Genomic DNA, 53,700 nt, shown 5'->3' with positions numbered 1-53,700 from the left:
CACTCGACCGGGTCGGTCACGGGATTGCTTTCCTGCGTGGTGTAGCGGCCGGCGGTGTCGATCAGCACGGCTTCGTTGGTGAACCACCAGTCGCTGTGCAGCGTGCCACCTTCCGACTTGAACACCATGCGCCTGGAGGCATGGCCCATCTGGCGCGCCAATGGAAACTGCAGCCCGGCGTTGAGCAAGGCCGTGGTCTTGCCGGCGCCCGGGCTGCCCAGGATCATGTACCAGGGCAACTCGTACAGATAGCGTTTGCCCTCGAACACGCGGCGCAATCCGCCAGCGCCGCGCAAGCCCTTGAGCTGCGCCAGGGCGCGGTTGACGGCCGCGGTGACCGTCTTGATCTCCTCCTTGGCCGTATCGTCCTCGCCGGTGTCGCGGCCGAAGTTCAGGAACCTGGCGAGCAGGTCTTCGTTGTTGCGCAGGGCCTGCCACAACCTGTAGAGCCAGTAGAGCACGCAGGCCAGCAGGATGGCCGCGATGAAGGCAGCGCGCAACCAGGCCGGCGCCAGCGGCTTGGCCGCGCCGACGGCCAGCAGCGGCCCGGCGTGCCACACCAGCAGGCAAAGTGCGGCAATGCCCACCAGGCTGTACGGCCCCGAGACCAGCCAGAGGATGCCGAGCACCAGCAGCAGGACGATGAAGATGACCCGCACCCCGACCGCGGCCAGCGGGCGCAGCCCGTCGATGGCAAGCAACGGTCCGATGAACCAGATCGCCAGCGCCAGCAGCGCCATGGCGGCAAAGGCGAGCATCTGCCGGGAGAAGAGAAATGCCAGGAACTGTTTGAGGTATTGCATGAAAAGCTTCCTTGGCTGCCCTTAGCGCACCACAGCCACGCGCGGTGCCGGCGGCGGTACCGGCCGCACGACCGGATGGCTGCGGTCGTCGCCCTGCGTGACGACGATGTCGACCCGGCGGTTCTTCGCGCGTCCGCTGGCCGTCGCGCTGTCGGCAATCGGCGCCGTGTCGCCGCGGCCCTCGGTGCGGATGCGCGAGGCCACCACGCCTCGGCCCTGCAGCACGGCGGCCACCGCGGCAGCGCGCTTCTCGCTCAGCACCTGGTTGTCGGGAAACTCGCGGGTCTTGATGGGCCGGTTGTCCGAGTGACCGGTGACCTGCACGGAACCCGAGACCTGGTTGATCTCATCGGCCACCTTGGCCAGGACCGGCAGGATCTTCGCGTTCATCCGCGCCTGGCCCGGCACGAACATGTCGTCGCCCTTGAAGGTGACCGCGCTGCGACGGTCGTCTTCGTCCACGCTGACGGTGCCGTGCGCAATCTCGGGCGCCAGCAGCTCCTTCAGCCGCAGCAGCTTGATCGGCGGTGCTGGCGGCGCCGGCGGTGGCCGCATCCGGCCGATGGCCGCGATGCGCTCTTCCACGTCGGCGCTGAGGTGAAGAAGCTGGTACTTGTACCAGGCAAAGAGGCCGAAGAGGATCAACGTGAGCAGCGATGCACTCACCCATACCGGTACGCTGCGCAGCAAGCGAAACCTGCCCGCGCCGACGCCCTTCCAATGCGGGGAAAGGTCTTGTGGCACATCGCCACGCGCGGTTCCCAGCAGGTTGAAGAGCCGGTGACGCACCGTCTCCAGTTGGCGGCGCCCGTTGGCAGCGGTGCTGAAACGTCCTTCGAAGCCAAGTCCGAGGATCTGGTACATCAGTTCGAGCAGGTCGATGTGCTCCTGCGGGCTCGCGGCCAGGCGCCCGACGAGCAGGAAGAACTTGTCGCCCCCCTTGGTGTCGCCATGAAACTTCGCGGCCAATTGCTGGCCGGCCCAGACACCGGCCTCGCCGGCCTTGCCTCCGCCCCACTCTGTGCTGTTGGCCGCTTCGTCCAACGCCGTGCACAGCGAGTAGCTCGCGGCGACGGCATGTTCATGCCTGAGGTGCGCGCTGCTGCAGATCGACTGGAAGCTCGCCACCTCGCGCTCCAGTAGCCGATGGATGGCCGTCAGCCCTTCCTCACCGAGCGTCGCCGGCATGTCGGCCAGCGCGCGCAACAGGGGCTGCGCGGCCTCCAGCAAGGGGTTCTGCGCGGCCACGACTGCGGCAAGACGATCTTGCGTTGCGGCCTCGGGGGCGAGCGCCGGGCCTTCGGCCAAGCTGCGGACCACGGCCGTGCCGTCCAGCGGATCGCCGTGCGGCTCACGCCTGCCAGCGCCTTCGAATGCGTCGTCTGGTTCTTCTTTGTAGGGCATGGCGCGTCGGAAAAAATGAGGGGGCCAGTCAGGATGAAAGGAAGCGGGGCCGGTCAGGCCTCGCACTCGGAACCGTCGTTGACGATCTGTTCGAAGCTGCTGTTGCGGATATGGCTGGTCTTCATGCGGCCGTCGACCATCCGCCACACCCCCGTGCCTTGCGAGTGGTCGATGACCACCGTTGCGGCGAGCGGCGCGCCCCGGCTGCGCTGGCGGCCGATGGCGAAGGTCATGTTGTCGAACTGGCAGCTCTCCATCGTGAGCCGCGTGCCGGCCACGAGCACGTCGCCGCTCCCGGTGCAGTTGCGAAACACCACCTCGCCCGTGCAGCCGATGCCTTCGAACTCCGCGGGAGCAGATCCGCCGCCCGAGAAGGTGCAGCCGTCGAACACCACGCCGCTGCTTCCGTCGCGGCCGCAGAAGACCGACCGGCCGACCGATCGGCACTGGCTGAAGCTCACCTTTTGCATCACACCGAAGTCGTGGTTCGGCGCCAGGAACTGGCAGTCGACGAAAGTGCAGTCGGTCATCGACGCCAACCTAACATTGCCGTCGCCCGCGAAGTCGCAGCCGGTGAATGTGAGGTTGCGCCAGACCACGCCCACGAAGGCGCCCGGCGTCATGTCGGCGCCGGCGATGGTCATGGCCGCCGCGCTGCTGTCGAGCAGGCGGATGTATTCCTTCTGGAGACTGGTGATGGGCGTGGTCATGGGTTGCTCCGGCGTGTCACTTCTCTCGAACGCCCCAGAGCTCCAGGCGCAAGCCCGGAAACTCTCCCGCCACGTGAAGCGCCAGGCCGCCATGCCTGGCCATGTGCTCCCACAGCGGGCCTCGCGGGTCGATCTGAAAATAGACGAAGCCCGCGTTGAACGGGATCTGTCGAGGCGGCACCGGCAGTGCCTGCAGCGGGATGCCCGGCAGGTGCGAGCGGATGAGTTCGGCGAGGCGGTCACTGGGGCCGACCTTGCAGCACGCCGGAAACTGGCTGGCCAATTGGTCGGGCGGTGTGTGCGCCGCCACCGCGAACACCAGGCTCGAGAAGCCCTGCAGCTCCGACGGGTCGACACTCGCGACGCGAACGCCGTTGGCGCGGTCGGCCAGCGGAATGCTCTGCGCGCTGCGCACCAGCACGTCGTTGAGCAAGGCCTGGACGTCACCCATCAGTTCCCTGAAGGACAGGTAAGGGTCGATGTGCTGGTAGGCCGGATGCGCCCGGGGGCGGCGCGTGCTTGCGCGCACGAAGGTGGCAAGCTCTCCGCTCAGGGTCCGCAGCGCGGTGTAGATGGATTCGGGCGAGGTCTCGCGCACCCGCAGCCAATGCTCGAACAACGGTTCGTAGCGGTTGAGTATCTGGAGCAGCAGGAAGTCGGACACCTCCGCCGCTTCACTCGACTTGCCGTCGTTGCCGCTGAGCCGGGCCGCCAGCGACTGTGCCCGCAGCCGGCACAGGCCATGGAGGTTCGTGAGCCAGTCCGCCAACAACGGGCTCGCGCCATAGCCGGCGACGGGCGGAATGAGGTTCGGATCGATCGCGATGCTGCCGTCTGAGCGCAGGACCGTGACCTTGGCGAGCGGCAGCCCGATCCATGCATCGGTCAACTCGCGTTGCGGCAGCAGCCGCACACGCAGCCGCGAGAGCTGCACTGTCTTGGGCCCCTGACCGACGGAGTTGGCGTCCCGCAGTTCGGTGTCGAACACCGAGAACCGCGCCAACGATGCGGTGGACTTGGCCGGGTCGTCGAAGGAGGTTTCCTCGCCGTTCGGCGTGCGAATGGGCACGGCGAGATAGATGATCTGCTCGAGATGCTCGGGCAGGATGGTGAGCGGCGCAGGTGGCGGGGTCTGTCCCGGCGCGTCGAACGGCGTGCCGTCGGAGAAGATGCCGGCCGCGCTGCCAAGCACGAGCTTGCCGAGCGACAGCGACTCCGCATCGATGCCGTAGTGCGTGAACCCCCAGTAGAAGGGACCCAGCGACGCAGCCCGCTTGTGCGCCATGTGCTCGAGGTAGCGCTCCTGCTGTTGAAACAGCTGCGGACGCAGGAAGAGCCCCTCGCTCCAGGCGACTTTGTTGTACCAGCTCATGAGATCGATCGTTGATGTTGTGCTGCGAGCCAGGCGGGCTCATTGGATGGGGGTGAGCTGGATGCCCTTGGGCTGCAGGTCGACCTGCAGCCGGACCTTGTTGGCCGGCACGACCGATCGATACCAGGCCGCCTCGGGCGCGGGATCGATCTTCAGCACCGCGCGCCAATCGGCTTGCGCCAGGTCGCGATAGCCTGCGATGACGCCAATGGCGCCGATGTCGGGATGCGACTTGCGCTTGAGCGTCTTGGCATCACCGGGACGCAGGATGAATTCGTCGCGGACGAGCAGGTCCGCCGCGATCACGGCCTTGTCGTTGGCATTCAGCGAGAAGTAGTCGGCCTGCTCGAAGGTGCCTTCGGACTTCAGTTCGTACACGCGCACGAGGATCGGCGACGCCCTGCCCTTGTCGTCCGGATTGACGCCGGCGTCCGCCGCGAGGGTGATCTCCAGCCTGGTCTGTTCCCGGGGATAGGAGAACTGCGCGTGCGCGGGCGATGCGACGCCCAGCACGGCTGCCATGGGCGCGGTGGCAATGAACAGGCGTGCGACGAGAAGCCAGCGGAGGCCGGACACATTGAGGACCATGGTGGGCAGATGAAGGAGTCGAGGCTGTTCGCCGAAAAACCCGGCTTCGGAGCGCGCGATAGGTCAAGACACACCGCGTGCCCCGAAGCCGGAAACCCCTGGAAAGAGCCAGGGACCGAGCGAACGGCTCAGGACTCCTTGTTGCCCTTGATGTCGTAGCCGGCGGTCACGGCACCGCCGCTGCCGCCTTGCGCGTTCTGCACGGCGTATTCCTGCTTGATCTTCGAGAACGAAAGGCGCACGCGCTCCTTGACGCGCATCTCGTCGGCGTTCGAACCGAAGGGCTGGATGGCGGTGATGATCACGTCGCTGAACGTGAACTTGAGGTACTCGAGCGGATTGCCGCCGGCCTTGCGAACGGTGAGCTTCGCTTCCTGCACATGCTTGCCGGTCAGGCAGTACTTCATGAGATTCGGGCTCGACCGGTCCACGTAGTGGTCGAATTCCAGGTCTTCCACGGTGGCCTTGCCGGCGCCACCGCCAGAGCCGGCGTGCATGGTGGACTCCTGGAAGGCCTTCCAGTTGAAGGCCAGCACCTCGATCTCGTTCTTGTGGTCGGCGTCCTGCGACTCGCCTTCGATGCCGTTGATCTTCAGAAAAATGTCTTGCGCCATGAAAACTCCCTGAGCTTGTGATGTGTGATGTGACAGTGACGGAGGTTCAAGCGCTCTTGGCGGCGCCCTGAACTGTTTGGAGGGCGGCGTCTGCGCGCCACTTCATCGAACGCTTGGCCGCAACGCGATCTGGCTGCGCGATCAGGCCGCCTCCTTGAGCGACGGCAGCTTGGCCACGAGCCGCAGCGAGACGGTCAGGCCTTCGAGCTGGAAGTGCGGCCGCAGGAAGAACTTGGCGCTGTAGTAGCCGGGGTTGCCCTCGACGTCTTCGACCACGACCTCCGCCGCGGCGAGCGGCCTGCGGGCCTTGGTCTCCTGCGACGAGTTGGCGGGATCGGCATCGACGTAATGCATGATCCATTCGTTGAGCCAGCGCTGCATGTCCTCGCGCTCCTTGAACGAGCCGATCTTGTCGCGCACGATGCACTTGAGGTAATGCGCGAAACGCGTGCTGGCAAACAGGTAAGGCAGCCGGGCCGACAGGTTGGCATTGGCCGTTGCGTCGGGGTCCATGTACTCCTGCGGCTTCTGTACCGACTGCGCGCCGATGAAAGCAGCGTGGTCGGTGTTCTTGCGGTGCACCAGCGGGATCAGCCCGGCCTTGGCAAGCTCGGCTTCGCGGCGGTCGGAGATGGCGATTTCGGTCGGGCACTTCATGTCGAAGCCGCCGTCGTCCGTGGGAAAGGTATGGCAAGGCAGGTTCTCGACGGTGCCGCCCGACTCCACGCCGCGGATCATGGTGCACCAGCCATAGAGCTTGAAGCTGCGGTTGATGTTGACGGCCATGGCATAGGCCGCGTTGCTCCACACGTAGTTGCGATGGTCGGCGCCTTCGGTTTCTTCCTCGAAGTCGAACTCGTCGACCGGATTGGTCTTCGCCCCGTAGGGCAAGCGCGAGAGAAAGCGCGGCATCGCGAGGCCGACATAGCGCGAATCTTCCGTGTTGCGCAGGGAGTTCCAGGGCGCGTGTTCGAGGTTCGAGGTGATCTTGGCGAGGTCACGGGGATTCGCCAGCTCCTGCCACGATTCCATGCCCAGCAGCGACGGGGCAGAGCCCGCGATGAAGGGCGCATGCGACGCCGCGGAAATGCGCGCGAGGGCACCGAGCAACTCGACGTCGGGCGGCGTGTGGTCGAAGTAGTAGTCGGCCACGAGGCAGCCGTAGGGCTCGCCGCCGAGCTGGCCGTATTCCTCCTCGTAGATGCGCTTGAAGATGGGACTCTGGTCCCACGCGATGCCCTTGTGGCGGCGCAACGTGCGGCGGACTTCGTCTTTCGACACGTCCATGAAACGGATCTTGAGCTTCTCGTCTGTCTCGGTGTTGTAGACCAGGTGATGCAAGCCGCGCCAGGCCGACTCGACCTTCTGGAAGTCGTCCTTGTGCAGCACGAGGTTGATCTGCTCGGACAGCTTGCGATCGATCTCGGCAATGATGGCTTCGATGCTGCTGTACGCGTCGTCCGTCATCGTCGCCGTGTTGACGAGCGCCTGTTCGGCCAACGTGCGCACGGCGGCCTCGACGGCGTCGCGTGCCTCTTCGGTCTTGGGCTTGAACTCGCGGTCGAGCAAGGACGCGAAATCGGAAGGGTCGGCGTACTGCGCCGTCTCGGGTGCGTGGCGCACGGGTTCGATGGTGATGCTCATGGGGTTTCCGTCCGTGAAGTTCAGGACGCCGATTCGGCAGTCGATTCGGCAGTCGACTCGTCGTTGCTCGCCGGTGCGCGAGGCTTGGGCGCCTGCGCCAGCGACTTCATGAGCGCCGGATCCTGCAAAAGCTTGTTGACGAGACCTTCGGCGCCCGCCTTGCCGTCCATGTAGGTCTGGAGATTGGCGAGCTGGGTGCGTGCCTCGAGCAACCGGCTGAGCGGCTCGACCTTGCGCGCCACGGCAGCCGGCGAGAAGTCTTCGATGCTCTCGAAGGTGATGTCGACCATGAGCTGGCCTTCACCTGTGAGCGTGTTGGGCACCGCGAACGCCACGCGAGGCTGGATGGCCTTCATGCGTTCGTCGAAATTGTCGATGTCGATCTCCAGGAACTTGCGCTCTGTGACCGGCGGCAGCGCTTCGACAGGCTTGCCGGAAAGATCGGTCAGCACCCCCATGACGAAGGGCAGCTCGATCTTCTTCTCGGAACCGTAGATTTCCACGTCGTACTCGATCTGCACGCGCGGTGCCCGGTTGCGGGCGATGAACTTCTGACTGCTGTTGTTGTTGGCCATGAAAACTCCCTGCTGAAAAAGACGGAACGAGAAATGGACGCGGGCGCTGGACCGAGCGCGACGCACCGGAAAAATCAGGCGTACTCGGTGTGGCAGACGATGGCGCCCCCTCCTTGCAAATCGTGGCCAGGGCCATGGCGAGCTTCGATGTCGACGGACATCCGGACGATGGTTCGCCGCCGATGCAGCGCGTCGAGCCACTCCCTGGAAAGAAGTGGCAGCAGCTTCTGCTCGATGAAGCCGATCAGCCGGCGGGCGCCGGTTTCATGGGTGCCGCAGCGCTCGATGACTTCATGCACGACCGCGGGCGTGTACACGAGCTCGATACCGTGCTGCTCGTTCATGCGATCGACGACGCGCTCCAGGTGCAGCGAGACGATGTCGCCCAACGCCTCGGCGCCCAGAGGCAGATAGGGCACGACCGACAGACGCCCCAGGAAGGCGGCCGGAAAGACGGTGCGCAAGATCGGCTGCAGCTCGTCGCGCAAGAGCTCGACGCCAGGCAACGGCGAGACACCTTCGCAGAGACTCGCAATGCGCTCGGCGCCGGTGTTGCTCGTCAGCAGGATCGTGGTGTTCCTGAAATCGATGTGCCGCCCCTCGCCGTCTTCCATCCAGCCCTTGTCGAACACTTGATAGAAGATCTCGTGCACGTCAGGGTGCGCTTTCTCGACCTCGTCGAGAAGGATCACGCTGTACGGCCTGCGCCGCACGGCTTCGGTCAAGACGCCGCCTTCACCGAACCCGACATAGCCCGGCGGCGACCCCTTCAGGGTCGACACGGTGTGCGCCTCCTGGAACTCGCTCATGTTGATGGTGATGAGGTTCTGCTCTCCGCCATACATGGCTTCCGCGAGGGCGAGCGCCGTTTCTGTCTTTCCCACGCCGGAGGGGCCTGCGAGCAGGAACACGCCCACCGGCTTGTTCGGATCGGAAAGCCGGGCACGCGCGATCTGTACGCGCTCTGCAATGGCGGCAAGTGCATGGCCCTGGCCGATCACTCGCTGATCGAGCCGGCCTTGAAGACCGAAGACTGCCGCCACTTCGTCCTTGACCATGCGGCCGACGGGAATACCGGTCCAGTCGGCCACGATGGCGGCAACCACGGACTCGTCGACTTGCGCAAATACCAAGGAAGCATCCTGTTGGCGCGAGAGCAGCTCGTGCTCGAGGGCGATCAGCTGCGCCGGGAGCGGCTTGCTCCCGGCGCAGCCCGCCTCTTCTTCGCGGCCTCCCTCACCCCTTCGCAATGCATGAATCTCTTGAACGGAAGCCAGCTCGTCGTGCCACCTCGCCTCCTGCAGGACCAGTTCGTCGACGGCGGCCGACAGCTTGGCCTTGGCCGCTTCGACAGCGCCCGAGCGGACCTCGCTGCCTTGCGCCACCAGACGCTCCCGTGCCAACAAGTCGAGTTCGATTCGCAGGGCCGCGATCTGCGCGCGCAACCGTTCGACCACCGCTGGCGGCGTGTGCAGCGACATCGCCACGCGCGCGCATGCGGTGTCGAGCAGGCTGATCGCCTTGTCCGGCAGTTGCCGCGCGGGGATGTAGCGATGTGAGAGCGTGACCGCCGCGCGCACGGCCTCGTCGAGGACAGTGACGCCATGGTGAGCGGCAAAGGTGGCGACGAGTCCGCGCACCATCTCGATGGCGGCAGCCTCTTCGGGTTCGGCCACCTGCAGCGTCTGGAAGCGCCGGGTCAGCGCGGGGTCCTTCTCGATGTGGCGCTTGTACTCGCTCCAGGTGGTGGCGCCCACCGTGCGCAGCGTGCCGCGTGCCAACGCCGGCTTGAGCAGGTTGGCCGCATCGCCGGTACCGGCCTGGCCACCGGCGCCGATCAAGGTGTGGACCTCGTCGATGAAGAGGATCACCGGCTGCACAGACTTGCCCGCTTCGTCGAGCAACGACTTCAAGCGCGACTCGAACTCACCCCGCATGCTTGCACCAGCCAGCAGCGCACCGACGTCGAGGCTCAGGAGACGCGCATCGCGCAGCGCGGGAGGCACTTCGCCGCCGGCGATGGCCAGGGCCAATCCTTCCACCACCGCGGTCTTCCCTACGCCAGCCTCACCGGTCAACAGCGGGTTGTTCTGTCGACGACGCAAGAGGATGTCGACCATCGTGCGGATTTCATGCACACGACCGATGACTGGATCAATCTGTCCGGCCCGAGCGCGCTCGGTCAGGTCGGTGCAGTAACGCGCCAGTGCCGACTTGCCATCCGGCGAGCCCGGGAGGGCTCCGCTCGCTTCGCCCGGCACTGCGGACGGGAGGCCTGAACCGTCGTGGGGGCCGTCTCCATCTTCAAGGGAGCCAGCGACAATGCCGGTCGCCGCCTCGACCAAGCCGTCGACGGGAATGCGTTGAAACGCCGCAGAGATGCCAAGCAGCGTGCGACGCAATTCTGGCGTCTGCAACAGCGCGGCGATCAACCACGCGCCGCGGATGCAGCGGTCGCCGAATTCGAGGCTGGCCAACACCCAGGCGCGTTCGATGGCGGTCTCGATGTGGTGCGAAAAGTCGACCAGCGATGTTGCACCTGCGGGCAGCGCCGACAAGGCGTACGCCATGTCCCTCTCCACCGCCTGCGCATCGATCTTGTAGTGACGGCAGATGCGATGCAGGTCACTGTCGTTGAGTTGCCAGAGTTGATGGATCCAGTGCGTCAGCTCGACATGCGGGTTGCCTCGAAGCCGGGCGAAGGCGGTCGCGGACTCGATGCCGCGAAACAGCGTGAGGTTGAGCTTGCCGAACAAGGCCCGGCGCGCGATCGTCATTGGGCGAATCCGCGCACGTGGAGCGACGCTGCCGACCCGATGGGCTTGCAAGCCGAGCCCGAGGCCACTTCACTTCTTTTCGCCTGCTTCTTGTTCACTTTGCCCTCCCATGCTTTCTGGAATGGGCGCGATTCTGGACGGCTTCCCCTGGGGCACGCCAAGCACAATTTCAGCCAATAGTTACCTGGTAAAAGCAGGCCATTGATCTGTGCAGTTTGTCTATTTTGGGCAGCTCGACATATCTCTAAAGTATTAGTTCTTTCTCGCCAGAGCAAATCTCCGGGCAAATAAAAAGCCCTTGAATTCCTTCCAGGAAGCTCAAGGGCTCGGGGGCTTGGTGTCTTTGGACACCAGCAAAGGCGAAAGCAATTACATGTTGTCGATCATCACTTTTAAAACCTCCTGAAACCTCCAGTACGAAACACCCAGCGCCCCAACGAAGAAAGCCCATGGCCCTTTTCATGGCCCCATTTTTCAGTCATGCTGGTTCTTTGTCACAAAAAAAGTAACATTCGATCTGTCGGCCGGGCGGCGATGATTCCGAGGACTGAACAGCTCGGACACCGCGGCAGTCCTGGACCAGGCAGCGACAGCAGAGAGGAAACCGCAAGTGCTTTATGAATTTTTTTACGTCTTAGCGCTCTCTAGGCGAACGCAGATCATTCTGCTCGTCGGCTTATTTTTCTTCGCGGGGCTCATGATTGGAGGCGCGTACGCAAGCTCTCATTTCGAGCTCAAAAGTATCCCGGGACCGCTCGCTGAAGTGATTCGCGACAAACTGCTTCACAGGTACGAAAAGGCGGCATGGGCAGTACTTGGTATGTCTATCTTGGCCGCTGTAAAGTTTTATCGCAAGGATCGCAAGCGGCTCGGCTTTTAACTACGGAGCATCGCGTGGACTGGAATGATGAAGAACTGGCTGCCGCTGTGGACGCGTACCAAGCGATGGCTCGAATGGAAGTAGCTCGCAAACCCTACAACAAGAAAAAAATCTACCGCGAGCTAGCCGCCCAATTTGGCAGATCACCAGGGGCCTTCGATTACCGGATGCAAAACATTTCGGCCGTATTGAAAGAACTCAATCAATATTGGATTCCCGGGCTGAAGCCTGCTGAAAACGTCGGCGCAAATATGAAACCGCGCCTCGTTGCACTACTTCAAAAGTCAAAACGCCGCCCCCGAAAGGCCGTTGTTGGAGCCGCGTATAAGGAAAAGCTCGGCCCTATGCGCCAGTGGCTGATAGAAGTTGCTCGTGTTGAGGCAACCGTGACCTATGGTCAGATGATGAGCGCGTTTGGCATCGATCGTTTCAGCCTTCGCCACGCGATGGACTACCTGGGGCATCAAGCCGACAACTGGGGCGAGCCTATCCTCACCGCACTGATCGTCGGGACGACGTCGCAGCGGTGTTCGACAGGCTTCGCAAAGGAATTCGAAATTGAAGACGACGCAGCCGAACGAGCTCGACTTTATGCCTACTGGACTCAGGCGGACGTACCGCGCTTCGTCGAACCCACCACGGGCATCGAGAGTCTAGAAGCAAAAGCTGCCCAGTTCGTAAGCGCCCAAGCGCGCCCCGAGCAAGCTGCATTCAGATATCGAGTTTTCATTGCCTGCGATGGCAAATGCGTGGTGAGTGGTTGCAGTATCCCGCGCGCGCTTGATGCCGCGCATCTACAGGGGCGCGATTGGCGTCTAGGCCAAAACCAGGCGCAAGACGGCATCTTGTTGCGAAAGGATATCCATGCGCTATATGACGCCGGAGAGCTGACGATTTCAGACGACGGCGACATCCACTTTTCGGTAGCTGCACTCCAACATTACAGCCAGTTTTCTTTAATCAAAATTTCGAAGCGTCTTTAGGCTGTTCAGACAGCTGTTGCCACATCTGTTTTGGACCAGAGGGTCGAAGGTTCGAATCCTTTCGCCCCGACCAAAAAATCGTAATGCGGACAGTCACTTAGGTGGTTGTCCGCATTTTCGCTTCTGGGCCCGTTGTCTAACGGATGGCGAAGTGTCTAACGGCCGACTCTTTCCAGCGTGTCGCTTAGACGGCTGCAGACCACTTCATCGAGTGGTTCAAAACGCCCAACGTGCCCGGATCAGCATCGATTCTGAGCAGGACTGAGCTGCCGCAGCCTCAGCCTGCAACTGGCCCCGCGTCGAAGAGTTCAAACGGCGGCACCTTCAGCATGGTCCGCGCTTCCTCGACCGTGCACGTCAGCCAACGGTCGAAGTCGTGAGCTTCAAGCGGGATCACGGAGCGCTTGTCCTGCTGTTCGAGCGGCAATGGCAGCTTTGTGACCTTGTCGACTTCGGGCTTGTGCATCCGGCCCATCAGCGGGTGCCCGTCAGCATTCATGGTGAGCATCGTGTAGCTGTCCCAGACCTCGCCCGTCTGCAGATCAGTCCAGGTGTTCCACAGGCCGGCCAAGCCCCAGGGCGCGCCGTCCGCGCGCTTGAAGCGCCACCACACGTTCTTGCCGGTCTCCCAGTTCGGTTCGTCGTAGCTAGCCGCAGGAATGATGCAGCGCTTGCCGCGCGCCCAAGCGTCCTTGTACGTCGGCGACTTCTCCATGCCCTCGGTGCGGGCGTTGACGGTGCTCAACCGCTTGCCCTTTTCCTCGCCCTTCTTGGGCTTCGTCTCGGGGATGTGCGACGCCGACCACGGCGGGATCATTCCCCACTGCCCGACCACCAACTCGCGCGCGAAATCCACTTCGTCCACCCGCCGGATGAAGCTGGCCAGCGACAGCGGGAAGACCTTCAGCAGGTTCTCCCAATCCTTGCGGTCATTGGTCTTGCGGTCGATCTTCCAGAAGTTCTCGATCTCGAGGTCCTCGGGGGAGATGTAGCGGGTGCACATGCGTTCATCCTCTCAGGCCGTCTCGCCAGTTGACCATCCGTCGCAGCTCACGGGCGCCGGCCTCGAAGGACTCCATGCAGCACCCAGTAAAAGTGACCGGGCTCCTGTTCGTCCACCGTCAGGGCGATCTGGCGCAGGTGATCCATGGGCACATTCTGATGGCCGACGCGGCGGCGCGCGACCGCTGCGACATCCACAGTTACCCGACCTCGTTGATCGGCTTGAGCCAGTCGACGGCCGCCTCCTCGGGCGGCATCGCTCGCAGCCGCGCGTCGCGCCACAGATCGCCCGCGACATCCTCCAGGTCAAGAGGGTCGACGGTGTGCCACTGCTGTTGCAACCGGTGCGCGCAGGCGGCAATCCAAAGGTTCGCCGGCATGATTTCCATGCTTGCAGTCTACCGCAATCACTGTATATTTATCCAGTACATCGAATGGTGCGCTTGGCCTTCTGGCTGGGACGTCGGCCGGATGTGCTGGTGCGCGCGGGCAACCGCGCGATCTTGGAAACCTATCGGAGAACGCCATGAGCAAAATGAAGACGGCCCGCCAAGAGTGGGTAGACAAGTTCATCACCGCAGCGCTCAAGATCGAGCCACGCGCGGCGTACGACGACATCCATGAGGATGCATGCGAGCTGTACGGAACCTCCGGAAAGGAGCCGCCTGGCGAGATCGCGAAGCGACAGTACGGCAGCGAACGCACGGAGTACATCTTGGGCGTCAACACCCCGGCGTGGATGAAGCCGGGCGCAGAGGTCCCACCAGGGTGGAGGGTCGAGGGTGGAGCCTGGCGCAACAATTGAAGACGAGCTCCAAGCCATGGCGCGCCGCGTGGGTGAACTCGGTCCTGATGAGCCCATGCGCTCTACCCTGCGTGACTTTGCAGACCACGTCGCTGGCCGTTGCGCGCGCATCGGCGACCTATACGGCGACCTCGACCGCAACGCAGGAGATCACATCCGCGCCGTGATGCATGGATTCCCGAGCTTAATGCCCCAAGCACCCGATGAAGACGAGCAAAGTTGAGTTTTGAATGTTCTTCGCCGAGGTCACCTTCCTGATGCGCAATGGGCTGCGCCTCAAGCCTGCGGAGCGGGACCCTCCGCTGCGCGTCACCGTGATGATCCGTGAGTCCGACCGCGAAAAGAACAACTCGAGCCGGAACCTGGTGGAGGCGATGCTGTTCGAGCACTGGGGGGTGCCTCAGGCGCGCTCGGCAGGCCTGATCGTCGACCCACAGATGCTCCCCTTCAAGGGCCCCGGCTTCCTGCTCACGGGCACGGAGCTGGACTGCCAGCGTATAGACGAGAAGCTGAGAATCTTCGAGCACCGGCAGGTCTGGCTCGTGGTACCCGTTGCTCGGTGACGGCATGCTGCCGTCGTGACCTCGCTGCGATATCCGAAGCGGCGGAGGCGAGCACAAGACCGAGTCGTCATCGGCATCGCTTACCAGGCCACCTCTCGCGGCTTTGCGGCGAGCAGAGGTTACGTGCCGTTGCCATATTTCGTTGATCGCGCGAGCATGCTGTTCGTTCGACCAACGCACCGGAAAGGCCAGGCAATGAAGCTGATGACTGTCGAGATGACTCACGAAGATGGAGTGGATCTTGCGACTTGGTCGACGACGGGAGAAGTGCCGCCCGCAGAGGCATTCGACCGGCTCATTAGCGTCTTGGCCGAGAGCAGGAAGATGATGGAGCCGGCGTTCTCCGAACGGCTCCCGCTTCTAATCAAGACCTCGCCGCAGGTCGATGGGCCAGCGTGGCAATGGGCGATTGAACCCGATGGCGCATTGATCCTGAACCTACGTCACCCCGGACTCGGTTGGCTGGGCTTCCGGATGCCGCGGGTGGACGCATTTCGCGAAGACCTGTCTAGCGTTTTGGAACAGCGAAACGCGCTCCGTGATGAGTTTGACGAACGCTCCTCGACGCGTAAGGACGGCTGACGGACTCAGTTTCACCCCGCATGCCGCAGGTCCACCGGTTGGTGACATTTCCGACGGACCCTACTTTCACCAGAGTTCAAAAACCTCCCGGAGCCGACTCGCGCTCAGGCTAGGCAACGCTCCCACCAAATTCCGGGGAGGGTTCGGGGAAAGCCTAATCTTCCTAATCGATCACCCCAAACACCCCGCAAAGCCTTTATCCATGCGGGTTTCGACAGTTCAATGAAACCTAACTTTTTCCTAACCTAGGCCTAACCAAATTAGGGTTCCCCACTCTGATCTTCGAGAAAACAAATTTCCATATAAATCAATGACTTACGAAAGAATTAGGTCTCAGGTTAGGTCAGATTAGGGTCAGGCCTAACCAGCGCAGCGCTAGGCGCCATGCGGGTTTGCGGCCGATTTCACCCCCACGATTAGGAAATTAGGTTTTTCCCGAACCCAAACCGGATTTGGTCTCCCCAGTCCACACCTCGACTTCGCGGCGCTCATCGCCCCGGGCCCGCTTAAAGGACGTCACAACGCGTCGCCTGTGAGAGGGGGCCGGCGGGCCGCCGCGCGGCATGGCTCATGGACGCGCGGCCCTTCGACGGGTCCGACGAAAGAGCCTCATTTAGCGGGCAGGCGTGGCGGGGTCAAGACCGCGCGCCAGGGGGCAAAGTAGCTCTCGGCCATCGCCCCAGTACCCGGGAGGCACAAAGGGAGCGCGTAGGGCGTCCGTTGGGGCCATGGACGCTGCATCAGGACATAGGCAGGGGTTGAGGCGCGGCCAAGACCGATAACTCGCTTATGAGCCTTCCAGCGAGGTAGTTCATGCACGCGTCGATACTCTTGGGCAAACTAACAGGAGCGGAAGATGACGAAGATGGAAGTGTTCAAGTACCTGCTCGACACACTTACGGCGGCGGGCACATGCGGGGCCGTGTTCGTTGCCCTATGGCTCTCACGCGGGACAGCGAAAAAGGCTTCAGCAGATGCCGAAGCACGGGCGGGTCTGGTCGCGGCTCATCACCTCAATCACGTGCGCAATATCGCCGCGCTTGCCCGCAAGCTCGCCGTTTTGCTGCCGGCGAGCCGCGCATCGTGGGCAAATCAAGCTGAGCTGCGCGTTCCCATCGCATTGCTGGAGCGAGAGAGTTTGCAAACCATGGGGCTGGACGTGCTGGCGCAGCTACTGCCGCTGGCGGACCACTGCGCAAGCCGCCTCGGCAGGTCGATTGGCGAGTTGTCGACCCTGCTCGAAAGCATTGATTCGATGTCAAGTTTATGGTGTGCTGCGAACGCGGAGCTTCGCAGCGCGTGGATCGAGCGCTGGGCCGATCAGGCGCAGTTGACAGCTTTGAATCTAGAGATCGTCCTCGACGAGTGTGCCCAAGCCGCTTCCACACACGCACCAAGCATTACAGCGGCTGAACTCGGCCTGGAAAATCCGCTGACCACACGACGCGGAACAGACGCGTGACGAGCATCGATCGCCAGCCGCATTGGAACTACAAGTTGGAAATCAGCAGCTCGCGCGACAGCGCGCAGTTCTTGACAGCACGGACTGTGAATGTGATCGACAAAAGGCGGTTGCTTCACCCGACCTTCATCGACTCGACAGCTCGGCCTGCGGTCCTACTGCTCGAGGCCGTGTCAAACAGAGGTGTTGCTGCGGCGGTCATAGCGCTCGACACACGTGGCCTAGTCGAGCCGCTCAATGATGACGTAGTGCAACCGCACGCGGACCGTGCTCAGTTCCTCGTCGGTGCGTGGGAGGTTCATCCCGCCCAGCGCTGCAGTCGCAACCGTGCGCGGATAAGAAACTGCTGACGTCACATATTGGAACCCGATGATCACTACAGCATGAATCTTGTCATTTCTTCCATTTCAGAGTCACCAGCGATGAAAGTTGTCGGCCAAACAAACTTCGCGCGTTGTTCTGGCCAAATTGGCTTAAGAAACTTTTCGAATCTGCTGAAATTAGGCAAATATCGATCATCGTGAGCGCTCACCACCAAAAAAAATACCGGGTCGACATTCCATATCGAAAGTTGAAAGTTGTACGTGGAGTGGTCGGGCTCAGTAATTAATTTCGCGGCTCCGCCTACATGACGCGATTTGCCTCCAACCCACTCCTTGCCTTTGTATCGGCCCACCCAAATTCGCCAGCGAATAGGCGGAGTTTGATGTAAATAAAAGTGTGCAAAATCCGATTTAAGAGTTGCTGAAGTTCTTGCATCACTCAAGTCCAAAAGAAGCGAGGCGTTGACTGCCCAAGCACGCAAGGCGACCAATTCTTCAGGCGAAAGTTCGACTACCTCATCTGAGATCAGTTTTTCAACTGCAGGCTTGGTCGCACTTTGAATTTTTGACAACCATCCACCATTGCAAGAGATACAAACCCTTCTACTTTTGGTCGTAAAAATTCCACCATTCTTAGTTGACGGCATTCGCGGCTGTATTATCGAATGGATACCGGTATTTATTACAATTAATTTTGTACTTGTTCGATTCTTTGCGGGACGCTTCTTATTGAGCCATTTCCCAAAAATGTGCTCATCAGAAACAGCAGCTTCACCGCAGTAGATGCACCCCTTTCCGTCGCCGGCCGCTGCATTTCCGTCGCTAAATTCTTCATTTTTTTGATCAGGCATAGCACCAAAATGTACAGGCCATCCCCCTGCGTCAATGCTAGGAATACACGGATACAAGACCCTTCCACCGGGGTACACCTACGTCGGACAACCCTTGCAACATTCAGTCAGTGAGCATGGCCTCACTCGGGCACCTCATAGTCGGTGAACCGCACGACCTCGTCGCCGATCCACTCGTTGATCTCCTTGAATCGGTCCTGCAGCGGCCTGATCTCGTTGCGGGCGAAGACCTGCGCCGCCGGCAGCACGGCGCCGAAGCCGCCCGTGTTGCTCGGCACGATGCCCAGCAGCTGCGGCGGGATGCGATGGGCGGCCAGCACGTCGTCGCGGCTCACGTTCTTGATGTTGAAGAACTCATCTTTCGCCGCGACCTCGCTCACCGGAATCAGCTGCACGCCGTCCTTCTTCCCGTTGGGCGAATAGAGAAACAAGTTTCGGAAGTTGCCTGGCCCCTTGCTGCTCTTCAGCGCGTCGCGCATAGCGTCGATGTCGCCCTGCTGCTGCGCCGGGTCGCTGATGTACAGGATGAAGCCCGCATGGCTGCCGTTGTTGTAGTAGCGCCGGCGGAACAGCGTGGCGCTCTCGTTGAGCCAGGCCGACTGCAGCGCGGCGAGGTACTCCGGCAGGCCGTACACCTCCTGATTGATGTCCGCCTCTCGCATGTGATGCACGCTGCCCGCCTTGAACTCGTGCTCTTCCTTCCAGCCGCGCACGAAGAAATAGCTGTCGAGGTCGACGCCGCGGCGCATGTACTTGGCGAGCGCGTGCTGCAGCTTCACCGGGCGCCGGGTCAGCGAGTCGCGGCGCTCGAGGTATCCGTTGCCGAAGATGAGGAAGTCCAGCGACCACGCGCTGAAGGTCGTGCGGTCGAGCAGCTTGTGCGGCACGAATGTGCTCAGCAGGATGTTGCGCTTGAAGTAGATCGAGCTGCTGTGGTGGGTCGCCGCGTGGAACGACCGCGCGAGCCCGTGCATGCTGATGGGCGGCTCGTACCAGCGCCCGTTCATCCAGCACTCGATGTAGTCGAGCACCTCGCGGCCGTCCATCACCGGCATTGGGTCACCGAAGGTGAACGCCTCCATGCGGGCCGCGTTGTCGGCCAGCGCTTGTGTATCCATCAGGAAATCTCCATGAAGCCGCTGTTCGCGGCGGTCAGGCCTTCGAGCGGCTCGTTGTCCAAGGCATGCATGCAGGCCCACGCGAGGTCGGCGTGGCCGGTCTCCTCGTTACGGCCCGCGTCGTAAGTCACGTTCCGGCCGCTGGCCGTGAGCGTGCGGCGGATGGCCAGGAAGGCCTGTGCCAGGTCGACCCAGCCAGCGTCGAACTCGAGCCGGCCCTTGCTGATCACGTTCTTCGCCTTCAGCACGAGGCGCGTCTTCACCTCGACCGAGTAGTTGATCGCCTTGGCCGCCGGGAAGAACTTCGCCACCAGCTGATACACGCCCTGGCCGAGGCCGGTGGTGTCGATGCCGACGAACGTCACGTTGTAGCGAAGGGTGATCTGCCGGATGGCTTCCGCCTGCGCCTCGAAGTCGAGCCCGCGCCATTGGTGGCGCTCGAGCAGGCGGAACTTGCCGCCCGGCTTGTCCGGCGGCGCCAGCACCACGCAGCCGGCCGTGTCGCCAGTGTGCGAGGGGTCGTAGCCCACCCACACCGGGCGGTGCCCGTAGGGGCGCAGGGTGAAGGGCTTGAAGAAGTTCGCCCAGTCCACCCACGAGTCGACCATGCAGCCCTGCAGCTCGGACATCGGGAACACCGACAGCGTGTCGTCGATGAACTCGCACATCAGCAGGTTGGCGAACTCTTCCGAGTTGTACTCCAGGCGCAGCTCGTCGATGTCGAACAGGTCGCACCCGCCCGCCTGCGCGTCGAGGATGGTGACGATGTTGCGCCACACCCTGTCCTCACCCGTGAAGCCGCCAGCGAGCCGCGCATGCGACAAGTCGAGCGCGATGCGCTGGTCCTTCGGCCGGCGCTTGTTGAAGCGCTCGCCGCTCCAGTAGGCATATGCGGGATGCTGGATCGAGCTCGGTGTGCTGAAGTAGGTCTTGCGCCACTGCTTGTGCATCGCCATGCCGCTGGCGACCTTGTTCAGCTCCTCAAAGCGGTTTGTCCAGAAAAACTCGTCGAAGTAAAAGTTGCCGTGGTAGCCCTGCGCGGTGCGCGCGTTGGTGCCCAGAAAATAGATGTGAGCGCCGTTGGGCAGGATGATCGGGTCGCCCGTCAGGTCGACCTCGCAGGCCTCGCGAGCGAACTGAACGATGTACTGTTTGAAGATGTGCGCCTGTGCCTTGCTTGCCGACAGGAAGATCTGGTTGCGGCCCGTCGCGATGGCATCGAGCAGCGCCTCACGAGCGAAGTACCAGGTCGCGCCGACCTGCCGGCTCTTGAGCACCATGCGCGTGCGCTCGGTGCTGTTGCGATGCCAGATCTTCTGATGCCCGAAGAGCGAGTCTTGAAACGCATCGCGCAGCTGAACGACCTGCTCCTCGCTGAAGTTGTTGCGCGTGGGGCGCTTCTTCGGGCCCGCATTGCGCTTCTCGAGGTTCGGGTTGAGATCGGCTTCCTTGCCGGTCTTCTCGTACTTGTGCACGCGCGCCAGCCGCTCGATCTGCCGGCCCAGCAGGTCGATCTCCTTGAAGTCGCCGCCGGTCTTCTGGTCCTTGGCGATCAGCTGCACCAGGCGCGTCTCTAACGCGCCTTCAACGCGTTCGATGGCTTGCGCCTTGTCCCATTGCTCGGCATCCTTCCAGCCGTGCACAGTCGTCCGCGGTTGGCCGAGGTACTCCGCAATGGAGGAAATCCGCCAGCCCTGCCAATAGAGGTTCCGTGCTGCCCGACGCTGATCGGGCATCTGCACCTCGGGCTTTTCTGCGACTGCACTGCTTGAAGACATGGCCTGAGGCTATGGGCGCGGGCTGCCCTGCGCGACGGTCAGCGGCCTCCTTTCGGTTCTAACCCAGCGATCTAGAACCGGATTGCGTTGAGCCGCTCGCGTGCTGCGCCGACCATCGGTCTCATCGCATCACGCACCTCGCCTTCAACCTACACGCACACCACCATGGCCCAGAAATCCAAGAAGTTCCGCGTCGCCACCGAAGGCGCAACCACTGACGGTCGACGCATCGAGCGCTCGTGGATCGAGCAGATGTCGAAGAACTTCGATCCGAAAAAGTACGGCGCGCGCGTGTGGCTCGAACACATGCGCGGCATGTACCCGGACAGCGCCTTCAAGGCCTACGGCGATGTGCTGTCGGTCGAGGCTCGTGCGGTCGAGGACGGCAAGCTGGCCCTGTTCGCCGAGATCTCGCCCCTGCCCGACCTGGTCGCCATGACCACCAAGGAAAAGCAGAAGATCTACACCTCCATCGAGGTGAACCCGAAGTTCGCCGACACCAACGAGGCCTACCTCGTGGGCCTCGCGGTCACCGACAGCCCCGCCAGCCTCGGCACCGAGGTGCTCAGCTTCGCTGCGCAGCACCCCGACGCGAACCCCTTCAAGAGCCGCAAGACCTCGCCCGACACGCTGTTCTCCGAAGCGCTCGAAGTCACCCTCGAATTCGAAGACGACGCCCCCGACACATCGCTGCTCGACCGCGTGAAGACCTTCGGCGATACGTTCAAGAAGAAGTTCGCCGGATTCTCGAAGAAGACCGACGACACGGTGGGCGAACTGCTCGACGTGGTCGAGGAAATGGGCGAGGCCATGGGCGACATCGCACAGCGCCAGAGCGACGGCGACAGGTCGGCGGCCGATCTGCTGAAGAAGTTCACCGCGCTCGAGGCCAAGTACAGCGACCTCGACGCGAAGTTCAAGACCATCGACACCACCGAAGCGGGCAAGCACTCGCAACGGCCGCCGGCCACGGGCGGCGACCCCGCCACGCAAAAGACCGACTGCTGATCGGCATACCCCACACGCCCCCGCCCTTTCGAATCACCCGGAGCAATTCATGCAAAACGCAACCCGTCTCGTCTTCAACCAATGGCTGACCCGGCTCAGCGAACTCAGCGGCGTGCCCAGCGCGCGTGAGCAGTTCGCCGTCGCGCCGACTGTGCAGCAGACGCTGGAGACCAAGCTGCAGGAAACCAGCGAGTTCCTGAAGTCGATCAACATCATCGGCGTCAGGGAACTCAAGGGGGAGAAGCTCGGGCTCGGCATCAGCGGCCCCATCGCGAGCCGCACCAACACCGACACCACCGACCGCTCGCCGCGCTCGGTCGAAACGCTGGACGCCCACGGCTACGAGTGCGTGAAGACGAACTACGACACCTTCATCAAGTACGCCACCCTCGACGCGTGGGCGAAGTTTCCGGATTTCCAGACCCGCGTGCGTGACCTGATCCTCAAGCGCCAGGCGCTCGACCGCATGATGATCGGCTTCAACGGCGAAACCATCGCGGCCACCACCGACCTCGCCGCGAACCCGCTGCTGCAAGATGTGAACATCGGCTGGCTCAAGCACATCAAGGTCGAGGCGCCGACGCGCGTCATGGATCACGGCGCCGTGGCGGGCAAGGTCACGGTCGGCCCGGCCGGCGACTACAAGAACCTCGACGCGCTGGTGTACGACGCCGCGCAGACGCTGCTCGACACGTGGTACCGCGAGGACGGCGGCCTGGTCGCCATCATCGGGCGCAACCTGATGCACGACAAGCTGTTCCCGCTCGTAAGCGATCCGACCGCTCCAACCGAGATCCTCGCGGCCGACATCGTGCGCAGCCAGCGTCGCCTCGGCGGCCTGCCGGGCGTGACGGTGCCGTACTTCCCGCCGAACAAAGTGCTCATCACGCGCGCCGACAACCTGTCGATCTACTGGCAAGAGTCCGCCCGCCGCCGCACGGTCGTCGACAACGCCAAGCGCGACCGCATCGAGAACTTCGAGTCGAGCAACGATGCCTTCGTGGTCGAGGACTACGGCCTCACGGCGCTGATCGAGAACATCGAGATCGCCGACTGACCGCCATGCGCCAGACCCCCGCTCAGCGCCATCTGGAACGCAAGCTCGCTGTGATCGCGGTTGCCGCGGCGCCGGCGGGCGGCGAGCCACAGGGCACCGCCTACGAACTCGGCCTGGTGCAGCTGGCCGAGCATCGCCGCCGCCTGAAGGACATTCAATCCATCGAGCGGAAGATCGAAGCCAAGCGCCAATTCCTGCCGGAATACGACGCGTGGATTGACAGCACGCTCGAGGCCGGCTCCGGCGGCCAGGACGTGATCTTCACGACGGTTCTTGTGTGGCACATCGACGCCGGCAACTACGCACGTGCCCTGCAGATGGCGCCCTATGCCATCGCCCACGGCCTGCAGATGCCCGACCAGTACGACCGCAGCCTCGGCACGGTGCTGATCGACGAATTCGGCGGCGCCGCGCTCAGCGGAAAGATGACGCTCGAGGAGGCGCGCGACATGCTGCCTCAGGTGCTGGCTTGCACCGACGCGCTCGACGCACCCGATCAGGCCCGCGCGAAGCTGCACAAGGCACTCGGCTACGCCTTCATCGGCCGGAAGGCATCGGGGGACGTCGACTACGACGCCATGCCGCTGCCGGCCGTGGCCGCAGGCCTGAACAACCTTCAGCGCGCGCTCAATCTGTACGACCAGGTGGGCGTGAAGAAAGACATCGAGCGCCTCGAGCGACGGCTGCGGAATTCCTCCAACGCCGCGCCGCCAGCGCCGTAACGATTCCGGACCCCGGAACCCCGGCGGCTCGGGCCGAACCCTGAAGGCCCCTTCATCGGCCAGCCCACGGACGAAGCCCGACCACCGCCGACCTATTTCCTCTTCGCCATGAACTTCCTCGGAAACCCGCCCTCGCCAACCGCCGCCGAAGAACCCACGCTGGTGAATGACGGCTGGTTTCCCGACATCGAATTAGCGAAGCTGCGCGCGACCGCGCGGCTGGATGGCACGGTCACGCCCGACCGGCTGCGCTACAGCGCGGTGCAGGCAGTGCTGAGCGTGAATGCGGAACTGACCTTGTACAAGGCCGCACAGCTCGCGCTCGGCCGCGTGAAGCTCGAGGACGTGCCGGCGCCCCAGATCGATGGCAAGAGCGCACAGGTCGCGCACTACCTGCGCGCCGTTTACAGCGCCGCGCAGGCCGACCTCGTCGAGCGCTATCGCGACTTCGACACCACGGGCGCCGGGGACAAGGCCGCAGACAGGCGCGAGCCGGGCGCATGTGACTTTCGCCGTGACGTTCGCTGGGCCGTCTCCGACTTCCTCGGCATCCGCCGCACCACCGTCGAGCTGATCTGATGCAGGTTCGCACCGAACAGAACGACACCGTCGACCTGCTGTGCTGGCGCTACCTGCAGCGCACGCAGGGGGTCGTCGAGGCGACGCTGCTGCTGAATCCCGGGCTCGCTGATCGCGGCCCGATCCTCCCTGCCGGCCTGCTCGTCGAGCTGGCCGAGCCCACCACCACCAGCACGCGGCGCACTGTCGCCCTGTGGGATTGAAGCCATGAGCGACTTCATAGCGCTGTTCACTGAGCTGCGAGGTGTCTTCGGTGGCGCTGCGGCCATCGGCCTAGCAGCCGCGATCTACTTCTTCAGTCAGAAGAGTAACCGGGAGATGGCGGGCGCCGACAGCGCCGGGCAGATCAAGGCGCTTGCGGTCTACGAGGACATGCTGAAGTCGGAACGCGAAGCGCGCGCGCAGGCCGAGGCACGCGCCGACAAGTTCGCCGAGGAGCGCAACGAGGCCTACCGGGAGCTCTACAAGCTGCAGGGGCAGATGTCCGAGCTGACCAAGCAGATCGAGCGGCAGAACGCCGAACTCGAGCGGCTGCGCGCACAGATCTCCAACCTCGAGGAACAGATCCATGCCAACCCACGACTCTGACCTGGCACCGCTCACGCCGACCCGGCACCTGCCGCGCGCGGTGCGTCGCGTCGTGGAATCGTTGATCGTGATCAGCGGCCTGATCGGCGGCGGCATCGCCATCGGCTACTACGCCGGTGTGCAGCAGGAACGCCAGGCACGCCTCGAGGAGATTGCGCGCCTGCAGGAAAGCTACCAGACAGCACTGGGTGCGCTGTCCGGCAAGACCGAGCGCTCTGCGGCGAAGGTGGCCGACGCCGCCGCTTCGGTGTCGTCGGCTGCGGAGGCTGTCGCGGAAGTCGCGGGCAAGGCTGACAGCGCTGCAGCCACGGCGAAGACCGCCGCGCGCACGGCCGCGAGCGCGGCGGTCACCGCCCAGTCGGTCAGCGCCGCACAGGAACAGGAACGCCGCGCCGTGAACAGCGCCGTCACCAAGGCGAACGCCCGCATACAGGAGCGCGCTCAATGAAGCCGGTGCTGTTCCTGCTCGCGGCCGCCGCGCTGGCCCCGCTCGCCGCGTGTATCGCCCCGGCGCCAGTCGAGCCGACCTGTGCCGCCCTGCCCTCGCTGCCGGCCGGCGCTACGCCCGTGCAACGACAACAGCACCACGAAGGCGTGATCGCCCTCTACGCTGAATGCGCCAGGTCCCGCCAATGAACGACTTTCACATGAGTGCAGACGGTCACGCCGTGGCGCACTACTTCGAACAGTGCAAGCTGCTGGCCTATCCGGACCCGGGTTCGGCCCTCTACAAGGCGCTGCGCGCTGCGCGCATCGACCCGTACCGACTGGCGACCGTCCCGGCAGCCTACGCACGTATGAGCGGCAAGCCATGGACCATCGGCTGGGGCGATGCAGGGCCCGACGTGGTTCCGGGCATGGCCATCACGCAGGCGGAGGCGGACCGGCGCTATGCACACCGCATGGCCGCGGAGTTCGAGCCTGCCGTGCGCGGGGCCTGTCGGGTCGACCTCACGCAGCGCCAGTTCGATGCGCTGGTGTCCATCTTCTACAACACCGGCGCCACCAACATGACGGGCTCCACCCTGATGCGAAAGCTCAACGCGGGCGACTTCGCCGGCGCCGCCGCCGAGTTCCCGCGATGGAACATCTCAGGCGGCACTCTCAGCAAGGGCCTGCAGCGCCGCCGGGAGGCCGAACGGCAGTTGTTCCTCGGCATGGACCCGCAGGCCGCTATCGTGGCCGGCGTGGCGAAGTTCCCATGAGCTGGCTCAAGGCCCTGCTCTACCTGCTCGCGGTCGCGATATGCGCCGCATGGACGGGCCTGGCATACCACCTCGGGGCCGAGTCTCGCGGCGCGGCCGTGCGACTCGAGTGGCAATCGGAGCGCGCGGCGAACGCGCGGGCCGTCGTCAATGCGCTGGAGCGCACCCTCGATGCACAGCAGGCGCTGGCCGAGGGACTCGTCGCGCGCGATGCGGCGCATTCAAAGGAGATCGAACGTGTCCAAGGCGAAAAGGCTCTTCTTGAGCATCGGCTTTCCTCTGGCGGTGTGCGGGTGTCAGTCCCCGCCCGCGCTCCCGCCTGTCGCCCAGCCGGCGATGAAGGTGCCTCCGCTGCCGGCCAACCTGAAGAAGCGCGAGCCGAACTTGACCCAGCGTTTGCGGCAGCTGTGGCGGGAATCACCGGCGATGGAGACGCCGCCATCGTCGACCTCAACGCCTGCATCGACCGATACAACGAGGTCCGCGGCCAGTTCAACGCCCTGACGGGAAGCGCTCGTGCTCAAACCCCATAGCCTGCGCGCGCACCTGACAGCGGCGACGCCAGAACTGCAGCGCGATCCTGACAAGCTGTCGATCTTCATCACTGGGGGGCGTATCGTCGCCGCCGGCGCCCGGTCGCTGTCGTACGTCTACCGCTACACGCTGAAGCTTGTGGTGCTCGACTACAGCAGCCACGCCGATGCGATCTTCGTGCCGCTGCTGGCCTGGCTGCGCACCCAGCAGGTCGAGATCTTCGAGAACGTGGATCTCCGGGAAAAGAGCATTCGTTTCGAGGCCGAGTACCTCAACAAGGAAACGATCGATCTCTCCATCGAGCTGGACCTGACCGAGCGCGTCATTGTGGCGCCCGGCACCGACCCGGCTTCAGTGGTGACAGCCCTGCGCTACGACGTGACGCACGCGCAGGAGCCGGCGCACGTGGGCACGGTGCAGTCGGCCGAGCGCGTGGAAGTCTTCTTCGAGGGTCAACAGCTCGCCGCGTGGGACTTCCCGGCGACGGAGTTCTGACATGGCAGACGATCTGCGCGCGCTCGAGGACTGGGCGACACCGCTGCTGTCGGCGCTCACCCCGCCGAAACGCCGTGCTCTGGCGCGCAAGATCGGCCAGGCGCTGCGCCGCGAGCAGGCAGCGCGCATCGCCGCACAACGTAATCCGGACGGCACCGCCTACGAGCCGCGCAAGACCACGCAAGCGCGTTTGCAGAAAGGCCGCATCCGTCGCTCGATGTTCGAGAAGTTGCGCGCCGCGCGGCACCTGCGTGTCGAGGTCGATGCAGACGGTGTGGCCGTGGGATTTTTCGGGCGAACGGCACGTATCGCACGTGTCCACCACTTCGGGCTGCGCGACAAGGTGCAGCCCGGCGGGCCCACCTACCAGTACCCGGCACGCGGTCTACTCGGCTTGACGGACCCCGAGCGCGAACTGATCAAGGACCTCCTGCTACAGCACCTCGGCACCTGAACTTGCGGTTCTAGACAAGCGAGATAGAACCGGTATCCCGTGCGTCGCGCGCGCAGGGTCGGCACCATCGACGGCATGTCTGGAAAGGCCCCATCCACCGTCGAACTGCAGCGCCTCATCGAGAACCTTGTACGCGCCGGAACCATCCTTGCAGTAGACACCGAAGGCTACAAATGCCGCGTGAAGTCGGGCGGACTCGAGACGAACTGGCTGCGCTGGTTCGCGCGCCGCGCCGGTGACGTGCGACATTGGTCGCCACCTATCGTGGGCGAGCAATGCATGGTGTTCTCCCCCGGAGGCGACATGGCCGCGGGCTTCGTACTGGTCGGCATCTTCAGCGACGGCATGCCCGCCAACGGCGACAGCCCCAACGTGGAGCGCACGACCTACCCTGACGGCGCTGTCATCGAATACGACCACGCCGCGAGCGCCCTGAAGGCCACGCTGCCCGAAGGCGGCACCGCCGACATCACCGTGCCGGACTCGATCACAGTGCACTGCAAGACGGCCGACGTGACCGCCAGCGAGAGCGCCAAGGTGCACTCGCAGGAGATCACACTCGACGCGCCCATGAACATCGTGACTGGCCAGCTGCTGGTGCAGGGCCTGCTCACTTACACGGCCGGCATGGCAGGCTCGGGCGCTGGGCCCGGCGGCAAGACTGCCCAGATCGATGGCGACATGGCGTTCATCAACGGCCACGGCATCGCGACGGACGGCGGCGACATCAAGGCTGGCGAAATCAGCCTACTGAACCACCGCACCTCGGGCGTCGCGCACGGCGGCGATACCAGCGACGGGCCGGTGCCATGAGCGGGATGAACCGCCAGACCGGCAAGCCGCTCGCCGGCATCGATCACCTGCGTCAGAGCATTCCCGACATTCTCGGCACGCCGCTTGGCAGCCGCGTGATGCGCCGCGACTACGGCAGTCTCTGGCCCGAGCTGATCGACCACCCCGACAACGGCGCCACGCGCGTGCGTCTGTACGCGGCCACGGCCGGCGCGCTGATGAAGTGGGAGCCACGCCTGCGGCTGTCGCGCGTGCAGATCTTCGCCACTGAGACGCCCGGCCAAGTGCTGCTCGATCTGCAGGGCATCTACAGCCCGCCAGGCCAGCGCCGCAGCGTGCTCTCGATGCGCGTGCCGGTGCAGATCGGAGCGGCTGCGTGAGCATGGACATGTCGCTGCTGCCGGCGCCGGCCGTGATCGAGGCGCTTGACTTCGAGGTGATCCTCGCGAAGCGCACAGCGCAGTTTCAGGCACTGTGCCAGCAGGTCGGTCTCGACTACACGCTGCTGCTCGAGTCCGACCCGGCAATGAAGCTGCTCGAGGTCCAGGCTTATCAGGAGCTGGAGATGCGCCAGCGCATCAACGATGCGGCCAAGGCGTGCATGCTGGCCTACGCCCGAGGCACCGACCTCGACAACCTCGCCGCGAACTACCAGGTCGCGCGGCTTGTCGTGACGCCAGCAAATCCGAATGCGGTTCCTCCGGTGCCTGCGGTCTACGAAGACGACGAGCGCTTCCGCGAGCGCATCCAGCTCGCGCCCGAGGGCATCACGACGGCCGGGCCCGTCGACAGCTACCGCTTCCACGCTCTCACCGCCAGTGCGTTGGTCGCCGACGTGGGCATCGACAGTCCCATCCCGGGGACCGTACGGGTCACAGTCCTGTCGGCAGAGCCCAGCGGTGTGCCGACTGAAGAGCTGCTCGACACCGTGCGCGGCGCGCTCAATGCAGAGAGGATCCGGCCGTTGTGCGACAGCGTACCGGTGCAGGCACCCGAGATCTTCGAAACCACCATCGAAGCCACCGTGTACCGCCAGGAGGGCGCTGTCGGCGACGTGGCGATGGACAACGCGCGTCAAGCGCTCGGTGCATGGCTGCTCAAGGTTCGCCGTCTCGCCGCCGGCCTGCCGCACTCCGGCATCGATGCCGCGCTGCACCAGCCGGGCGTAAACCGTGTGGTGATCACGGCGCCGCCGGCCGACATGCTGTGCACGAGGACCCAGTGGGTGCGCGTTACCGGCATCAGCCTGACGGAGGTGGTCGTCGATGGCTAGCCTCACCCCAGCACAGCGCCTGCTGCCGCCCAACCGCACGCCCCTCGAACTGGCACTGGCGGGCGCATCGCCGATGGATCTGGATACCGATGGCCTGCGCCATCTGTGGACCGCCATGCTGTGCCTGGCGCCGCTACTGCCGTGGCTCTCGTGGACCTTGTCTGTAGAAGCCTGGCACGAGGCCAGGTCCGACGACGCGCGGCGCGCGCTCATCCTGTCGAGCATCGAGATCCACCGTCACAAGGGCACGCCTTGGGCGATCCGCTTGCTGATCCGGTCGCTGGGCTTCGGCGAGGTCGACATCCTCGAACGTGTCGGCGGTCGTACACACAACGGCACCATCCGACGCAACGGCGTGTACCCGCATGCGCCGCTGTCAACCACGTGGGCCACCTACATGGTGTCGTTCCAGCGCCCCATCACGAATGCACAGGCGGAACGCCTGCGCAAGCTCCTGCCGTCCGTCGCTCCCGCGCGCTGCCATCTGGTTGCGCTGCGCTATGCCGCGGTCGCGAACAGCCACAACGGCGCCACACGACGCGACGGCGCCTACAACCACGGAAGCGCCTGACATGGCCAACCTCAACGAAACCGACCTGTGGGAAGCGGGCATCTACCAGCTGGAGGAAGATGACCCCGTCCTCGGCGGCCCTACGGGCGTAGACAACCGGGCGCCACGGCAGCTGGCCAACCGGGCGCTCTATCAGCGCCTGCGCAACGTCACGCCGTGGGATGCGACCTTCACCTACCCGGCGAACGTCGCGTATGTCAGCTACGCCGGCACCTCGTGGAAGAGCGTCGGGGAAAGCCTCAACGTTGCGCCAGGCACCGATGGAGCGAAATGGGTTCGCTGGGGATTCACCCTCGCCGAACTCAACGCTTCACTCGGCGATGCTGTGGCCACGCACGAAGCAAAGCCTGACCCGCACTCGCAGTACGCAACGGACGCGGACCTCACGGCTCACGCCAGCGCCGCGAACCCTCACGGGCAGTACGTCCGCCACGATGCGGCCCAAGGCTTGACCGGCCCACAGGCGGCTCAGGCGCGCACGAACATCGGCGCCGAGCCCGCCGGCACTGCGACCGCCGAGGTGCAGAAAAATGCGGCGCGATACGGTGTGGACACAGGGCCCGCGAACGCCTGCGCAGTGGCCTATGCGCCCGCGATTGCGGCGCTGGTCGACGGCATGGAGCTGTGGTTTCAGGCGGGCGCGTTGAACACCGGCGCCGCGACGCTGAACGTGAACGGCATCGGCGCAAAGACATTGGTTGGCGGGGCGCATGCGCCGCTGCAGGGCGGCGAGATCGCCGCCGGCGGAAAGTGCCACGTCGTCTGGAATGCGGCGCTTCCTGCCTTCGTGCTGCTTGAGTGCACTGGCGCCGCGTCGCAGGTGGCCCCGGGCACGAAACCGTCGCACGCGGTGCAGGTCGCGCAGGCGGCCGGCGTCGTCGGCAGCGTGCGTAACCTTCGGGCCACCCAGACGGCGGCGGCTGCAACCCTGACGATCACCGCCGACGAGATCGTGGTCCAGTCCGCGCTGGGCGGCAGCAGGTATTGCATCCCAGGCTTCAACAAGACGCTCGACGTTTCTAAGGGCGGCGCGGGCGGAATGGACGCAGGCGCGGCGCCGGCGTCGGGCTGGGTCGCCTGCTACGCCCTCGCCAACCCGCTAACCGGCGCGAATCACGTCGTCGGGATGAATGCGACTGCGGCAGTGGCGCCCGAGGTGTACAGCGGCCCGAACATGCCAGCCGGGTACACGCACTCGGCGCTGATCGGCATCTGGCCCACAACGTCCGGCGGCCTGCTGGCCATGGCGCGGCAGGTCGACCGCGAGATGTACTACTTCCAGAGCATCTACTCGGGCCCGGGCACGAACAGCACGTTTACCGCGCTGTCCATCGCAGGCGCGGTCCCCAAGAACGCGGTTCGATGGAAGGGCAATACGGCGATGGCGGCCAGCCAAGCCGGCGGGATCAGTACTGCGGTGTGTGCGACCCCGCTCGGGCAGGGGACGCCCGGCTATGTGGCTCAGCAGAGCTACGCCGGCGCAAGCGTCACCGTGGGCGGCACTTATCCCGACTGCCTCATCTCGACCCCCCAGATCACCTACTTTGCGACCTCGAATTCGGTGGGCACGGGGACTTTCACCATCAATAGCTACGGCTTCACCTTCTGAGGAGAAAGACATGCTCATCTTCGTGCAGTTCAAGGACGCGCGGCAAGAGGTGATCGTCGCCTCGTTTTCGTGCGAACAGGATGCGGGCGTGTTCCCCAACCAGGGGACTGTAAACAGCGATGACCCGCGCTACCTCGCCTTCGCGGCGACGCTGCCAGCGCTGTGGACACCCGAATGACGCGACCGCTGCACTGAACGAACCGGACCGCACGGCGCACCACTTCACAACACTCACTCTCCCACCTGGAGTTTCACCATGGCAATCACCGACTACCACCACGGCGTACGCGTCATCGAGATCACCGAAGGCACGCGCCCTATCCGAGTCATCAACACGTCCATCATCGGCCTGATCGCCACCGCGCCCGATGCCGACGCAGCGACCTTCCCGCTGGATACCCCGGTCCTCGTAACCAACGTGTACAACGCGATGGCGAAGGCCGGCACGACCGGCACGCTGAAGAAGACGCTCGAAGCCATCGCGTCGCAGGCCCGGCCGCTGACCATCGTGGTACGTGTCGCGCCGGGCAACGACGAAGCCACCACCACCACCAACGTGATCGGCACGGTGCTGCCGACCGGCCAGCGCACGGGCATGAAGGCGCTGCTCTCCGCACAAGCGAAGCTGGGCCTCAAGCCGCGCATCCTCGGCGCCCCCGGCCTCGATACGCAACCCGTGGCCGCCGCGCTGGCGACCATCGCCCACAGCCTGCGCGCCATGGCCTATGTGAGCGCGTGGGACTGCGACGCTGTCGAGGACGCAACCGCCTACCGCGAGCAGTTCGGCGCGCGCGAGCTGATGGTGATCCACCCGGACTTCCTCGCGTGGGACCTGGTCACCAGCACCAACGCGCGTGCACCCGCCGTGGCCTTCGCGCTCGGCCTACGCGCCAAGATCGACAACGAGACCGGCTGGCACAAGACACTCTCGAACGTCGCCGTCAATGGCGTTACTGGCATCAGCAAGGACATCTACTGGGACCTGCAGGACCCGGCCACCGACGCGGGTGTGCTGAATGCCGGCGACGTGACCACGCTGATCAACCGTGACGGCTACCGCTTCTGGGGTTCGCGCACCTGCAGCGACGAGCCGTTGTTCGCCTTCGAGTCGGCCACTCGAACGGCGCAGGTGCTGGCCGACACCATCGCCGAGGCGCACATGTGGGCTGTCGACAAACCGCTGCTGCCCAGCCTGGTAAAGGACATCCTCGAGGGCATCAACACCAAGTTCCGCTTCCTCACGCGCGCCGGCTACATCATGGGCGGCAGCGCCTGGGAGGTCGATGGCGACCTCAACACCGCCGACGAGCTGAAAGATGGTCGCCTGATCCTCGACTACGACTTCACTCCCGTCGCGCCCCTCGAGAACCTGATGTTCCAGCAGCGCATCACGGGCCGCTACTACGAGAACTTCGCCGACATGGTCGCCAAGGCCTGACGGTCCCTGCTCGCTGATTCACAGAGGAAGACACCATGTCCCTACCCCGCGTTCTGAAAAACTTCATCCTGTTCAACGACGGCAACGCCTACCTCGGCGAAGTGCCGGAAGCCACCCCGCCCAAGCTCAGCCGGAAGATGGAGGACTACCGCGCCGGCGGCATGAACGGCCCCGTCAACATCGACCTCGGCATGGAAGCGCTCGAGTTCGAATGGACGGCTGCCGGCTACATGAAGAGCCTGTTCACCCAGTGGGGCGCACCCACGCACGACGCCGTGCTGCTGCGCCTGACGGGCGCCGTGCAGGCCGACGACACGGCCGAGGTGCAGGCCGTCGAACTGGTGATGCGCGGCCGGCACAAGGAGATCGACTCCGGCAACGCCAAGGCCGGCGAGAAGACCGAGATCAAAGTGAAGTCCGCGCTCAGCTACTACAAGCTGGTGATGGACGGCGAAGTGCTGATGGAGATCGACTTCGTCAACATGATCGAGGTCGTCGGCGGCGTCGACCGCATGGCGCAAATCCGCCAGGCGCTGGGTCTGTTCTGACCTGACCCGCGCGCCGGCCACGGCCGGTGCCCTTCCCCGTTTCCCCCTCTCCCCTTTTCAATCATGAACATCGACACCCACACCTCCGCGCCGGCTGGCGACAGCCTGCAGGCCAGCACCAACGACACCGCCGTGGCGCAGCCCGGCGAGGTCATCCTCGACACGCCCGTGATTCGTGGCCCCCAGATCATCGGCCGGGTGATCGTGCGCAAGCCGCGCGCCGGCGAGCTGCGCGGCACGTCGCTGGCCGCCCTGATGCAGATGGACGTCCTGGCCCTGAACATGGTTCTGCCGCGCATCACGGTCCCCAGCCTCACGAAGCCCGAGGTCGAAGGGCTCGAGCCCTCCGATCTGCTGCAGCTCGGCACCGAGGTGGTGAATTTTTTGCTGCCGAGAGCAGATCGGGTGCCGGCATCCCAGGGCACATAGAAGACGCCATGGCGGACATCGCCTTCGTTTTCCACTGGAGCCCTGCCCAGATGGATGACATGACGGTGTCCGACCTGATGCAGTGGCGCGAACGCGCCCGCGAACGCCACGAACCACCGAAGTAGCAGCATGCGCCATCCCGACCGGGCCCGCCGGCCCTCTCCCAGTCCCCTACACAGCGCTCACGCCGCGTTCGGGGGTGCCCATGTCCGGTAGCGGCGATCTGCGTCTGATGGTCATCCTGCAGGCGCTGGACAAGGCCTCGGCGCCCTTCAAGCGTGTATCCGAGAGCAGCAGCAAGGCCGCCAAGGCGCTGCGCGATGCGCGCGACCGGCTGAAGGAATTGAACACGCAGCAGAAGAGCGTTGGCGAGTTCCGCGAGATCCGCGCTGGCTTGCAGGACACCGCGACCAAGCTCACGGCCGCACAGGCGCGCGTCAAGCAGCTCGCGCAGGGTCTGGGCGCCATGGGGCCACCTACCAAGTCGATGATTCGCGACTTCGCCGCGGCGAAGCGGGAAACGGCCGCGCTATCCGAGCAGCAACAGCGCCAGAGCGTGCGCGCGCAGGCGCTGCGCGACAAGCTGACCGCCGCCGGCATCAGCGCCAGCACCATGGGCTCGCACGAACGCAAGCTGCGCACCGAGATCTCAGCCACCACGCGCGCCATCGAAGAGCAGCAGGCGAAGCTCAAGCAGCTCGGCGACCGCCAGCGCGCGATGCATGCGGCGAAGGCAGACTACCAGAAGGGCCGACACCTCGGGCACAACGTGGCCGTCGCCGGCGCCGTATCGGGCGGCTCCGGCCTGGCCATCCTGCACGGCATGCACGCGCCCATCGAGGAAAGCAAGAAGTTCGCGACCGAGCAGCAGCGCGTCGCGGCGCTCGGCATGGGCGAGAAGATCACGGCCGACGCCATCGCATACGCCAAAGCCATGGAAACCTATGGCACCAGCACCCGAGACAACCTGACGCTCGTGCGCGACGGCCTGAGCGTGTTCGCGGACCTGCATCACGCCGAGATGGTGGCGCCGACGCTGGCACGAATGAAGTTCGCAAACGAGGCGATATACGGCGACGAGCAGGGTCACGAGAACGAGAAGAAGTTCATGGACATGCTCAAGGTGATCGAGCTGCGCGGCGGCCTCGAGAGCGAGCAGAAGTTCAAGGATCAGGCGGACATGATCCAGCGCGTGATCGCCGCCACCGGCGGCCGCGTGCAGGGCGAGGAATGGCTCAACGTCATCAAGACGGGCGGCATCGCGGCCAAGGGCCTCACCGACGAGGCGATGTACTACCAGATGGAGCCGCTGGTGCAGGAAATGGGCGGCCACCGCGTGGGCACCGCGATGATGTCGGCCTACTCCAACATCTACCAGGGCAAGACCACGAAGCGCGCGGCCATCAAGCTCGATGAGCTGGGCCTAATTGCCGACCCGTCGAAGGTCAAGCACGACAAGGTCGGTCAGGTCTCGCAGCTCGGCGTGGGCGCGCTGAAAGGTAGCGAGATCTTCCGCCACAACCAGTTCGAATGGATGGAGAAAATTCTGCTGCCCGAGCTGGCGAAGCGCGGCATCACCGACAAGCAAGCCGTGCTCGACGAGATGGGCGCCATGTTCAGCAACCGGACGGCCTCGAATCTGTTCTCGCAGATGTACCTGCAACGTGAGCAGATCCACAAGAACGCCAAGCTCAACTCCGGCGCCGATGGCATCGATACGCTGTACGGGCGCGCGCTGCAGACCACCTCCGGTGCCGAACTCGAGCTGGCCGCCAGACGCAACGACCTCTACAAGCAGTTCGGCGACAGCATCATGCCGGCGTACGTCGCCGCTCTGCGGTTCGCGACCGCCGCACTCAAGGGCTTCACGAACTGGATGGCCGCCAACCCGCGCCTCGCACAGGTCCTGGCCACTGGCCTCGGTGTGCTGGCGCTGGCGCTAGTGGTCATCGGCGGGGCCCTGCTCGTAGTGGCCCCCCTGCTGCTCGGCTTCATCGCCACGCGCTTCGCTTTCGCGGCCATGGGCATTCAGGGCACGCTGCTGTCGCGCGTTCTGGGTTTCGTGGCTTCTGGCTTTCGGCTGGCCGGCACCGCCCTCCTGTGGCTGGGCCGCGCGTTGCTCATGAATCCCATCGGACTGACGATCACCGCCATCGCCACAGCGGCTTATCTGATCTACCAGTACTGGGGACCCATCAGCAGCTTCTTCACGGGCCTGTGGGGTCGCGCACGGGCAGCCTTCGACCAGTTCTGGCAGTACCTCGGCGGCTCGGTGCCGGCGGCCATCGCGACCATCAGCGCTGCAATCATCAACTGGTCTCCGGCTGGCCTGCTCTACCTGGCGTTCGCAGAGGCCATGCGCTGGCTCGGCTTCGACCTGCCGGCCAAGTTCACCGAGTTCGGCGGCCAGATCATGTCGGGCCTGGCCAACGGCATCACAGGCGCGCTCGGCCAGGTCCGCGACGCGATCACAGGTGCCGCCGACTCGGCGCTGGCATGGTTCAAGGAAAAGCTCGGCATCCACAGTCCAAGCCGCATCTTCATGGCCGCCGGCGGCGAGATCAGCAACGGCGCCGCGGTTGGCATCGCCAGCCGCGCGGGCTACGTGCGGCAGGCCGCGCTCGGCGTCGCCACGGCGGCCGCCTCGGTGTTGCCGATGACGACGGCCGAGGCGAGCGCCATGCCGCGCATCGACAGCCGCGCGCCGATCAGCGCCAGCGCGGCGCCGTACGCGCCGGCGGGCGGCGACAGGTACGAGATCCACATTCACGCGGCCCCTGGCATGGACCCGCAGGCCATCGCCCGCGCCGTGTCGGCCGAGCTGGACCGCCGCGCCCGCACCAAGAGTGCCGCCAGCCGCTCCTCGCTGTCCGACATCGACTGACCGGAGATCCGCACCATGGACATGATGATGGCCTTGGGCCAGTTCGTTTTCTGCCTCTCGACCCTCGCCTACCAAGACTTGCAGCGGCAGATGAAGTGGCGCCACGCCAGCAACAGCCGCATCGGCGCGCGCGCGGCGCGGCAGTTCCTCGGCGTGGGCGATGACACCTTCCACCTGTCGGGCGTTCTGATGCCCGAGCTGACCGGTAGCACCGTCGCCCTCGACGAGCTGCGCGAAATGGGCAACCTGGGCGCCTCCTGGCCGCTGGTCGATGGCACGGGGGTCGTATACGGCCTCTACGTCATCGAGGGCCTGAACGAGACGAAGACGGTGTTCCTGTCGAACGGCGCCGCGCGCCGCATTGAGTTCCAGCTGCAACTCGAGCGCGTCGACGACGAGCTGACCGACTCCATCGGCGAAGACGAGGAAGTGGTGGCGTGACGATGGGCCCGACCGAACGTCCAGCACATCCGGCACCGACCTACCGTCTCAAGATCGGCGACCGCGATATCACGCCAGCCATCGATGCGCGCCTGATCAGCGTGACGTTGACCGAGTGCCGCGGGCAGGAAGCCGACCAGCTCGACCTCGTGCTGTCGGACCACGATGGCGCACTCGAGATCCCCGGTCGTGGCCGAGTGCTGCAACTGGCCATCGGTTGGAGCGGCACCGACCTCGTCGACAAGGGAACCTTCATCGTCGACGAGGCCGAGCACAGTGGCGCGCCGGACCAGATCTGCATCCGTGCACGCAGCGCTGAGATGCGGCAGTCGCTGCGCACGCGGGTCGAGCACAGTTTCCACGACACCACGCTGGGCGCGGTTCTGCAGCAGACCGCCGCGCGGCACCTGCTGCTCGCGCGAATCGATCCCGCTCTCGGCGCTCGGCAGATCGCGCACATCGACCAGACCAACGAGAGCGACTTGAACTTCATCACACGCCTCGCCAAGCTGCACGACGCTGTCGCGACCGTGAAGCGCGGGCGGCTGCTGTTCCTGCCAATCGTCGGCACCACCACCTCGAGCGGCGACGGCCTGCCGGTCATCGAAATCACACGCGCCGACGGCGACAACCACCGGTACCACACCAGCGACCGCGACGCGTACAGCGGCGTGAGGGCCTACTGGCATGACCCGAAGCGCGCGAAGCGGCGCGGCGTGCTGGTCGGTGTGAGCGGCAACGCGAAGCGGCTGAAGGAGACGTTCGCGAACGAGGCCGATGCGCGCGTGGCGGCGCAGGCAGAGTGGCGGCGCATCCAGCGCGGTGCGGCCACCTTCGAGCTGCACTTAGCACTTGGGCAGCCGCTGCTGACGCCTCAGACGCCGGTGAAGGTTTCAGGATGGAAGAAGGTGATCGACGACACGGACTGGTTGTCGATCAAGGTTCGGCACACGATGACGCCGGACGGCGGCTTCACCAGCCATGTAGAGTTCGAAGTTTCCGGAGCTGAAGATGCAGAGCAAAGCACGGTTGCCGACGACAATTGAACGTTGGTCGGGCCAGCAGCGCACGCTCTTTGGTCAGATTGTTTAAAGCCTGAAAGCGCTTCAATGTTAACCATCAAGAAGAACGACCCAGACATCATTGATCACACGCAACTTCCCGACAGCAAATCCAAGGCGAACGCCATCGCTCTAGTTCAGGACTTCATGAGCGAAGCCGAGCCCTTAGAAAAGGGGCATCTCGTAGTCCTTCGCGATGTGCGTACGGGCGCGATTTTTGTCGAGTGCCACGTGCGTGCAAATTACTTGATCAAGCTCGGCACTGTGGATGTCCCTCTTGACCCCGAGGAACAAGCGGAGTATCGGGCCAACAGAGAGATAGTAGAAGACCACGTCGCATTCGAGCAGATGAAGGAAGACGCTCTTCAGAAGCGAACATTCAGTAATCTGGTATGTGAGTTCACTCGAGCTTTCGATTCGACGCGTCCATTAAAAATTGTTGGTGGGCAACACAGGTTTACTGCAATCCAAGGTGCGCTCTCGCAAGGCGTTGATGAACTGCACGGCCTCAAGGTTTACTTTGGATTGGACAACGAGCAGCGGATCGATGTACAGCTCATCTCCAACACGAACATCGCGGTGTCTACTGACTTGTTCGACCGGATGCAGGAAACACTTGCCGGTCCGCAACTGAGGAACTGGTGCCAAAAGGCAGGCCTACTCCCCGAAGGCCAAGACTTTGCAGACAAGCGAGCGAGAGCGGCGCCATTGACGGTACGTGCAGCGCGCACTTTCATCGTCAACTACTTTCTAGGTCAAGGTGTTGATCCGACGAAATTCGACAGTTCGGAGACAACTCCGATCATGTCCAAGTCTGGATCGACTGATGCGGATTGGCAGGCTCTTAAAACCCAAAAGCCCAAGCTTTGGGATGACGCAGGCCTTCTTGCCGCGGGGAAGGCATTTGCCGGCCTGATCGGTGCCCAGCGAGACGCATTCGCACCTGAGACTACTGGCAAAAAAGGCAATCTTGATTTCGGCGAAAAGGCTTTGAACTACGCAGTTCTAAGCGCATGGGCATTTGTAGCGGGTGTTCTCTACAAGAATACGCCGCGCCTGCAGCGACACTTTAATCTGAAAGACATATCAAGTAAGGATCCGCTGAACGCTGCGGTGCTTGCAAAGGGTCGCCACAAAACCGACTCGGAGAGCTATCGAGGCCTCGGCTATCGCACCGACGCAAAAGAGCGCGGACGGCTGGCTGAGCTGTTCTTCCTTCAGGCCGAAAAGGGCGCTGGAATCAGTTCGTCGCTTGTAGACGTGGCCATCTTGAAGTTTCATGCCAAGGAAGCCCAGTTGGACGTAATCCGAGCGCAGCAAAAGGTCGCGAATACATGAGCGATATCGACATGCTCTCCACCCAGCTGTTCGAGGAAGCAAAGCGCTTCCTTGAAAAGGCGCTGGAGGAATCTGAAGCGGCGGCTGCTCGTGAAGCGTACGCGCATGCCGCCTTGCTGCTTGCCTTCAGTTCGTTGGAGTCGCACATCAACGCAGTAGCGGACGAACTGACGTTGCGGCCAAACCTGCACGTGCTCGATCGATCCATTCTCACCGAGAAGGAATTCGCGCTTGAGAAGGGCCGATTCATAATCAAGGATAGGCTCAAGATATATCGGTTTGAGGATCGGTTGTCGTACATCCTGGCCAATTTCTCGTCATCCGACCCATTTGCCTCCGGGAAGCCAAGCTGGTGGCCAGCACTTAGTGCAGGCTTCAACCTGCGGAACAAGCTTGTGCATCCCAAAGAGAACATTCAATTGACGGCAGCGGCGGTTTCAGCAGCAATGCAGGCAATCTTTGAATGCCTGAACGCCTTGTTCACGGCAATATATAACCGCCCGTTCCCAAGTTTTAAGCGCGGACTCCAATCATCTCTCAACTTTTGAAGCTGCACCCTGCGTAACTGGTGGCGAAGAACGTGCGCCGCGCTTTATATGGCCTTCCCACGCCAGCAATTCACGGGCCTTAAGCTTCACGACAACTACTTGTGTTTCGCATCGTGGTCACCGTAAATATACGAGGTCAAAATGTTCACTGAGGCATTTAAAGCATCAACCAAGTACGGCGACTTCAAGGGCACATCCCAAGTCGACAACGCTGATAGGAACAGCCCTCGTGAATTTTTGCAGACTATGGGCTTCCTGAGAGACGCTGGCGAGATCGTGCTTGGGATCGAGGCCCACACTGGTGAAATGCATGGCAGGTTCGACGACCCCATTGCGGTCACGTTCTACCTTGCTCAGAAAGGTGACCATGAGTCGGTCAAAGCGATGATCGACGCTGCCAACGGACCTGTCATGGTCCGCCGTATCAACATCGATATGGCAATTGCAGATTTTCTCGGCCTGTTCAAACGCTTCTCCATCGCGTTTTCCAGCCATGCGATGCTCGAAGGCAGAAAAATCACCTATCTCGACTATTGATGAGAACGCGTCGACTATGTCTCATGACCGTCCATGTCAGCGCATCCGGACCTTGCCGCATGTTGAGATTCGTCGCCAACACCGGTGCTGACTTACTCGCAGCAAGCCCCGTTATTCGCTGGACTGGAAGAGCGCGTATGCAGCGCGGCTGACCTCATCGATGTCAAGCCAGTCATCGCTAAATCCCCATCGAATTAGCGCCCACAGCAGCTGAAGCCATGGTGGCCTTCGGTTATCCGGTCTTCTGTTTCGCGAGCGAAGAAAGTACCCTCCGGGCTGCAGCCCTCCCTTCTTCGTCTGCATTTTCGTAGTTGTCGAGAAGAGCCCTCTTTTCCGCGTTGAGGGTCCCGCCTGCAACAGGCGTGTATTGCCCGGTCAAGACGTAGAGCACATCTACACCTTGGGAAGCTGCGACCGCAAGAAAGTCAGCCTTGGGCGCCGAGTTCCCGCGCTCCCAGTCCTGCTCCGCACGTAGCGAAACGCTGCCCATTTCTGCAAAAGCTGTCTGGGACATGCCGAGGCGCTCTCGCTCCTCACGGAGCCGTGCGCCTATAGATAAGCGGATTTCTTCTTCCATTCAGTTGTAATAAGCAGTTTTCTGCTCTATAGTCCGCTTCACTGTGCAATTTTCCGTGTTGTGAGCATACACAGCCCCTTTCATATGTCATCGCCCATGAAGACCGTCAAAACCCGCGTGCGCCGCGCCCCGAACGGGACAGTAAGTGACAGACCCGTCGCTGTACGGCTGCATCCGGAGGAATTAGAGCGCTTCAAGAGCCTCGCGGCGCGGGAGCAGCGCTCCATGGCATCGGTCCTGCGCCTCGCAGCCCTGCGCGGCCTTGAGGAGTGCGACCGCACCAACACGCCGCTCGCGGCCTGATCTTTCCCTGTACCTCCCCTCGGAAGGCTCCACCCATGTACCCCGACCCGAAGCGCATTCGCACCAACCGCTACACGATCCGTCTCGACGACTACGAGGACGGCCTCGTCAACGCGATGGCGACCTATCAAGGTGAGCAGCTCTCGACGCTGTTGCGCGAACTCGCACTTCGTGAAGCGCGGCAGGTGCTTGGTCTTGTACATGAGCCGAGTCTGGACCAGCGCGTCGCCTGAAGGAAGGCCGCAAACAGCCGCTTCAAGGCGCAACAAGAGCAGCCGAAAAGATGCCCGAGCACACCATCACCTTCACGGACGAAGACCACGCGCTGATCGAGCGCGTGCAGTCGGATCGCGGGCTTCCCTCGCTCGAAGCGGCGGCAGAGTGGCTTGTGAAGGCGCGGCTTCGTCGCGCTGCGCGCGCAACGACCGGCCGCGGCCGGGCCTTGTATCTGGTCGATCCCCAACCTCGCAAGGAGCGGCAATGAGACTTCGCTGCCCCCACTGCGACACCCTCGGCACGATCACGACGACGAAGGCGCTGTCGGCCACCGTCTCGCAGCACTACGTCATCTGCAGCAACCACGAGTGCGGCCACACCTGGCGCGCAACCACGGAAGCCGACATGACGATCTCGCCCTCGGCCACACCTGATCCTGCCGTGTCGCTGCCCCTGTCGTCGCACATGCGGCGCGACGTGATCGCACACCAGATCCGCAGCGGTGCCACTGCGGAATACACGCCGCTCAAGACGCCGCCCACGACGCGCGATCTGTTCCAGCCGGCCGATGCCGGCGGGCCTTCATAGCAGCCAGAGCGCCCCGCTCTTCCCCCTTTTCTTAACCCCTGCGGTGCCTGTTCGGAGGCCCTGCGGGATGTGCTCACCCCGGAGGTTTCCAAATGACAGCTCCCCCCTCTCGCAACCCCTCTGCCAGGAGCGCCGCATGAACACGGCCGCGCTCATCAAGCTCTGGAACGTGACGCAGGTCCACCAAGGAACGTCGGGCGCCCGCGCGGCTGCTGGTGTGCTGCTCGGCCTGTACAACGGCTCGCGCTTCCCCTTCGATCTCACGGATCTGCGCGTGCTGGACAACGCGCACCTCGAGGCAGCCATCACCGTGATCAACGACGACGCGGGGCGCTGCCAGATGGAGGTCCACGCGTGGCTCAACCGCCTCACGGGCCGCCGCGACTTCGGACAGCGCTTCGAGCACCTGGCGCACGAGTGGAAACACAAGGGCAAATGCAAGCGCGAGTACCTCGACGTGCTCGAGCCAGCGCACTTGACCATCGTCCCACCGACACCGGCCGCACCGCCGGGCACGCTGCACCTCTGCGACGAAAGCGAGCCGGCATGAGCGCCAACCTCCTCGACGGGGGCGGCAACCACTGGACCGCCCACGGCCAGACGATCTGCCACCGGCAGAACGGCAATCCCGGTGCCGCTGCAGGCGTCGAGATCGACGTCTACTCGTATCACAGCGCCGGAGGAAGCAACCGGAGCCATCGCCCCTTCGTCTTGCTCGTCATCGGGTCCGGCCCGTCAGCCGGCATCCTGCCCCTGCACATCACGCCGAACGATGCGCGTGCGCTGGCGACGGCCATCCATCGTGCCGCAGCCACTGCGGACGCGGCCGACGCCGCCGTGCAGGCGCGGCGCCGCAGCGGGGTGCCCGCCTGATGCGCCGAGATGACGTTCGCTCCTTGCAGCCGCGCGCGTTTGCAGGCGCTGTGCTGCCCCTGCTGCCTGCCCTCGTGGTGGTGGTGATCGCTGTCCTGCTCGGGCGCGCGCTCGCGCTCGCCGAGCTGCTTTGAGGGGCACATGAGCGGAGACCTCCTCAACGACATCGCCGACGCGCTGGTCAACGACTACGAGTTCAAGCGCACGAGCGATGGCCGGTTCCTGCAGAAAGGCGTCTGCCCGGCCTGCAGCAAGAAGTCTATGTGGACCTATGCGACCAGCCCGTGGGTGGTCCGCTGCGACCGCTTGAACAACTGCGGTTTCGAAGCTCACGCGAAGGACCTCTATCCGGACTTCTTCAACTCGTGGACCGAGCGCTACCAGAAGCCCGAGCAGGCGAAGCCGCCCGAGCAGCAGAACGAAAACGCTGCAGCGGATGCCTACCTTGAGAAGGGCCGTGGTTTCGACTTGGCGCTGATCAAGGGCGCCTACACGCAGGAGCACTACTTCGACGCGCGTGCCGATCAGGGCCGCAGCGCTGGCACTGGCACTGTGCGCTTCCAGCTCGAGGGCACCTGGTGGGAACGCTTCTTCGACCGGCCGCACCGCTTCGGCAAGAAGAAGGCGAACTTCAAGACGGGCGGCAGCTACGCGGGCACCTGGTGGGCCATGCCCGGGCTGTCGTTCGTCGCGCCGCCGGCGCCCACGCCGGAGACTGCTCTCGCCCAGGCGCTGCAGGCCGCATCGCCAGCGGGCCCGGCGCGGGCTGCCAGCACACCTCCCGAAGAGCTGTGGCTCGTTGAAGGCATCTTCGATGCCATCGCCCTTGCGCACCATGGTATCGCCGCCGTGGCGCTACTCAGCTGCAACAACTACCCCGAGAAGGCGCTGGCGGAGGTAAGGGCCATCGTCGAGGCCCAGAACGGCGCCGCCAGCATGCCCTCGCTCGTCTGGGCCTTCGACGCAGACCGGGCCGGCCAGGACTTCACGATCAAGTACGTGAAACGCGCGCGCGAAGCAGGCTGGATCTGCTCGGCGGCGCAGATCCCCCAGCGCGGCAAGGCAAAGATCGACTGGAACGACCTGCACCAGCGCGGCCGGCTCGAGGACAAGCACCTCGAGGACTACCGCTACCAGGGCGCCCTGTTGCTGGCCGCCACGCCTCAGGACAAGGCCCTGCTGATCTACAACCGCAGCAGCAAGACGAGCTTCGACTTCGACCACAGCAACCGCCTGTACTGGTTCAAGCTCGACCTCGACAGGTACGGCAAGGCCGAAGACCGCATCAAGGAATCCATCGCCGAAGGCCACAGCAAGCCGCTGACCGACGAGGAGCTTCGTACACAGGCGCTGAAGGAATCCGGCGTCCTGCAGCCCATCGCCAACTGCAAGCCGCAGGCGCTCTACTACCAGCGCAACGAGATCACCGGCGATGCCTGGTACTACTTCCGCGTCTCGTTTCCACACGACGGACCCGAGATCAAGGGCACCTTCACCGCAGGGCAACTGACCACCGGCAGCGAGTTCAAGAAACAGTTGCTGCACATGGCGGCTGGCGCGATCTTCAGCGGCAGCAGCCAGCAGCTCGAAGTGATGATGCAGCGCCAGCTGGACAACATCAAAACGGTCCAGACCGTCGACTTCATCGGCTACAGCGCCGCCCACAAGACCTACCTCCTCGGCAAGGTGGCCGTGCGCGCAGGCGCCATCCACGAGGCCAATAAAGAGGACTACTTCGACTTCGACAAGCTGTCGATCAAGACGCTGCAGAAGTCGATTCATCTGCACGTCAACACCGACCGCGAGGGCTACGAGCGCACCTGGCAGAAACACCTCTGGTCAGCCTTCGGCGCCAAAGGCTACATCGCCCTCGCCTACTGGTTCGGCAGCCTGTTCGCCGAGCAGGTGCGCGCCGAGCAGCAGAGCTTTCCGTTCCTCGAGATCGTGGGTGAGCCCGGCTCGGGCAAGACGACGCTGATCCAGTTCCTCTGGAAGCTGCTGGGACGCGACTACGAGGGCTTCGACCCTTCTAAGTCCACCTCGGCGGGCCGCCTGCGCACGTTCACACAGGTCAGCAACCTGCCCATCGTGCTGATCGAGTCCGACCGCGAGACGAAGAACGGCAACCAGTCGCACGTGAAGAGCTTCGACTGGGACGAGCTCAAGGACGCCTACAACGGCAACAGCATCCGCACCACCGGAGTGAAGACCGGCGGCAACGAGACCTACGACCCGCCGTTCCGCGCGTCCATCGTCATCAGCCAGAACAACCAGGTGCAGGCCTCGCAAGCCATCATGGAGCGCATCTGCCACATGACCTTCGACACCCGAGGGTTCACGTCGGCGAGCTACGAGAGCGCCAAGGCGCTCGAGAAGGTCGAGATCGAGCAGGTCAGCGGCTTCATTCTGGCTGCGCTGAAGCGCGAAGCCGACGTGATGGCGAGGGTGGCCGCTGATCATGACGAGAACATCCGGTTCCTGCTCGCGCAGGACGGCATTCACAAGCCGCGCATCGCGAAGAACCACGCCCAGCTGCTCGCCATGGCGAAGGCGCTGCGCAGCATCTTCGCAGTGTCCGACGAGCAGTTCGCACAGGTGCAGTCGCAGGTCGTGGCAATGGCGCGCGAGCGCCAGCAGGCCATCAACGCCGATCACCCACTTGTCCACGAGTTCTGGGAGGCCTTCGACTACCTCGACGCCCTCGGCTACACGAACGTCAAGGGCGAGCACTTCGACCGCCCGTTGCTCAACCACAGCCGCGACGACAAATTGATCGCTGTGAACTTGAACGAGTTCGTCGAGCGCGCGAACGCTCACCGCCAGCAGATCCCGCTGCTGGCCGACCTGAAAAAGGTGCTGCGCACCAGCAAGACCCGCCGCTTCATCGAGATCCGCTCGGTGAACAGCGCCATCCGCACCGGCCTCACGCCGGCCATCGACGCCGAAGTTGCGAAGACCGTCCCGAAGACCGTGCATTGCTGGGTCTTCGAGCGGCCCGGGCGCGGCGCCTGACCCATGACCCCCACCCCCATGCACATCACCCGCTCGCGGCCCTTCCGCTGCCACTACCGCCACGCCGTGCCCGGCCAGGCGCCCATCGCCCTCTTCGTCCAGCTGCGTGCTCGCGACGCTGACGCCGCGCGGCAGCTCGCTGAGACCGCGCTGGGCCGCTTGGTCGACCGCGTCGAGCCCGCCCCCTTCCCGCCTTCCATCACCACCAACCCTGCAAAGGAGGTCTGACCATGCACGCCTACCTCGTGAAGGTCATCGACGCCACCGGCGTCTTCTACGGCTACACCCAGCTCGCCAACTCGTGCGCCGCAGCCGAAGGCATCGCCTTCGACCGTTTCGGCGCCGTGCGGCTGCTCAGCGTGCGGAGGTCTGCATGACCGGCCCCCGCAAGACCATGCCCACGCGGAGCATCTACGCCCCCGGCTTCAAGTACCGAAACTCGGTGCATACCGACATCAGCGAAACCTTCAAGGCTGCGCGCCGGGCTCTTGCCAGAGAAGCACAGAGGAAGGCCGCAGAGCGCCAGCAGAGCCTCGAACTCGACAACGTTGTGACCATGCCCGCCCGAGGCGCGAAATGAGCGCCTACGAGCTGATTTCAGGGCCTGAGGCAACGGCCGTGGTGGCGCTGCATGCCTCGCCGGCATGCACGGGCCACAGCAGGCCTTTCGTGCGCCCGCTTGCGACGTCCTTCCGCGCCTGCGAGCTGTGCACCCATTCGACGGCAACCGCCGGCCGGCTGCTGTGCGACAGCCCGGCGGTGCGGCTGTCGGGCCATCCGGAAGCGCTCGAGGTGGCGCGCTCGGCATCCGGGAGCTGCGGGCCGAACGCGCGCCACCTCGACATCCCGGCCTGGCACTGACGACAAGAAGCCGTCATGGCCCACGCGAACCCGCCCACCGACCAACTGCTGCGCGAGACCTGCGCGCGCATGGCAGAGCGCTTTCACTGGGCCGACGACTTCGACACCGTGATGCAAGACCGCGTGCGCAGCCGCATGGTGCGCCTGGCGGCCCGACATCCCACCGCCGCCGCAGGGGCGGCCCCTCGAGCACCTTGCGCGCCCGCGTGGCGCCCCCGACCGCCCGCCACCGGCGGCCGCTTTCTCGACCGCAAGCGCGCCGCATCCGGCGAGCGCGACGACGACTGATCAACCCGAAAAGAACCTCCATGAATCGTGTCTACATCGAATCGCCGCGTCGCTGCGGCAAGACCGCCCAGAGCGGCATCACCGTGATCGCCTTCACCGGAAGGACCGGCGCAGGCAAGGACAGTGCCGCCACCGTCCTGCTCAACCACCGCCAGTTCGAGACCCTCGCGTTCGGCGATGCCCTGCGGCGCGAGATCGCCGCGGCGTGGCGCATCGACGAGCGCATGCTCAACCATCGCCCGACCAAAGAATGGGCTATTCCGGCGCTGGCCGTGGGCATGTGCGGCGAGCCCGCTTTCATCAGCTGGTGTTTCGACGCCGACGAGAGCCTGCACGAGCCGCGCAGCCCGCGCTGGGTGATGCAGCACTGGGCAGACTTCCAGCGTCGCTACCGTCCGAGCTACTACGCCGACATCGCGACCCGCTGGATCGCTAGGAAGGCGGCGGTCGGGTTCCGTCGATTCGCGCTTACCGATCTACGCGACCCCGTCGAAGTAGCGGCGCTGCATGCGCTCGGCGTGCAGCTGAACATCGTTCGGGTCCACAGCCCGAACGCCACCACCCTCAGCGTCGATACAGCGCGCCACAGCAGTGAACGGCACCAGATCGCCGCCGACTTCGATTTGCAGAACGATGGGAGCCTCGAGGCGTTGCGTGACAGCGTGCTGACTCTTCCCCCAGTCCGTGGTTCGGTTGACGGGCTCGAAGAATGAGCCAGATCGATTCAACTCTCGATGTACTTCTTCTCAAAATTTGGCGGCGGAAGACCCAATCAGCTTTGCGCAATAACCTCAGCGTTTCGACCGTGCAAGAACGCATCCAAGTCTTTCCTCGACTCCTCAATAAGCACCACAGAACGATCAACGACGTCACCAAGCGCACTGAACTGCTCAGGCATCTCGCGGAGGTTCCTGACCAGGCCTATCTGTTTGAGCTTCCTAATCGAAAGCTTGCTTTGATCAACAAGTTCGCAAGCATGAGTAAGGCGCCGAGCAGACTTTTTGGGCATCGGCAGAAGATTCATCAGTTGCCCCTCGTCTGGCATGGGCATGAAATCGAACTGCGCTTGCATTGTCTCGAGCAGTTGCATCGGATCAGCTGCTTCTGGCACAGATCGAATATGGCTGGCCAAACGTTCGAGCTGGACCGGAAGGCCGGAAGTCATGAGGAGAACCTTAGACGCCACAATTTCGGCTCGTGCAAGGTCGCGCTGCACCGTTGCTGCTTTTTCAGCTCGTCGTTGCCACATCGCTATGCCGACCGCCGCGCAAATAGCAATAACCGAAAAAATCGCTTGAACCCAGCTCGCCCATTCGTTCTTTTGCATGCAGGTCGACCAGTGGTCTATCCAAAGAAAGCAGTAGTCAGGTGGGACGGGGGGCATGTAGGTTCTCCTCTTTCCGCGCGCATGGTATCGCGGGCCCGTAGATCAACTGCCTCATCTATGTCATCGCGAGTGCGATCAACGGCCACGCAACCGGTCGTTGCTTCTGGACGCACTGCCTGAAATGGAGCGACTGATCATGCATACGCCACAACCCACCGTACTCGCCGCCAGCGAGCAGCTGAAGCAATACCCCGCCGGCGCACTACTGCGCGTGAAAGACATCTGCGGCGACCGCCAGCACGGAAAGCCGGGGCTATTGCCCATCGTGAGCCGCACATGGCTGAAATGGGTCGAACAAGGCAAGGTTCCTGAGGGCATCTTGCTCGGGGCGCGTACGCGGGTATGGCCTGTCGAGCAGGTGCTGGCCGTGCGGGAAGGCCTGAAGAACTAGGTTGCGGCCAACTGGTCGATGTAGTCCGCCAGGAACTGCATCGCCCTCTTCCTCTCCTCGGCGTGCTCCGCGTGCGTGTACGCCGCCACCACTTGGCTCTTCTCCGCGTGCGCAAGCAACAGCTCAACCACATCCCTCCCGAAGCCATGCTCCCGCAGCAGGGTAGCTGCGGTGCCCCTCATGCCGTGCGGGCTGAACTCTGGAACTCCAAAGTCGATTCGCTTCACGAAGTGATTGAGCGTCACATCACCCATGGGTACGCCGCCGCGAAAGATTGAGGGGAACACATAGTCCCCGTGCCCTGTGAGCGTATGCACAATTTGAAGAGTGCTGGCTGCCTGCGTCGACAGGAAAACGCGATGCGCCTTCTTCATCTTCATGCGTGAGGCTGGAATATTCCAGATGCCGGCTTCCAGATCAAACTCCTCCCACTTCGCCCGCAGCAATTCGATCTTCCGAGTCATCGTCAACAGCAGTAGCTTAGTGGCCGCCACGGTTGTTGCATGAGCGCCCTGTCGGTCGACGGCTTTCCAGAACGCTGCCAGCTCCTTCTCGTTCAGATGTCGGTGATGCTTCACCGGTGCGCGCGTCACGACTCCTCGCAGCGGCGTTGCCGGGTTGCTCTTCACGATCAGCTTGCGGATCGCGTAGTTGAAGATCTGTTGGATGATGACCCGAATGCGCTCGGCCGTGACAGAGGTGTCCAGGCGCTTCTCAATGATGCGAAGCACGTGTTCAGGCTCAACCTCATCGAGCGCTTTTTCGCCGATGGCCGGGTAAACATATTCCTGCAGCCACCGCAGAGTTTGTGAACGATAGTTCGCCGAACGGTAGAACAGTGTCTCGTCGACCCACAGCTCCGCGAAGGTCTTGAAGGTCACGGCTCGCGCTTCGGCAGCACGTCGCTCATCTAGAGCCGACTGCTTCTGCCGAGCGGGGCTCTCGTTGCGCTCAACCACTGCGCGGAACTCCTCGTGTTTGTCTCGCGCCTGCTTGATGCTGAAAGCCGGGTAGGAGCCGATGGTCACCTTCTCACGCTTGCCGTTCAGGTGGTACTTGTATCGCCACACCTTCGACCCCGATGGCAGCACCTCGATGTGCAGCCCCCCACCGTCCGTCATTGAATATGGTTTCTCGCGTGGTGCCGCGTTGTTGATGGTTGCCGGTTTGAGGGAGTAGTTGACGTGGCGCATGGGGCGATTTTTGGGGCCATGCAGAAAATCATGGCCCGGCTGCATGGCCCCAAATATAAGGCAACGTAGTTCAACATCGGGCGATCAAAAACAATTCGGCCCCGTCTTCCACAGAGGGAAACGGGGCCGAATGTTCAACTCGGTTCAACACCGAGCACCGACTTACATATTGTCGATCATGACTTGCCCGAAGCCCGAGCAACTCACTTGCGTCGCGCCATCCATCAGGCGCGCGAAGTCATAGGTGACCTTCTTGCTGGCGATCGACTTTTCCATCGAGCTGATGATGAGGTCAGCCGCTTCCTTCCAGCCCATGTGGCGCAGCATCATTTCAGCCGAGAGAATTTCGGAACCGGGGTTCACGTAATCCTTGCCGGCGTACTTGGGGGCCGTGCCGTGTGTGGCTTCGAACATGGCGACGGTATCGCTCAGGTTCGCACCTGGGGCGATGCCGATGCCGCCAACCTGCGCGGCCAACGCGTCCGACACGTAATCGCCGTTGAGGTTGAGCGTGGCAATCACGCTGTACTCGGCCGGGCGCAGCAGAATCTGCTGCAGGAAGGCGTCGGCGATGCTGTCTTTGACGGTGATTTCCTTGCCCGACTGCGGATTCTTGAACTTCATCCAGGGGCCGCCGTCGATCAGCTCGGCGCCGAACTCCTTGGCGGCCAGGTTGTAGCCCCAGTCACGGAAGCCACCTTCGGTGAACTTCATGATGTTGCCCTTGTGCACCAGGGTGACGCTGGACTTGTCGTTGTCGATGGCATATTGAAATGCCTTGCGCACCAGACGCTCGGTGCCTTCGATCGACACGGGCTTGACGCCGATGCCCGAGGTGTCGGGGAAGCGGATCTTCTTGACGCCCATTTCGTCCTGGAGGAACTTGATGAGCTTCTTGGCCTTGTCGCTCTCGGCTTCGAATTCGATACCGGCATAGATGTCTTCCGAGTTCTCTCGGAAGATCACCATGTTGGTCTTGTGCGGCTCGCGCACCGGGCTGGGCACGCCCTGGAAATACCGGATCGGACGCAGGCAGACGTACAGGTCGAGCTCCTGGCGCAACGCGACGTTCAGCGAGCGGATGCCACCGCCGACGGGCGTGGTGAGCGGGCCCTTGATGGAGATGACGTAGTCGCGCACGGCGTGCAGCGTTTCCTCGGGAAGCCAGACGTCGGGGCCGTAGACCTTGGTCGACTTCTCGCCAGCGTAGACCTCCATCCAGTGGATCTTCTTCTTGCCGCTGTAGGCCTTGGCCACTGCGGCATCGACCACCTTCAGCATGACGGGAGTGATGTCCAGACCGGTGCCGTCGCCTTCGATGAAGGGAATGACCGGTTCGTCAGGCACATTCAGCGAGTTGTCGGCGTTGACCGTGATCTTCTGACCTTCGGTCGGGACTTTGATGTGCTGATAACTGGACATGAGGGGGTATGGCTCCGGGGATCGGCTTAATTTTGACGACTGTCAGCGAATTCAGACACGGCGCGGATTCGCTGTACAGCCAGTGAACAAATCGCTGTACATTTTAGACGCAACCCCACAGCAAGCGTTTGTCAACCGACGGGCCAATGGGCTCGTTAGTGGCAGACCTTCTGCTCGCCGGGAGGCGTTTCCAACCAATTCTCGATAGAGGAATCATCAATGAGCAAAATTCTCGCAGTCATGATCGCTGGCCTGTTCGCCGCTGGCGCCTACGCCCAAAACCCGGCTGGCACGACGCCCGAACAAGGTAACGCCACGAACAGCAAGTCGCAGCAACGTGCTGAAACCAAGAAGGCTGCCAAGCCCGCTGGCCAAGTCAAGGCTGCCGGTGGTGACGAAGCCAAGACGCCCGAAGGCGGCGCCATTGGTGCCGACAAGGCTGCTGCCTCCGGCGAGAAGCGCGCTGAAACCCGCGACCAGCGTCGTCGCAACAAGGACGGCAGCATCAAGCGCAAGTCGACCCAAGGCGCCACCCCGAAGTAATTCGGCAGGCCTCGAAAAAAGCGCTCTATCGGAGCGCTTTTTTTTCGTCTTCCCTCGTCAGATGGCTGTCAACCGCGACGCGCAGGGCCCGTTGAATGTCTACCTTCCGCAGGAAGGGCAATCCAGATCAACGAATTTCAAAGGATTTCTTCATGAACAAGCTGCTCGCAGCCCTGGTCGCCGGCCTCTTCGCTGCCGGTGCTTTCGCTCAACAAGCCGAACCCACCACGGCCGCTCCCGCAGCCCCGAAGGTTGCCAAGCACGCTTCCGCCAAGAAGCACGTTGCTGCCAAAAAGCACAAGGTTCGCCACATGGCCAAGGCCCACACGGCCACCGCCAAGAAGGTGTAAGCTTTCAAGCTCACCGGCAATGCCCGCATCAGCGGGCATTTTTATTGGCATTTTTTGATTTAGGCCGGGCCCCCATCCCGCCCTGAAAGAGTTGTCCGATGTTCAAGCGTCTCGCCGCCCTGCTCCTCGTGTCCGCGTCCTTCATGATGTCGGCGCATGCCCAGCAGCAACCACAGACCGACCTGCCACGCACGCAGCTTTCGGTCGGCCTGTACAAGATCGACGCGCAGATTGCGCAAACACCCCAGCAACGCGAAATCGGCCTGATGTTCCGCAAGGAAATGCCGCAGGCCGAAGGCATGATCTTCGTGTTCGAGCAGCCTGCCACGCAATGCTTCTGGATGCGCAACACGATCCTGCCGCTCACCGCCGCCTTCGTGGCCGACGACGGCCGCATCGTCAACCTGGTCGACATGCAGCCGATGACCGAGAACTCGCATTGCTCGCTGGAGCCAGTGCGCTACGTGCTCGAAATGAACCAGGGCTGGTTCGCCAAGAAGAACATCAAGAAGGGTGCCAAGCTCGGCGGCGAGTTGTTCGCAGCCGCCAAACGCTGAGAGCATCTGCCGGCCAGCTCCCGGCTGCAGCCCACGAAAAAGCCGACCCTGGGGTCGGCTTTTTTACTGGGGAACGCTCGGAATCAACCGAAGTTCTTGGCGGCGAAGTCCCAGTTGGCCAGCTTGGCCAGGAAGGTCTCGACGAACTTCGGGCGCAGGTTGCGGTAGTCGATGTAGTACGCGTGTTCCCACAC

At 63.5% G+C, this 53,700-nt stretch carries 69 protein-coding genes (1 of these 69 only partly in view); 50 read left to right on the top strand and 19 right to left on the bottom strand.

Annotation, left to right across the window (positions count from 1 at the left end; translation table 11 throughout):
* From tssM to tssH, 9 genes are all read right to left on the bottom strand, one after another.
* On the bottom strand, positions 1-803 hold the beginning of the coding sequence (gene tssM / locus BM013_RS00335; RefSeq protein WP_093121414.1) for a type VI secretion system membrane subunit TssM. 3,250 nt of this gene lie to the left of the window's left edge; 803 of the gene's 4,053 nt are visible here — the first part of the coding sequence; its start codon is at positions 801-803; its stop codon lies beyond the left edge, outside the window.
* Positions 804-824: 21 nt separating this feature from the next.
* Positions 825-2,207 (bottom strand): type VI secretion system protein TssL, long form, encoded by a 1,383-nt coding sequence (gene tssL / locus BM013_RS00330; RefSeq protein WP_093121413.1) that lies wholly within the window; start codon positions 2,205-2,207, stop codon positions 825-827.
* A 53-nt stretch (positions 2,208-2,260) separates the two neighbouring features.
* Positions 2,261-2,917 carry a hypothetical protein gene (locus BM013_RS00325; protein ID WP_093121411.1) on the bottom strand — a complete coding sequence of 219 codons (657 nt, stop codon included), beginning with the start codon at positions 2,915-2,917 and terminating at the stop codon, positions 2,261-2,263.
* Positions 2,918-2,933: 16 nt separating this feature from the next.
* Positions 2,934-4,289 carry a type VI secretion system baseplate subunit TssK gene (tssK, locus tag BM013_RS00320; protein WP_093121410.1) on the bottom strand — a complete coding sequence of 452 codons (1,356 nt, stop codon included), beginning with the start codon at positions 4,287-4,289 and terminating at the stop codon, positions 2,934-2,936.
* A 39-nt stretch (positions 4,290-4,328) separates the two neighbouring features.
* Entirely contained in the window at positions 4,329-4,877 is a 549-nt protein-coding gene (gene tssJ / locus BM013_RS00315; RefSeq protein WP_093121408.1) for a type VI secretion system lipoprotein TssJ, read from the bottom strand.
* A 128-nt stretch (positions 4,878-5,005) separates the two neighbouring features.
* Positions 5,006-5,491 carry an Hcp family type VI secretion system effector gene (locus BM013_RS00310; protein WP_093121407.1) on the bottom strand — a complete coding sequence of 162 codons (486 nt, stop codon included), beginning with the start codon at positions 5,489-5,491 and terminating at the stop codon, positions 5,006-5,008.
* A 141-nt stretch (positions 5,492-5,632) separates the two neighbouring features.
* On the bottom strand, positions 5,633-7,135 hold the full coding sequence (tssC, locus tag BM013_RS00305) for a type VI secretion system contractile sheath large subunit (protein ID WP_093121406.1): 1,503 nt from the start codon (positions 7,133-7,135) through the stop codon (positions 5,633-5,635).
* A gap of 20 nt (positions 7,136-7,155) precedes the next feature.
* Positions 7,156-7,710, bottom strand: a complete 555-nt coding sequence (gene tssB / locus BM013_RS00300) for a type VI secretion system contractile sheath small subunit (RefSeq protein ID WP_093121402.1) — start codon at positions 7,708-7,710, stop codon at positions 7,156-7,158.
* A gap of 74 nt (positions 7,711-7,784) precedes the next feature.
* Positions 7,785-10,487, bottom strand: a complete 2,703-nt coding sequence (gene tssH / locus BM013_RS00295) for a type VI secretion system ATPase TssH (protein WP_093121400.1) — start codon at positions 10,485-10,487, stop codon at positions 7,785-7,787.
* Positions 10,488-11,381: 894 nt separating this feature from the next.
* Between tssH and BM013_RS00285 the strand changes: the two genes are divergently transcribed.
* Positions 11,382-12,350, top strand: a complete 969-nt coding sequence (locus BM013_RS00285; protein ID WP_143098218.1) for an HNH endonuclease signature motif containing protein — start codon at positions 11,382-11,384, stop codon at positions 12,348-12,350.
* A 277-nt stretch (positions 12,351-12,627) separates the two neighbouring features.
* On the opposite strand, the gene BM013_RS00280 is transcribed toward BM013_RS00285, so the two are convergent.
* A complete protein-coding gene (locus tag BM013_RS00280; protein ID WP_093121391.1) occupies positions 12,628-13,353 on the bottom strand; it encodes an SOS response-associated peptidase in 726 nt (241 codons plus the stop codon).
* A gap of 199 nt (positions 13,354-13,552) precedes the next feature.
* On the bottom strand, positions 13,553-13,741 hold the full coding sequence (locus tag BM013_RS00275) for a hypothetical protein (RefSeq protein ID WP_093121387.1): 189 nt from the start codon (positions 13,739-13,741) through the stop codon (positions 13,553-13,555).
* 137 nt (positions 13,742-13,878) lie between these two features.
* Here BM013_RS00275 and BM013_RS00270 point away from each other — a divergent pair, with 137 nt between their 5' ends.
* The 4 genes from BM013_RS00270 to BM013_RS00250 all read left to right on the top strand — a co-directional run bounded on the left by BM013_RS00270 (position 13,879) and on the right by BM013_RS00250 (position 16,764).
* Positions 13,879-14,157, top strand: a complete 279-nt coding sequence (locus BM013_RS00270) for a hypothetical protein (protein WP_143098217.1) — start codon at positions 13,879-13,881, stop codon at positions 14,155-14,157.
* Positions 14,158-14,387: 230 nt separating this feature from the next.
* Positions 14,388-14,720, top strand: coding sequence for a hypothetical protein (locus BM013_RS00260; RefSeq protein WP_093121378.1), 333 nt, complete (start codon positions 14,388-14,390; stop codon positions 14,718-14,720).
* A gap of 195 nt (positions 14,721-14,915) precedes the next feature.
* On the top strand, positions 14,916-15,302 hold the full coding sequence (locus tag BM013_RS00255) for a hypothetical protein (protein WP_093121377.1): 387 nt from the start codon (positions 14,916-14,918) through the stop codon (positions 15,300-15,302).
* Between the two features lie 856 nt (positions 15,303-16,158).
* Entirely contained in the window at positions 16,159-16,764 is a 606-nt protein-coding gene (locus tag BM013_RS00250) for a hypothetical protein (protein ID WP_093121376.1), read from the top strand.
* A gap of 376 nt (positions 16,765-17,140) precedes the next feature.
* Here the strand turns inward: BM013_RS00250 and BM013_RS40340 are convergent, their stop codons facing one another.
* The 3 genes from BM013_RS40340 to BM013_RS00240 form a co-directional block, all read right to left on the bottom strand.
* Entirely contained in the window at positions 17,141-17,938 is a 798-nt protein-coding gene (locus BM013_RS40340) for a hypothetical protein (protein WP_143098215.1), read from the bottom strand.
* Between the two features lie 122 nt (positions 17,939-18,060).
* Positions 18,061-19,056 carry a phage portal protein gene (locus BM013_RS00245; protein WP_093121375.1) on the bottom strand — a complete coding sequence of 332 codons (996 nt, stop codon included), beginning with the start codon at positions 19,054-19,056 and terminating at the stop codon, positions 18,061-18,063.
* On the bottom strand, positions 19,056-20,834 hold the full coding sequence (locus BM013_RS00240) for a terminase ATPase subunit family protein (protein ID WP_093121374.1): 1,779 nt from the start codon (positions 20,832-20,834) through the stop codon (positions 19,056-19,058). The genes BM013_RS00245 and BM013_RS00240 overlap by 1 nt, the downstream gene beginning before the upstream one ends.
* A gap of 165 nt (positions 20,835-20,999) precedes the next feature.
* Here BM013_RS00240 and BM013_RS00235 point away from each other — a divergent pair, with 165 nt between their 5' ends.
* The 28 genes from BM013_RS00235 to BM013_RS00105 all read left to right on the top strand — a co-directional run bounded on the left by BM013_RS00235 (position 21,000) and on the right by BM013_RS00105 (position 40,945).
* Complete coding sequence (locus BM013_RS00235) at positions 21,000-21,842, top strand: GPO family capsid scaffolding protein (RefSeq protein ID WP_093123236.1); 843 nt, start codon at positions 21,000-21,002, stop codon at positions 21,840-21,842.
* Between the two features lie 49 nt (positions 21,843-21,891).
* Positions 21,892-22,899, top strand: coding sequence for a phage major capsid protein, P2 family (locus BM013_RS00230; protein WP_093121372.1), 1,008 nt, complete (start codon positions 21,892-21,894; stop codon positions 22,897-22,899).
* A 5-nt stretch (positions 22,900-22,904) separates the two neighbouring features.
* Positions 22,905-23,621 carry a phage terminase small subunit gene (gpM, locus tag BM013_RS00225; RefSeq protein ID WP_093121371.1) on the top strand — a complete coding sequence of 239 codons (717 nt, stop codon included), beginning with the start codon at positions 22,905-22,907 and terminating at the stop codon, positions 23,619-23,621.
* A gap of 108 nt (positions 23,622-23,729) precedes the next feature.
* Complete coding sequence (locus tag BM013_RS00220) at positions 23,730-24,200, top strand: head completion/stabilization protein (protein ID WP_093121369.1); 471 nt, start codon at positions 23,730-23,732, stop codon at positions 24,198-24,200.
* Positions 24,200-24,403 (top strand): tail protein X, encoded by a 204-nt coding sequence (locus BM013_RS00215; protein WP_093121367.1) that lies wholly within the window; start codon positions 24,200-24,202, stop codon positions 24,401-24,403. Before BM013_RS00220 ends, BM013_RS00215 begins: the two co-directional genes overlap by 1 nt.
* Before the next feature lie 4 nt (positions 24,404-24,407).
* Positions 24,408-24,788 carry a chemotaxis protein gene (locus tag BM013_RS00210; RefSeq protein ID WP_143098214.1) on the top strand — a complete coding sequence of 127 codons (381 nt, stop codon included), beginning with the start codon at positions 24,408-24,410 and terminating at the stop codon, positions 24,786-24,788.
* Positions 24,769-25,236 carry a hypothetical protein gene (locus BM013_RS00205; protein WP_093121364.1) on the top strand — a complete coding sequence of 156 codons (468 nt, stop codon included), beginning with the start codon at positions 24,769-24,771 and terminating at the stop codon, positions 25,234-25,236. The genes BM013_RS00210 and BM013_RS00205 overlap by 20 nt, the downstream gene beginning before the upstream one ends.
* On the top strand, positions 25,233-25,424 hold the full coding sequence (locus BM013_RS00200) for a hypothetical protein (RefSeq protein ID WP_093121362.1): 192 nt from the start codon (positions 25,233-25,235) through the stop codon (positions 25,422-25,424). Before BM013_RS00205 ends, BM013_RS00200 begins: the two co-directional genes overlap by 4 nt.
* Before the next feature lie 11 nt (positions 25,425-25,435).
* Positions 25,436-25,993: a lysozyme gene (locus BM013_RS00195; RefSeq protein ID WP_256221317.1), complete on the top strand. Its 558-nt coding sequence runs from the start codon at positions 25,436-25,438 to the stop codon at positions 25,991-25,993.
* Positions 25,990-26,526, top strand: a complete 537-nt coding sequence (locus BM013_RS00190; protein WP_093121360.1) for a lysis system spanin subunit — start codon at positions 25,990-25,992, stop codon at positions 26,524-26,526. Before BM013_RS00195 ends, BM013_RS00190 begins: the two co-directional genes overlap by 4 nt.
* On the top strand, positions 26,510-27,022 hold the full coding sequence (locus tag BM013_RS00185; protein ID WP_093121359.1) for a phage tail protein: 513 nt from the start codon (positions 26,510-26,512) through the stop codon (positions 27,020-27,022). Before BM013_RS00190 ends, BM013_RS00185 begins: the two co-directional genes overlap by 17 nt.
* Position 27,023: 1 nt before the next feature.
* The gene (locus BM013_RS00180; protein WP_093121357.1) at positions 27,024-27,476 is read left to right on the top strand and encodes a phage virion morphogenesis protein; all 453 of its coding nucleotides are present in this window, start codon (positions 27,024-27,026) and stop codon (positions 27,474-27,476) included.
* A 75-nt stretch (positions 27,477-27,551) separates the two neighbouring features.
* A complete protein-coding gene (locus BM013_RS00175; protein WP_143098213.1) occupies positions 27,552-28,289 on the top strand; it encodes a phage baseplate assembly protein V in 738 nt (245 codons plus the stop codon).
* Positions 28,286-28,648, top strand: coding sequence for a GPW/gp25 family protein (locus BM013_RS00170; RefSeq protein ID WP_093121354.1), 363 nt, complete (start codon positions 28,286-28,288; stop codon positions 28,646-28,648). The genes BM013_RS00175 and BM013_RS00170 overlap by 4 nt, the downstream gene beginning before the upstream one ends.
* Before the next feature lie 2 nt (positions 28,649-28,650).
* On the top strand, positions 28,651-29,541 hold the full coding sequence (locus BM013_RS00165) for a baseplate assembly protein (RefSeq protein ID WP_093121352.1): 891 nt from the start codon (positions 28,651-28,653) through the stop codon (positions 29,539-29,541).
* Entirely contained in the window at positions 29,534-30,112 is a 579-nt protein-coding gene (locus BM013_RS00160) for a phage tail protein I (protein WP_093121348.1), read from the top strand. The genes BM013_RS00165 and BM013_RS00160 overlap by 8 nt, the downstream gene beginning before the upstream one ends.
* 1 nt (position 30,113) lies before the next feature.
* Entirely contained in the window at positions 30,114-31,721 is a 1,608-nt protein-coding gene (locus BM013_RS41610) for a hypothetical protein (protein WP_218153621.1), read from the top strand.
* A 10-nt stretch (positions 31,722-31,731) separates the two neighbouring features.
* Positions 31,732-31,899, top strand: coding sequence for a hypothetical protein (locus BM013_RS41110; protein ID WP_177225392.1), 168 nt, complete (start codon positions 31,732-31,734; stop codon positions 31,897-31,899).
* Positions 31,900-31,977: 78 nt separating this feature from the next.
* A complete protein-coding gene (locus BM013_RS00150; RefSeq protein ID WP_093121346.1) occupies positions 31,978-33,159 on the top strand; it encodes a phage tail sheath protein in 1,182 nt (393 codons plus the stop codon).
* Positions 33,160-33,194: 35 nt separating this feature from the next.
* Positions 33,195-33,707, top strand: coding sequence for a phage major tail tube protein (locus BM013_RS00145; RefSeq protein WP_093121345.1), 513 nt, complete (start codon positions 33,195-33,197; stop codon positions 33,705-33,707).
* A gap of 63 nt (positions 33,708-33,770) precedes the next feature.
* Entirely contained in the window at positions 33,771-34,136 is a 366-nt protein-coding gene (locus tag BM013_RS00140; protein WP_256221316.1) for a phage tail assembly protein, read from the top strand.
* A gap of 8 nt (positions 34,137-34,144) precedes the next feature.
* Complete coding sequence (locus BM013_RS00135; protein WP_093121344.1) at positions 34,145-34,261, top strand: GpE family phage tail protein; 117 nt, start codon at positions 34,145-34,147, stop codon at positions 34,259-34,261.
* A gap of 107 nt (positions 34,262-34,368) precedes the next feature.
* On the top strand, positions 34,369-37,020 hold the full coding sequence (locus tag BM013_RS00130; protein ID WP_256221315.1) for a phage tail tape measure protein: 2,652 nt from the start codon (positions 34,369-34,371) through the stop codon (positions 37,018-37,020).
* Between the two features lie 15 nt (positions 37,021-37,035).
* A complete protein-coding gene (locus BM013_RS00125) occupies positions 37,036-37,461 on the top strand; it encodes a phage tail protein (protein WP_256221314.1) in 426 nt (141 codons plus the stop codon).
* Between the two features lie 2 nt (positions 37,462-37,463).
* Complete coding sequence (locus BM013_RS00120) at positions 37,464-38,507, top strand: phage late control D family protein (RefSeq protein ID WP_093121342.1); 1,044 nt, start codon at positions 37,464-37,466, stop codon at positions 38,505-38,507.
* Between the two features lie 63 nt (positions 38,508-38,570).
* Positions 38,571-39,860, top strand: a complete 1,290-nt coding sequence (locus BM013_RS00115; protein ID WP_218153620.1) for a hypothetical protein — start codon at positions 38,571-38,573, stop codon at positions 39,858-39,860.
* The gene (locus tag BM013_RS00110) at positions 39,857-40,408 is read left to right on the top strand and encodes a hypothetical protein (RefSeq protein ID WP_093121340.1); all 552 of its coding nucleotides are present in this window, start codon (positions 39,857-39,859) and stop codon (positions 40,406-40,408) included. Before BM013_RS00115 ends, BM013_RS00110 begins: the two co-directional genes overlap by 4 nt.
* 141 nt (positions 40,409-40,549) lie before the next feature.
* The gene (locus tag BM013_RS00105) at positions 40,550-40,945 is read left to right on the top strand and encodes a hypothetical protein (RefSeq protein ID WP_143098212.1); all 396 of its coding nucleotides are present in this window, start codon (positions 40,550-40,552) and stop codon (positions 40,943-40,945) included.
* 232 nt (positions 40,946-41,177) lie between these two features.
* Here BM013_RS00105 and BM013_RS00100 read toward each other — a convergent pair whose 3' ends face one another.
* A complete protein-coding gene (locus tag BM013_RS00100; RefSeq protein ID WP_093121337.1) occupies positions 41,178-41,522 on the bottom strand; it encodes a helix-turn-helix domain-containing protein in 345 nt (114 codons plus the stop codon).
* Positions 41,523-41,618: 96 nt separating this feature from the next.
* Between BM013_RS00100 and BM013_RS40335 the strand changes: the two genes are divergently transcribed.
* The 13 genes from BM013_RS40335 (at position 41,619) to BM013_RS00045 (ending at position 48,376) form a co-directional block, all read left to right on the top strand.
* Entirely contained in the window at positions 41,619-41,825 is a 207-nt protein-coding gene (locus BM013_RS40335) for a hypothetical protein (RefSeq protein ID WP_143098211.1), read from the top strand.
* A 35-nt stretch (positions 41,826-41,860) separates the two neighbouring features.
* On the top strand, positions 41,861-42,058 hold the full coding sequence (locus BM013_RS00095) for a hypothetical protein (protein WP_093121335.1): 198 nt from the start codon (positions 41,861-41,863) through the stop codon (positions 42,056-42,058).
* 50 nt (positions 42,059-42,108) lie between these two features.
* On the top strand, positions 42,109-42,309 hold the full coding sequence (locus tag BM013_RS00090; RefSeq protein ID WP_093121332.1) for a hypothetical protein: 201 nt from the start codon (positions 42,109-42,111) through the stop codon (positions 42,307-42,309).
* Positions 42,306-42,629 (top strand): ogr/Delta-like zinc finger family protein, encoded by a 324-nt coding sequence (locus tag BM013_RS00085; RefSeq protein ID WP_093121330.1) that lies wholly within the window; start codon positions 42,306-42,308, stop codon positions 42,627-42,629. Before BM013_RS00090 ends, BM013_RS00085 begins: the two co-directional genes overlap by 4 nt.
* A 136-nt stretch (positions 42,630-42,765) precedes the next feature.
* Positions 42,766-43,179 (top strand): DUF7673 family protein, encoded by a 414-nt coding sequence (locus BM013_RS00080; RefSeq protein WP_093121329.1) that lies wholly within the window; start codon positions 42,766-42,768, stop codon positions 43,177-43,179.
* Positions 43,176-43,502, top strand: coding sequence for a hypothetical protein (locus BM013_RS41105; RefSeq protein WP_093121327.1), 327 nt, complete (start codon positions 43,176-43,178; stop codon positions 43,500-43,502). The genes BM013_RS00080 and BM013_RS41105 overlap by 4 nt, the downstream gene beginning before the upstream one ends.
* A 141-nt stretch (positions 43,503-43,643) precedes the next feature.
* Positions 43,644-46,514: a toprim domain-containing protein gene (locus tag BM013_RS00070; protein ID WP_093121326.1), complete on the top strand. Its 2,871-nt coding sequence runs from the start codon at positions 43,644-43,646 to the stop codon at positions 46,512-46,514.
* 3 nt (positions 46,515-46,517) lie between these two features.
* Positions 46,518-46,742: a hypothetical protein gene (locus tag BM013_RS00065; RefSeq protein WP_143098210.1), complete on the top strand. Its 225-nt coding sequence runs from the start codon at positions 46,518-46,520 to the stop codon at positions 46,740-46,742.
* Positions 46,743-46,744: 2 nt separating this feature from the next.
* Positions 46,745-46,891 (top strand): hypothetical protein, encoded by a 147-nt coding sequence (locus BM013_RS41100; protein ID WP_177225391.1) that lies wholly within the window; start codon positions 46,745-46,747, stop codon positions 46,889-46,891.
* The gene (locus tag BM013_RS00060; RefSeq protein WP_093121322.1) at positions 46,888-47,094 is read left to right on the top strand and encodes a hypothetical protein; all 207 of its coding nucleotides are present in this window, start codon (positions 46,888-46,890) and stop codon (positions 47,092-47,094) included. Before BM013_RS41100 ends, BM013_RS00060 begins: the two co-directional genes overlap by 4 nt.
* A complete protein-coding gene (locus BM013_RS00055) occupies positions 47,091-47,375 on the top strand; it encodes a hypothetical protein (RefSeq protein ID WP_093121320.1) in 285 nt (94 codons plus the stop codon). The genes BM013_RS00060 and BM013_RS00055 overlap by 4 nt, the downstream gene beginning before the upstream one ends.
* 15 nt (positions 47,376-47,390) lie before the next feature.
* Positions 47,391-47,663, top strand: coding sequence for a hypothetical protein (locus BM013_RS00050; RefSeq protein ID WP_093121319.1), 273 nt, complete (start codon positions 47,391-47,393; stop codon positions 47,661-47,663).
* 20 nt (positions 47,664-47,683) lie between these two features.
* A complete protein-coding gene (locus BM013_RS00045; RefSeq protein WP_093121318.1) occupies positions 47,684-48,376 on the top strand; it encodes a nucleoside/nucleotide kinase family protein in 693 nt (230 codons plus the stop codon).
* 59 nt (positions 48,377-48,435) lie between these two features.
* Here BM013_RS00045 and BM013_RS40325 read toward each other — a convergent pair whose 3' ends face one another.
* Positions 48,436-48,990, bottom strand: coding sequence for a hypothetical protein (locus tag BM013_RS40325; RefSeq protein ID WP_143098209.1), 555 nt, complete (start codon positions 48,988-48,990; stop codon positions 48,436-48,438).
* Between the two features lie 181 nt (positions 48,991-49,171).
* Between BM013_RS40325 and BM013_RS00035 the strand changes: the two genes are divergently transcribed.
* On the top strand, positions 49,172-49,441 hold the full coding sequence (locus tag BM013_RS00035) for a helix-turn-helix transcriptional regulator (RefSeq protein ID WP_093121315.1): 270 nt from the start codon (positions 49,172-49,174) through the stop codon (positions 49,439-49,441).
* Here BM013_RS00035 and BM013_RS00030 read toward each other — a convergent pair.
* A complete protein-coding gene (locus BM013_RS00030; RefSeq protein WP_093121314.1) occupies positions 49,438-50,634 on the bottom strand; it encodes a tyrosine-type recombinase/integrase in 1,197 nt (398 codons plus the stop codon). The genes BM013_RS00035 and BM013_RS00030 overlap by 4 nt on opposite strands.
* 162 nt (positions 50,635-50,796) lie before the next feature.
* Positions 50,797-52,056, bottom strand: coding sequence for an NADP-dependent isocitrate dehydrogenase (gene icd / locus BM013_RS00025; protein WP_093121313.1), 1,260 nt, complete (start codon positions 52,054-52,056; stop codon positions 50,797-50,799).
* Positions 52,057-52,275: 219 nt separating this feature from the next.
* Between icd and BM013_RS00020 the strand changes: the two genes are divergently transcribed.
* The 3 genes from BM013_RS00020 to BM013_RS00010 all read left to right on the top strand — a co-directional run bounded on the left by BM013_RS00020 (position 52,276) and on the right by BM013_RS00010 (position 53,506).
* Complete coding sequence (locus BM013_RS00020) at positions 52,276-52,599, top strand: nuclear transport factor 2 family protein (RefSeq protein WP_093121312.1); 324 nt, start codon at positions 52,276-52,278, stop codon at positions 52,597-52,599.
* Between the two features lie 152 nt (positions 52,600-52,751).
* A complete protein-coding gene (locus BM013_RS00015; protein ID WP_093121311.1) occupies positions 52,752-52,949 on the top strand; it encodes a hypothetical protein in 198 nt (65 codons plus the stop codon).
* 98 nt (positions 52,950-53,047) lie between these two features.
* The gene (locus tag BM013_RS00010) at positions 53,048-53,506 is read left to right on the top strand and encodes a DUF192 domain-containing protein (protein ID WP_093121309.1); all 459 of its coding nucleotides are present in this window, start codon (positions 53,048-53,050) and stop codon (positions 53,504-53,506) included.
* Positions 53,507-53,589: 83 nt separating this feature from the next.
* On the opposite strand, the gene BM013_RS00005 is transcribed toward BM013_RS00010, so the two are convergent.
* On the bottom strand, positions 53,590-53,700 hold a 111-nt coding region (locus BM013_RS00005; RefSeq protein WP_218153631.1), incomplete at its 5' end, for a Fe-Mn family superoxide dismutase.

This window comes from Variovorax sp. OK605, assembly GCF_900115445.1.
GTDB lineage: Bacteria > Pseudomonadota > Gammaproteobacteria > Burkholderiales > Burkholderiaceae_C > Variovorax.
This window is presented reverse-complemented; position numbering and strand designations above follow the sequence as displayed.

Coding starts and splice junctions, on each gene's coding strand:
- BM013_RS00260 (WP_093121378.1), top strand. CDS start 14,388: ATGTTCTTCGCCGAGGTCACCTTCCTGATGCGCAATGGGCTGCGCCTC.
- tssK (WP_093121410.1), bottom strand. CDS start 4,289: ATGAGCTGGTACAACAAAGTCGCCTGGAGCGAGGGGCTCTTCCTGCGT.
- BM013_RS00180 (WP_093121357.1), top strand. CDS start 27,024: ATGGCAGACGATCTGCGCGCGCTCGAGGACTGGGCGACACCGCTGCTG.
- BM013_RS41100 (WP_177225391.1), top strand. CDS start 46,745: ATGCACGCCTACCTCGTGAAGGTCATCGACGCCACCGGCGTCTTCTAC.
- BM013_RS00090 (WP_093121332.1), top strand. CDS start 42,109: ATGCCCGAGCACACCATCACCTTCACGGACGAAGACCACGCGCTGATC.
- BM013_RS40340 (WP_143098215.1), bottom strand. CDS start 17,938: ATGCCTGATCAAAAAAATGAAGAATTTAGCGACGGAAATGCAGCGGCC.
- BM013_RS00275 (WP_093121387.1), bottom strand. CDS start 13,741: ATGGAAATCATGCCGGCGAACCTTTGGATTGCCGCCTGCGCGCACCGG.
- BM013_RS00200 (WP_093121362.1), top strand. CDS start 25,233: ATGAAGCCGGTGCTGTTCCTGCTCGCGGCCGCCGCGCTGGCCCCGCTC.
- BM013_RS00140 (WP_256221316.1), top strand. CDS start 33,771: ATGAACATCGACACCCACACCTCCGCGCCGGCTGGCGACAGCCTGCAG.
- BM013_RS00105 (WP_143098212.1), top strand. CDS start 40,550: ATGTTCACTGAGGCATTTAAAGCATCAACCAAGTACGGCGACTTCAAG.
- BM013_RS00110 (WP_093121340.1), top strand. CDS start 39,857: ATGAGCGATATCGACATGCTCTCCACCCAGCTGTTCGAGGAAGCAAAG.
- BM013_RS00035 (WP_093121315.1), top strand. CDS start 49,172: ATGGAGCGACTGATCATGCATACGCCACAACCCACCGTACTCGCCGCC.
- BM013_RS41105 (WP_093121327.1), top strand. CDS start 43,176: ATGAGCGCCAACCTCCTCGACGGGGGCGGCAACCACTGGACCGCCCAC.
- BM013_RS00095 (WP_093121335.1), top strand. CDS start 41,861: ATGTACCCCGACCCGAAGCGCATTCGCACCAACCGCTACACGATCCGT.
- BM013_RS00020 (WP_093121312.1), top strand. CDS start 52,276: ATGAGCAAAATTCTCGCAGTCATGATCGCTGGCCTGTTCGCCGCTGGC.
- BM013_RS00085 (WP_093121330.1), top strand. CDS start 42,306: ATGAGACTTCGCTGCCCCCACTGCGACACCCTCGGCACGATCACGACG.
- gpM (WP_093121371.1), top strand. CDS start 22,905: ATGCGCCAGACCCCCGCTCAGCGCCATCTGGAACGCAAGCTCGCTGTG.
- BM013_RS00220 (WP_093121369.1), top strand. CDS start 23,730: ATGAACTTCCTCGGAAACCCGCCCTCGCCAACCGCCGCCGAAGAACCC.
- BM013_RS00120 (WP_093121342.1), top strand. CDS start 37,464: ATGGGCCCGACCGAACGTCCAGCACATCCGGCACCGACCTACCGTCTC.
- BM013_RS00250 (WP_093121376.1), top strand. CDS start 16,159: ATGACGAAGATGGAAGTGTTCAAGTACCTGCTCGACACACTTACGGCG.
- BM013_RS00235 (WP_093123236.1), top strand. CDS start 21,000: ATGGCCCAGAAATCCAAGAAGTTCCGCGTCGCCACCGAAGGCGCAACC.
- BM013_RS00065 (WP_143098210.1), top strand. CDS start 46,518: ATGACCCCCACCCCCATGCACATCACCCGCTCGCGGCCCTTCCGCTGC.
- BM013_RS00270 (WP_143098217.1), top strand. CDS start 13,879: ATGAGCAAAATGAAGACGGCCCGCCAAGAGTGGGTAGACAAGTTCATC.
- BM013_RS00310 (WP_093121407.1), bottom strand. CDS start 5,491: ATGGCGCAAGACATTTTTCTGAAGATCAACGGCATCGAAGGCGAGTCG.
- tssL (WP_093121413.1), bottom strand. CDS start 2,207: ATGCCCTACAAAGAAGAACCAGACGACGCATTCGAAGGCGCTGGCAGG.
- BM013_RS00240 (WP_093121374.1), bottom strand. CDS start 20,834: ATGTCTTCAAGCAGTGCAGTCGCAGAAAAGCCCGAGGTGCAGATGCCC.
- BM013_RS00135 (WP_093121344.1), top strand. CDS start 34,145: ATGGCGGACATCGCCTTCGTTTTCCACTGGAGCCCTGCCCAGATGGAT.
- tssJ (WP_093121408.1), bottom strand. CDS start 4,877: ATGGTCCTCAATGTGTCCGGCCTCCGCTGGCTTCTCGTCGCACGCCTG.
- tssC (WP_093121406.1), bottom strand. CDS start 7,135: ATGAGCATCACCATCGAACCCGTGCGCCACGCACCCGAGACGGCGCAG.
- BM013_RS00125 (WP_256221314.1), top strand. CDS start 37,036: ATGGACATGATGATGGCCTTGGGCCAGTTCGTTTTCTGCCTCTCGACC.
- BM013_RS00150 (WP_093121346.1), top strand. CDS start 31,978: ATGGCAATCACCGACTACCACCACGGCGTACGCGTCATCGAGATCACC.
- BM013_RS00145 (WP_093121345.1), top strand. CDS start 33,195: ATGTCCCTACCCCGCGTTCTGAAAAACTTCATCCTGTTCAACGACGGC.
- BM013_RS00230 (WP_093121372.1), top strand. CDS start 21,892: ATGCAAAACGCAACCCGTCTCGTCTTCAACCAATGGCTGACCCGGCTC.
- BM013_RS00205 (WP_093121364.1), top strand. CDS start 24,769: ATGCCAACCCACGACTCTGACCTGGCACCGCTCACGCCGACCCGGCAC.
- BM013_RS00325 (WP_093121411.1), bottom strand. CDS start 2,917: ATGACCACGCCCATCACCAGTCTCCAGAAGGAATACATCCGCCTGCTC.
- BM013_RS00010 (WP_093121309.1), top strand. CDS start 53,048: ATGTTCAAGCGTCTCGCCGCCCTGCTCCTCGTGTCCGCGTCCTTCATG.
- BM013_RS00255 (WP_093121377.1), top strand. CDS start 14,916: ATGAAGCTGATGACTGTCGAGATGACTCACGAAGATGGAGTGGATCTT.
- BM013_RS00100 (WP_093121337.1), bottom strand. CDS start 41,522: ATGGAAGAAGAAATCCGCTTATCTATAGGCGCACGGCTCCGTGAGGAG.
- BM013_RS00130 (WP_256221315.1), top strand. CDS start 34,369: ATGGTCATCCTGCAGGCGCTGGACAAGGCCTCGGCGCCCTTCAAGCGT.
- BM013_RS00210 (WP_143098214.1), top strand. CDS start 24,408: ATGAGCGACTTCATAGCGCTGTTCACTGAGCTGCGAGGTGTCTTCGGT.
- BM013_RS00190 (WP_093121360.1), top strand. CDS start 25,990: ATGAGCTGGCTCAAGGCCCTGCTCTACCTGCTCGCGGTCGCGATATGC.
- BM013_RS00045 (WP_093121318.1), top strand. CDS start 47,684: ATGAATCGTGTCTACATCGAATCGCCGCGTCGCTGCGGCAAGACCGCC.
- BM013_RS41110 (WP_177225392.1), top strand. CDS start 31,732: ATGCTCATCTTCGTGCAGTTCAAGGACGCGCGGCAAGAGGTGATCGTC.
- BM013_RS00215 (WP_093121367.1), top strand. CDS start 24,200: ATGCAGGTTCGCACCGAACAGAACGACACCGTCGACCTGCTGTGCTGG.
- BM013_RS00030 (WP_093121314.1), bottom strand. CDS start 50,634: ATGCGCCACGTCAACTACTCCCTCAAACCGGCAACCATCAACAACGCG.
- BM013_RS00080 (WP_093121329.1), top strand. CDS start 42,766: ATGAACACGGCCGCGCTCATCAAGCTCTGGAACGTGACGCAGGTCCAC.
- icd (WP_093121313.1), bottom strand. CDS start 52,056: ATGTCCAGTTATCAGCACATCAAAGTCCCGACCGAAGGTCAGAAGATC.
- BM013_RS00050 (WP_093121319.1), top strand. CDS start 47,391: ATGGCCCACGCGAACCCGCCCACCGACCAACTGCTGCGCGAGACCTGC.
- BM013_RS40325 (WP_143098209.1), bottom strand. CDS start 48,990: ATGCAAAAGAACGAATGGGCGAGCTGGGTTCAAGCGATTTTTTCGGTT.
- BM013_RS40335 (WP_143098211.1), top strand. CDS start 41,619: ATGAAGACCGTCAAAACCCGCGTGCGCCGCGCCCCGAACGGGACAGTA.
- BM013_RS00245 (WP_093121375.1), bottom strand. CDS start 19,056: ATGGATACACAAGCGCTGGCCGACAACGCGGCCCGCATGGAGGCGTTC.
- BM013_RS00055 (WP_093121320.1), top strand. CDS start 47,091: ATGAGCGCCTACGAGCTGATTTCAGGGCCTGAGGCAACGGCCGTGGTG.
- BM013_RS00195 (WP_256221317.1), top strand. CDS start 25,436: ATGAGTGCAGACGGTCACGCCGTGGCGCACTACTTCGAACAGTGCAAG.
- BM013_RS00060 (WP_093121322.1), top strand. CDS start 46,888: ATGACCGGCCCCCGCAAGACCATGCCCACGCGGAGCATCTACGCCCCC.
- BM013_RS00160 (WP_093121348.1), top strand. CDS start 29,534: ATGGCTAGCCTCACCCCAGCACAGCGCCTGCTGCCGCCCAACCGCACG.
- BM013_RS00280 (WP_093121391.1), bottom strand. CDS start 13,353: ATGTGCACCCGCTACATCTCCCCCGAGGACCTCGAGATCGAGAACTTC.
- tssB (WP_093121402.1), bottom strand. CDS start 7,710: ATGGCCAACAACAACAGCAGTCAGAAGTTCATCGCCCGCAACCGGGCA.
- BM013_RS00165 (WP_093121352.1), top strand. CDS start 28,651: ATGGACATGTCGCTGCTGCCGGCGCCGGCCGTGATCGAGGCGCTTGAC.
- BM013_RS41610 (WP_218153621.1), top strand. CDS start 30,114: ATGGCCAACCTCAACGAAACCGACCTGTGGGAAGCGGGCATCTACCAG.
- BM013_RS00115 (WP_218153620.1), top strand. CDS start 38,571: ATGTTAACCATCAAGAAGAACGACCCAGACATCATTGATCACACGCAA.
- BM013_RS00175 (WP_143098213.1), top strand. CDS start 27,552: ATGTCTGGAAAGGCCCCATCCACCGTCGAACTGCAGCGCCTCATCGAG.
- tssH (WP_093121400.1), bottom strand. CDS start 10,487: ATGACGATCGCGCGCCGGGCCTTGTTCGGCAAGCTCAACCTCACGCTG.
- BM013_RS00015 (WP_093121311.1), top strand. CDS start 52,752: ATGAACAAGCTGCTCGCAGCCCTGGTCGCCGGCCTCTTCGCTGCCGGT.
- BM013_RS00070 (WP_093121326.1), top strand. CDS start 43,644: ATGAGCGGAGACCTCCTCAACGACATCGCCGACGCGCTGGTCAACGAC.
- BM013_RS00170 (WP_093121354.1), top strand. CDS start 28,286: ATGAGCGGGATGAACCGCCAGACCGGCAAGCCGCTCGCCGGCATCGAT.